Source organism: Pseudomonas sp. GV071, from assembly GCF_003050835.1.
In the GTDB taxonomy this organism is placed as follows: domain Bacteria; phylum Pseudomonadota; class Gammaproteobacteria; order Pseudomonadales; family Pseudomonadaceae; genus Aquipseudomonas.
Map to the genome: position 1 here is coordinate 111,445 of NZ_QAOJ01000013.1, position 57,671 is coordinate 169,115.

48 protein-coding genes, 1 other RNA gene and 1 pseudogene (2 of these 50 only partly in view) are annotated in these 57,671 nt (G+C 61.9%); 39 read left to right on the plus strand and 11 right to left on the minus strand.

What is annotated here, in order from left to right:
* Positions 1–199, minus strand: the 5' portion of a protein-coding gene (locus tag C8K61_RS22315) for a YraN family protein (RefSeq protein ID WP_108098504.1). The gene continues 173 nt to the left of window position 1, outside the view; only the first 199 of its 372 coding nucleotides appear in the window; its start codon is at positions 197–199; the stop codon falls past the left edge of the window.
* Positions 200–2,011 carry a penicillin-binding protein activator gene (locus C8K61_RS22320; RefSeq protein ID WP_108098552.1) on the minus strand — a complete coding sequence of 604 codons (1,812 nt, stop codon included), beginning with the start codon at positions 2,009–2,011 and terminating at the stop codon, positions 200–202.
* 152 nt (positions 2,012–2,163) lie between these two features.
* Here C8K61_RS22320 and rsmI point away from each other — a divergent pair, with 152 nt between their 5' ends.
* The 18 genes from rsmI to lpxC all read left to right on the plus strand — a co-directional run bounded on the left by rsmI (position 2,164) and on the right by lpxC (position 21,545).
* Positions 2,164–3,009, plus strand: a complete 846-nt coding sequence (gene rsmI, locus C8K61_RS22325; RefSeq protein ID WP_178086495.1) for a 16S rRNA (cytidine(1402)-2'-O)-methyltransferase — start codon at positions 2,164–2,166, stop codon at positions 3,007–3,009.
* A 49-nt stretch (positions 3,010–3,058) separates the two neighbouring features.
* Positions 3,059–3,415: RNase P RNA component class A (rnpB, locus tag C8K61_RS22330), an RNA gene on the plus strand.
* 312 nt (positions 3,416–3,727) lie between these two features.
* Entirely contained in the window at positions 3,728–4,183 is a 456-nt protein-coding gene (gene mraZ / locus C8K61_RS22335; protein WP_108098505.1) for a division/cell wall cluster transcriptional repressor MraZ, read from the plus strand.
* On the plus strand, positions 4,180–5,133 hold the full coding sequence (gene rsmH, locus C8K61_RS22340) for a 16S rRNA (cytosine(1402)-N(4))-methyltransferase RsmH (RefSeq protein WP_108098506.1): 954 nt from the start codon (positions 4,180–4,182) through the stop codon (positions 5,131–5,133). Before mraZ ends, rsmH begins: the two co-directional genes overlap by 4 nt.
* A complete protein-coding gene (gene ftsL / locus C8K61_RS22345) occupies positions 5,130–5,423 on the plus strand; it encodes a cell division protein FtsL (RefSeq protein ID WP_108098507.1) in 294 nt (97 codons plus the stop codon). The genes rsmH and ftsL overlap by 4 nt, the downstream gene beginning before the upstream one ends.
* Positions 5,420–7,156: a peptidoglycan D,D-transpeptidase FtsI family protein gene (locus C8K61_RS22350; protein ID WP_371920018.1), complete on the plus strand. Its 1,737-nt coding sequence runs from the start codon at positions 5,420–5,422 to the stop codon at positions 7,154–7,156. The genes ftsL and C8K61_RS22350 overlap by 4 nt, the downstream gene beginning before the upstream one ends.
* Complete coding sequence (locus C8K61_RS22355) at positions 7,156–8,619, plus strand: UDP-N-acetylmuramoyl-L-alanyl-D-glutamate--2,6-diaminopimelate ligase (RefSeq protein ID WP_108098509.1); 1,464 nt, start codon at positions 7,156–7,158, stop codon at positions 8,617–8,619. Before C8K61_RS22350 ends, C8K61_RS22355 begins: the two co-directional genes overlap by 1 nt.
* Positions 8,612–9,979 carry a UDP-N-acetylmuramoyl-tripeptide--D-alanyl-D-alanine ligase gene (gene murF / locus C8K61_RS22360; RefSeq protein WP_108098510.1) on the plus strand — a complete coding sequence of 456 codons (1,368 nt, stop codon included), beginning with the start codon at positions 8,612–8,614 and terminating at the stop codon, positions 9,977–9,979. The genes C8K61_RS22355 and murF overlap by 8 nt, the downstream gene beginning before the upstream one ends.
* Positions 9,980–11,062 (plus strand): phospho-N-acetylmuramoyl-pentapeptide-transferase, encoded by a 1,083-nt coding sequence (gene mraY / locus C8K61_RS22365; RefSeq protein ID WP_108098511.1) that lies wholly within the window; start codon positions 9,980–9,982, stop codon positions 11,060–11,062.
* A 15-nt stretch (positions 11,063–11,077) separates the two neighbouring features.
* On the plus strand, positions 11,078–12,427 hold the full coding sequence (murD, locus tag C8K61_RS22370) for a UDP-N-acetylmuramoyl-L-alanine--D-glutamate ligase (RefSeq protein WP_108098512.1): 1,350 nt from the start codon (positions 11,078–11,080) through the stop codon (positions 12,425–12,427).
* 11 nt (positions 12,428–12,438) lie between these two features.
* Positions 12,439–13,677 (plus strand): putative lipid II flippase FtsW, encoded by a 1,239-nt coding sequence (gene ftsW / locus C8K61_RS22375; protein ID WP_178086496.1) that lies wholly within the window; start codon positions 12,439–12,441, stop codon positions 13,675–13,677.
* On the plus strand, positions 13,667–14,737 hold the full coding sequence (gene murG / locus C8K61_RS22380; RefSeq protein WP_108098514.1) for an undecaprenyldiphospho-muramoylpentapeptide beta-N-acetylglucosaminyltransferase: 1,071 nt from the start codon (positions 13,667–13,669) through the stop codon (positions 14,735–14,737). The genes ftsW and murG overlap by 11 nt, the downstream gene beginning before the upstream one ends.
* A gap of 28 nt (positions 14,738–14,765) precedes the next feature.
* Complete coding sequence (gene murC, locus C8K61_RS22385) at positions 14,766–16,184, plus strand: UDP-N-acetylmuramate--L-alanine ligase (RefSeq protein WP_178086492.1); 1,419 nt, start codon at positions 14,766–14,768, stop codon at positions 16,182–16,184.
* Positions 16,181–17,128 (plus strand): D-alanine--D-alanine ligase, encoded by a 948-nt coding sequence (locus tag C8K61_RS22390; protein ID WP_108098516.1) that lies wholly within the window; start codon positions 16,181–16,183, stop codon positions 17,126–17,128. The genes murC and C8K61_RS22390 overlap by 4 nt, the downstream gene beginning before the upstream one ends.
* 4 nt (positions 17,129–17,132) lie before the next feature.
* Complete coding sequence (locus tag C8K61_RS22395) at positions 17,133–18,011, plus strand: cell division protein FtsQ/DivIB (protein ID WP_108098517.1); 879 nt, start codon at positions 17,133–17,135, stop codon at positions 18,009–18,011.
* A gap of 19 nt (positions 18,012–18,030) precedes the next feature.
* Positions 18,031–19,281 carry a cell division protein FtsA gene (ftsA, locus tag C8K61_RS22400; RefSeq protein WP_108098518.1) on the plus strand — a complete coding sequence of 417 codons (1,251 nt, stop codon included), beginning with the start codon at positions 18,031–18,033 and terminating at the stop codon, positions 19,279–19,281.
* Positions 19,282–19,337: 56 nt separating this feature from the next.
* The gene (gene ftsZ / locus C8K61_RS22405) at positions 19,338–20,522 is read left to right on the plus strand and encodes a cell division protein FtsZ (protein ID WP_108098519.1); all 1,185 of its coding nucleotides are present in this window, start codon (positions 19,338–19,340) and stop codon (positions 20,520–20,522) included.
* A 111-nt stretch (positions 20,523–20,633) separates the two neighbouring features.
* A complete protein-coding gene (gene lpxC, locus C8K61_RS22410; protein WP_108098520.1) occupies positions 20,634–21,545 on the plus strand; it encodes a UDP-3-O-acyl-N-acetylglucosamine deacetylase in 912 nt (303 codons plus the stop codon).
* A gap of 229 nt (positions 21,546–21,774) precedes the next feature.
* Here the strand turns inward: lpxC and C8K61_RS22415 are convergent, their stop codons facing one another.
* Positions 21,775–22,224 (minus strand): DUF721 domain-containing protein, encoded by a 450-nt coding sequence (locus tag C8K61_RS22415; protein WP_108098521.1) that lies wholly within the window; start codon positions 22,222–22,224, stop codon positions 21,775–21,777.
* Positions 22,225–22,586: 362 nt separating this feature from the next.
* Here C8K61_RS22415 and secA point away from each other — a divergent pair, with 362 nt between their 5' ends.
* From secA to C8K61_RS22435, 4 genes are all read left to right on the plus strand, one after another.
* The gene (gene secA / locus C8K61_RS22420; protein WP_108098522.1) at positions 22,587–25,322 is read left to right on the plus strand and encodes a preprotein translocase subunit SecA; all 2,736 of its coding nucleotides are present in this window, start codon (positions 22,587–22,589) and stop codon (positions 25,320–25,322) included.
* A 128-nt stretch (positions 25,323–25,450) separates the two neighbouring features.
* Positions 25,451–26,668: a bifunctional glutamate N-acetyltransferase/amino-acid acetyltransferase ArgJ gene (argJ, locus tag C8K61_RS22425; protein WP_108098523.1), complete on the plus strand. Its 1,218-nt coding sequence runs from the start codon at positions 25,451–25,453 to the stop codon at positions 26,666–26,668.
* Between the two features lie 146 nt (positions 26,669–26,814).
* Entirely contained in the window at positions 26,815–27,447 is a 633-nt protein-coding gene (locus C8K61_RS22430) for a glutathione S-transferase (RefSeq protein WP_108098524.1), read from the plus strand.
* Complete coding sequence (locus tag C8K61_RS22435; protein ID WP_108098525.1) at positions 27,444–28,388, plus strand: Nudix family hydrolase; 945 nt, start codon at positions 27,444–27,446, stop codon at positions 28,386–28,388. The genes C8K61_RS22430 and C8K61_RS22435 overlap by 4 nt, the downstream gene beginning before the upstream one ends.
* 117 nt (positions 28,389–28,505) lie before the next feature.
* Here the strand turns inward: C8K61_RS22435 and C8K61_RS22440 are convergent, their stop codons facing one another.
* The 4 genes and pseudogenes from C8K61_RS22440 to C8K61_RS22455 all read right to left on the minus strand — a co-directional run.
* Positions 28,506–29,084, minus strand: coding sequence for a cob(I)yrinic acid a,c-diamide adenosyltransferase (locus C8K61_RS22440; protein WP_108098526.1), 579 nt, complete (start codon positions 29,082–29,084; stop codon positions 28,506–28,508).
* 2 nt (positions 29,085–29,086) lie between these two features.
* A complete protein-coding gene (locus tag C8K61_RS22445; protein ID WP_108098527.1) occupies positions 29,087–31,120 on the minus strand; it encodes a HAMP domain-containing sensor histidine kinase in 2,034 nt (677 codons plus the stop codon).
* Positions 31,121–31,282: 162 nt separating this feature from the next.
* Positions 31,283–32,194 carry a putative 2-dehydropantoate 2-reductase gene (locus C8K61_RS22450; RefSeq protein WP_108098528.1) on the minus strand — a complete coding sequence of 304 codons (912 nt, stop codon included), beginning with the start codon at positions 32,192–32,194 and terminating at the stop codon, positions 31,283–31,285.
* Positions 32,195–33,202: pseudogene (locus C8K61_RS22455) on the minus strand (response regulator); the annotation flags it as partial.
* A gap of 106 nt (positions 33,203–33,308) precedes the next feature.
* On the opposite strand from C8K61_RS22455, the gene C8K61_RS22460 reads away from it, so the two are divergent.
* Positions 33,309–33,788 (plus strand): YajQ family cyclic di-GMP-binding protein, encoded by a 480-nt coding sequence (locus tag C8K61_RS22460; RefSeq protein ID WP_108098530.1) that lies wholly within the window; start codon positions 33,309–33,311, stop codon positions 33,786–33,788.
* Positions 33,789–34,034: 246 nt separating this feature from the next.
* The gene (locus C8K61_RS22465; protein WP_108098531.1) at positions 34,035–34,871 is read left to right on the plus strand and encodes a mechanosensitive ion channel family protein; all 837 of its coding nucleotides are present in this window, start codon (positions 34,035–34,037) and stop codon (positions 34,869–34,871) included.
* Positions 34,872–34,944: 73 nt separating this feature from the next.
* On the opposite strand, the gene C8K61_RS22470 is transcribed toward C8K61_RS22465, so the two are convergent.
* Together C8K61_RS22470 and C8K61_RS22475 are read right to left on the minus strand one after the other, a co-directional pair.
* Complete coding sequence (locus C8K61_RS22470) at positions 34,945–36,684, minus strand: AmpG family muropeptide MFS transporter (protein ID WP_108098532.1); 1,740 nt, start codon at positions 36,682–36,684, stop codon at positions 34,945–34,947.
* 83 nt (positions 36,685–36,767) lie between these two features.
* Entirely contained in the window at positions 36,768–37,142 is a 375-nt protein-coding gene (locus C8K61_RS22475; protein ID WP_108098533.1) for an MGMT family protein, read from the minus strand.
* 270 nt (positions 37,143–37,412) lie between these two features.
* Between C8K61_RS22475 and C8K61_RS22480 the strand changes: the two genes are divergently transcribed.
* Positions 37,413–38,435 (plus strand): DUF481 domain-containing protein, encoded by a 1,023-nt coding sequence (locus C8K61_RS22480; protein WP_108098534.1) that lies wholly within the window; start codon positions 37,413–37,415, stop codon positions 38,433–38,435.
* Positions 38,436–38,639: 204 nt separating this feature from the next.
* Here the strand turns inward: C8K61_RS22480 and C8K61_RS22485 are convergent, their stop codons facing one another.
* On the minus strand, positions 38,640–39,398 hold the full coding sequence (locus tag C8K61_RS22485) for an SDR family oxidoreductase (RefSeq protein WP_108098535.1): 759 nt from the start codon (positions 39,396–39,398) through the stop codon (positions 38,640–38,642).
* A 151-nt stretch (positions 39,399–39,549) separates the two neighbouring features.
* On the opposite strand from C8K61_RS22485, the gene C8K61_RS22490 reads away from it, so the two are divergent.
* From C8K61_RS22490 to groL, 4 genes are all read left to right on the plus strand, one after another.
* A complete protein-coding gene (locus tag C8K61_RS22490; protein ID WP_256589520.1) occupies positions 39,550–40,281 on the plus strand; it encodes a HugZ family protein in 732 nt (243 codons plus the stop codon).
* Between the two features lie 66 nt (positions 40,282–40,347).
* Positions 40,348–40,803: an FxsA family protein gene (locus C8K61_RS22495; RefSeq protein WP_108098536.1), complete on the plus strand. Its 456-nt coding sequence runs from the start codon at positions 40,348–40,350 to the stop codon at positions 40,801–40,803.
* Positions 40,804–41,058: 255 nt separating this feature from the next.
* Positions 41,059–41,352 (plus strand): co-chaperone GroES, encoded by a 294-nt coding sequence (locus tag C8K61_RS22500; RefSeq protein ID WP_108098537.1) that lies wholly within the window; start codon positions 41,059–41,061, stop codon positions 41,350–41,352.
* Between the two features lie 52 nt (positions 41,353–41,404).
* Entirely contained in the window at positions 41,405–43,048 is a 1,644-nt protein-coding gene (gene groL, locus C8K61_RS22505) for a chaperonin GroEL (RefSeq protein WP_108098538.1), read from the plus strand.
* A gap of 253 nt (positions 43,049–43,301) precedes the next feature.
* Here the strand turns inward: groL and C8K61_RS22510 are convergent, their stop codons facing one another.
* A complete protein-coding gene (locus C8K61_RS22510; RefSeq protein WP_108098539.1) occupies positions 43,302–44,033 on the minus strand; it encodes a phosphatase PAP2 family protein in 732 nt (243 codons plus the stop codon).
* Positions 44,034–44,207: 174 nt separating this feature from the next.
* Between C8K61_RS22510 and C8K61_RS22515 the strand changes: the two genes are divergently transcribed.
* The 10 genes from C8K61_RS22515 to C8K61_RS22560 all read left to right on the plus strand — a co-directional run.
* Positions 44,208–44,891: a response regulator transcription factor gene (locus C8K61_RS22515; protein ID WP_108098540.1), complete on the plus strand. Its 684-nt coding sequence runs from the start codon at positions 44,208–44,210 to the stop codon at positions 44,889–44,891.
* Positions 44,881–46,161 (plus strand): HAMP domain-containing sensor histidine kinase, encoded by a 1,281-nt coding sequence (locus C8K61_RS22520; protein WP_108098541.1) that lies wholly within the window; start codon positions 44,881–44,883, stop codon positions 46,159–46,161. The genes C8K61_RS22515 and C8K61_RS22520 overlap by 11 nt, the downstream gene beginning before the upstream one ends.
* 215 nt (positions 46,162–46,376) lie before the next feature.
* A complete protein-coding gene (locus C8K61_RS22525) occupies positions 46,377–47,078 on the plus strand; it encodes a lipopolysaccharide kinase InaA family protein (RefSeq protein WP_108098542.1) in 702 nt (233 codons plus the stop codon).
* A 1-nt stretch (position 47,079) separates the two neighbouring features.
* Positions 47,080–47,301 carry a hypothetical protein gene (locus tag C8K61_RS22530; protein WP_108098543.1) on the plus strand — a complete coding sequence of 74 codons (222 nt, stop codon included), beginning with the start codon at positions 47,080–47,082 and terminating at the stop codon, positions 47,299–47,301.
* Between the two features lie 134 nt (positions 47,302–47,435).
* On the plus strand, positions 47,436–48,377 hold the full coding sequence (locus tag C8K61_RS22535; RefSeq protein ID WP_108098544.1) for an AEC family transporter: 942 nt from the start codon (positions 47,436–47,438) through the stop codon (positions 48,375–48,377).
* 120 nt (positions 48,378–48,497) lie between these two features.
* On the plus strand, positions 48,498–49,286 hold the full coding sequence (locus tag C8K61_RS22540; protein ID WP_108098545.1) for a YfaP family protein: 789 nt from the start codon (positions 48,498–48,500) through the stop codon (positions 49,284–49,286).
* Between the two features lie 53 nt (positions 49,287–49,339).
* Complete coding sequence (locus C8K61_RS22545) at positions 49,340–51,061, plus strand: DUF2138 domain-containing protein (RefSeq protein WP_108098546.1); 1,722 nt, start codon at positions 49,340–49,342, stop codon at positions 51,059–51,061.
* Positions 51,031–51,708, plus strand: coding sequence for a DUF1175 domain-containing protein (locus tag C8K61_RS22550; protein WP_108098547.1), 678 nt, complete (start codon positions 51,031–51,033; stop codon positions 51,706–51,708). Before C8K61_RS22545 ends, C8K61_RS22550 begins: the two co-directional genes overlap by 31 nt.
* A complete protein-coding gene (locus tag C8K61_RS22555) occupies positions 51,705–56,405 on the plus strand; it encodes an alpha-2-macroglobulin (protein WP_256589521.1) in 4,701 nt (1,566 codons plus the stop codon). The genes C8K61_RS22550 and C8K61_RS22555 overlap by 4 nt, the downstream gene beginning before the upstream one ends.
* A gap of 24 nt (positions 56,406–56,429) precedes the next feature.
* Positions 56,430–57,671, plus strand: the 5' portion of a protein-coding gene (locus C8K61_RS22560) for a DUF2300 domain-containing protein (RefSeq protein WP_108098555.1). It continues 372 nt past the right edge of the window; only the first 1,242 of its 1,614 coding nucleotides appear in the window; its start codon is at positions 56,430–56,432; the stop codon falls past the right edge of the window.

Sequence of the window (57,671 nt, forward strand, 5' to 3'; positions counted from 1 at the left end):
CGGCGCCGCCCCAGGCAGAATGCCGGCGGGCGCGAACTTCGACGAATACTACTGTATCGCCGTCCAGCATGACCAGATCGAGCTCGCCGCGCTTGCAGCTCCAGTTCTTCGTAATCAGCTTCAGACCATGGCGGCGCAGGTGCTCGAAGGCCTCTGCTTCACCGTCATGGCCGAGGTGTTGGGTGCTGGCGGCGGTCAATCAGTGGCTGCTGTCGGGCAGGCGCTGCACGGCGCCGTCGCGGAACTCGGCCCATGGCAGCTGGCGCTCGACGCGCTGGCTGGCGGTCAGGCTGAGGCTGCCGGACAGGCCGTCGACGCGGCTTTCTGGCAGGGCTTTGAGTTCGGTCAGACGCGGCGCCAGGCGGTAGGCATCCACACCCATCGCATACAGGCGGCCGAGACTGCCAGCGGCTTGCGGCCACTGGCCGGCAACTTGCTGGCGAAGCGGGTCGTTGGCATCCAGCAGCCATGGCGTTTCGCAGAAGCGAATGCCATCCAGGTCCTGGTATTGAGCTGGATTGCTGCCGCCGGTGAACAGGTGCGAGGTGGCATACACCGGCACGTCGCCGGCGTACTGGAAGGCCAGGGTCGGTTTGATCTGTTGCGCTTGTTGGGGGGTGGCTGCGAGGAAGATGAAGTCGATGTCCTGACGGCGCGCTGGTTGTGCGGCGAGCTGAGTGCCGAGCACGCTTTGCAGGCGTTTGGCACGGGCTTCGCTCTGGCGCAGTTGGAACAGGTCGGCAATTTGCTGAGCCAGCTCTACCGGCTGATCAACATGCTCGGCGGCGATCAGGCTGCCGCCTTTGGCTTGCCAGCTTTGGCGGAAGGCGTCCAGCACGCGGTCGCCCCATTCGCCGCGCGGTACCAGTGCCACGGCGCGGCGCATGCCGTCATCCCAGGCGCGGCGCGACACTTCGCGGGCTTCGTCCTCAGCGGCCAGGCCGAATTGAAACAGTTGGGGTGGGCCTTCGCGGCCGGCGTCGCTGTAGTTCAGGGCCAGGGTGGTGATCGGCAGTTGCTCACGATCACTCAGCTGTTTGACCAGGTTTTTTTCCAGCGGACCGACCACCAGTTGAATACCAGCGGCCTGGGCCTGGCGGTAGAAGTCATCCATCGAGGCCAGGCGCGAGCTGTCGAACACTTCGATGCTCGGCGGGTTCTGTCCTGCCTGCTGCGCCTGGAAGTGCGCAGCCATAAAGCCGTCACGCAGGGCGCGAGCGACGGAAGCCAGTTGGCCGTCCTGTGGCAGCAGCAGTGCGATTTTAGTCAGTGGTTGGCTGGCCAGTTCTTTGAGTTTGGTCAGTGGCGCCGGCAGTTGTTCGGCGGCTGGGTGCTGCGGGTTCTGTTGGCGCCAGGCGTCGATGGCGGCTTGCTGCTGTTGCAGGGTGCCGGCGCTCTTCACCGCGCTGGCCAGTTGCAGCCAGCCGGCCAGGTCAGCGTCACCGCCACCTTGCAGTTGCTCTGCCGGCAGCGACGAGACCAGGGCCCAGATGCTTTCGTGGTTGCTGGCGGCGGCTTCGCCACTCAGCAGCGGCGCGATAAACACGCGCTCACGTGCGGCAGCGAGGGTCTGCCCGTCGGCTTCCAGCGCTTGGGCGCGTACCAGTTGGGTGCGCACTTGCTGATCGACTGGCAGCTCGGCCAGGCGCTGCATGCCTGGTTGGTCGAGGGCCTGCAGGGCGCTTTTCGGTTTGTTGCGGGCCAGGGCCAGTTCGGCGCTCAGGGTACCGGCGAAGACTTGTTGGGCTGGCTTGAGAGTGGCGACAGGCACCTGCTCAAGAATTTGCGCGGCGCGCCCCAGGTCCTTCTGTTGATACGCCTGATCGGCTGCCGCCAGACGCAGCGAGGCGGCTTGTTCCGGCTTAGCCTCGGCGGCTTGTTGCAGCAACTGTTCGATGCTGGCTTGTGGGGTGCGTGGCAATTCGCCAAGGGTGGAGGACGGCGAGCTTGAGCAAGCGGCCAAGAGAGCGGCGAGGCTGATAGCGAGGAGCGGGCGCAGGCCGGCGGTCAGGCGGATGATCATGTAGACGTTCCTGGTACTTGATCGAAGAGGGCGGATTGTACCCAAGGGGCAGCGCAGGCGCGATGTTGATGGCGTGAATCGGGCTACAATGCGCGCTTTCTGTGATTCATGAGGTGTGCGTTGTGACCACTCAGGGTGTTTTGAATTCCGCCGCCGGTACCCTTTATGTGGTGGCCACACCCATTGGTAATCTCGACGATATCAGCGCCCGTGCCCTCAAGGTGCTGCGCGATGTAGCGCTGATTGCTGCCGAAGATACCCGCCACTCCATGCGTCTGATGCAGCACTTCGGCATTCCCACGCCGCTGGCAGCCTGTCACGAACACAACGAGCGTGACGAAGGCAGCCGCTTTCTCTCGCGCTTGCAGGCTGGGGATGACGTGGCGCTGATTTCTGACGCGGGTACGCCGCTGATTTCCGATCCGGGCTACCACCTGGTGCGCCAGGTCCGAGCTGCCGGTATCAAGGTGGTCCCAGTGCCGGGCCCTTGTGCCTTGATAGCGGCGTTGTCGGCGGCCGGGTTGCCCTCGGACCGGTTTATCTTCGAAGGGTTTTTGCCGGCCAAGGCCGTAGGGCGTCGCGCACGGCTGGAAGCCGTAAAAGAGGAGCCGCGCACCCTGATCTTCTATGAGGCACCACACCGCATTCTCGAATGCCTGGAAGACATGGAACTGGTGTTCGGTGGCGAGCGCGTGGCGTTGCTGGCCCGTGAGTTGACCAAAACCTTCGAGACCCTCAACGGCCTGCCGTTATCCGAACTGCGTGCCTGGGTGGCCAGCGACAGCAATCAGCAGCGCGGCGAATGCGTGGTGTTGGTCGCCGGTTGGCAGGCGCCGGAAGGTGACGAAGCGGTGAGCGCCGAAACCCTGCGCGTGCTCGACCTGCTATTAAAGGAAATGCCGCTCAAACGTGCGGCGGCTGTGGCAGCGGAGATCACTGGGGTACGCAAGAATCTGCTCTATCAGGTGGCCCTGGAGCGGCAATGAAGGATTTTGGCTTGTTCTATGGGGAGGCTGCCGCTACCCTAGGCGGCGGAGAGTCGATTGGACAGTCGCTGCCTCATTTTGTTCGCAAGATGGGGGGGAGGAAAGTCCGGGCTCCATAGGGCGGAGTGCCAGGTAACGCCTGGGAGGCGCGAGCCTACGGAAAGTGCCACAGAAAATAACCGCCTAAGCGCTTCGGCGCCGGTAAGGGTGAAAAGGTGCGGTAAGAGCGCACCGCACGTCTGGTAACAGTTCGTGGCTAGGCAAACCCCACTCGGAGCAAGACCAAATAGGGTTCCATGGCGTGGCCCGCGTCGGAACCGGGTAGGTTGCTAAAGGTGTCCAGTGATGGCCATCGTAGAGGAATGACTGTCCTCGACAGAACCCGGCTTACAGATCGACTCTCCACCTCCTTCCCGCTGTTCGAGTTACCTCCTGTCGCTGCATTTCTAAGACCGAAAAAATCTTACTCTTAAGACTTTACTTTAAGTTCGTGGCGCAGCCCCTTGAACTCGCTTGGCTGCATCCGTCAAAACCTCGCTAAAACCCCCTGCCTGACCTGCAAAAGCTGCGCTAAATCACCGTCATATAAGGAATTTTCCCTATGAGCGCGCCTTGACGGTGGGGTGGCTGCGTTCCTATAGTGTGCCGGAGTGGTACAAAGTGGTACGAAGTGGGTTTTTTAGGCATGGATAGCTAGAAAAAAAGGGGAAGCGCAGTCGTGTTTCGTGGAGCTAACGCAATCAGTCTCGACGCCAAAGGGCGCCTCGCGATGCCAAGTCGGTATCGGGACGAGATCGTGTCGCGTTCGGCTGGCCAACTTATCGTCACGATTGATGCCATTGACCCCTGCCTCTGTGTCTACCCGCTGCCTGAGTGGGAAATCATTGAAAGCAAGCTCCGCGAGCTGCCGTCCCTGCGTGAGGAAACCCGTCGCCTGCAGCGTTTGCTGATCGGTAACGCGGTGGATATCGAGCTGGATAGCGCAGGTCGCTTCCTGGTGCCGCCGCGCTTGCGCGAGTACGCCAAGCTCGACAAGCACGCGATGCTGGTCGGGCAACTGAACAAATTTCAACTGTGGGACGAAAACGCTTGGAACGCGCTTGCTGATGCGGACCTTGCAGCCATTAAACAGCCGGGCGGTCTGCCGGACGAACTGCGTGATCTGATCCTGTGACAACTACCAATAGCAGTGGCTTTCGCCATATCACCGTATTGCTCGACGAAGCCGTAGAGGCTCTCGCCGTGCGTCCGGATGGCTGCTATCTGGATGGCACGTTCGGCCGTGGCGGGCATAGCCGGCTGATTCTTCAACAGTTGGGCCCAGACGGGCGGCTCCTCGGTTTCGACAAAGACCCTCTGGCGATTGCGACCGGAGAAGCGCTGGCGGCCGAAGACGGCCGCTTTGTCGTTGTGCAGCGCAGTTTTGCCGAGCTCGGCGAAGCGGTGGCCGAGCGCGGCGACAGCGGGAAGGTGTCCGGCATTCTGCTGGACCTCGGCGTTTCGTCGCCGCAGCTGGACGACGCCGCACGCGGCTTTAGCTTTATGAATGACGGCCCGCTGGATATGCGCATGGACCCAAGCCGTGGCGTCAGCGCCGCGCAGTTCATCGCCACCGCGCCAGAAGAAGAGATTGCCCGCGTCTTTAAAGAATACGGCGAAGAGCGTTTCGCCAAGCGTATGGCCCGTGCCGTCGTACAGCGCCGCGAAATCACTCCGTTCGAACGCACCGCCGACCTGGCTGAAGTATTAAAAGTCGCCAACCCTGCCTGGGAAAAGGGCAAGAACCCGGCTACTCGCGCGTTTCAGGGTTTGCGCATTCACGTGAACAACGAGCTGGCCGACCTCGAGCGTGGCCTGCAAGCCGCCATGGACGCTCTCGAAATCGGTGGCCGCCTGGTGGTGATCAGCTTCCATTCCCTGGAAGACCGCATCGTCAAACTGTTTATGCGTCGCCTGGAAAAGGGCGAGGCGGACAAACTGCCGCGCAACCTGCCCGTGCGGGTCGAGCGCTTTGAACCGCTGATCAAGACCATCGGCAAGGCGCAGTTTCCCTCAGATGCTGAGCAATCGGCCAACCCGCGCTCGCGCAGTGCTGTTATGCGTGTGGCGGAGAAATTGCGTTGAGCCGGGCATTCGCCAAGCCGTTGCCGGCCGGCAGCACCTTGCTGCTGATTCTGTTCGTCGCCGTTTTAGTCTCAGCCATTGCCGTGTCCTACAGCGCGCACTGGAACCGTCAGTTGCTCAATGCCCTCTACGGCGAACTCAGCGTGCGCGACAAAGCGCAGGCCGAGTGGGGCCGCCTGATTCTTGAGCAAAGCACCTGGACTGCCCACAGCCGCATCGAAACCCTAGCCAGCGAACAGCTGAAAATGCGCATCCCCGAACCTGCCGAAGTGCGGATGGTGGCGCCATGATGAAGCTCGAAGGCGCACTCTATCCATGGCGCTTCCGCGTGGTGCTCGGTCTGCTCGGCGTGATGGTCGCGGCGATCTGCTGGCGCATCATCGACTTGCAAGTGCTCGACCACGCCTTCCTGCAAGGCCAGGGCGATGCCCGCAGTGTGCGCCATGTGCCGATCCCCGCGCACCGTGGCCTGATCACCGACCGTAATGGCGAGCCACTGGCCGTCAGTACTCCGGTCACTACCTTGTGGGCCAACGGTAAAGAGCTGCAAGCCGGCAAAGATCGCTGGCCGGCGCTGGCCGCTGCGCTCGGGCAGGAACCCAAGGCTTTCGCCGCCAGGTTGGAGGAGAATGCCGGGCGCGAATTTATGTACCTGGTGCGGGGGCTGACCCCGGAACAGGGCCAATCAGTGCTCGACCTCAAAGTGCCAGGCGTCTACTCCATCGAGGAGTTTCGTCGTTTCTACCCGGCCGGCGAAGTGACCGCGCATGTGGTCGGCTTCACCGATATCGATGACCACGGCCGTGAGGGCGTGGAATTGGCGTTTGACCAGTGGCTGTCCGGTGTTCCGGGCAAGCGCGAAGTGTTGAAAGACCGCCGCGGCCGTCTGATCAAAGACGTGCAAGTGACCCGCAACGCCAAGGCCGGCAAAGCTTTGGCGCTGTCCATCGACCTGCGTCTGCAATACCTGGCGCACCGCGAACTGCGCAACGTGGTTACCGAGTTCGGCGCCAAGGGAGCCAGCCTGGTGATGCTCGATGTGAAGACCGGCGAAGTGCTGGCGATGGTCAACCAGCCCACTTACAACCCCAACAATCGTCGCAACCTGCAACCGGCGATGATGCGCAACCGCGCCATGATCGACGTGTTTGAACCAGGCTCCACGGTGAAACCGTTCTCCATGAGTGCCGCGCTGGAAAGCGGGCGCTGGAAACCGACCGACACCGTCGACGTGTACCCCGGCACCCTGCAGATCGGCAAATACACCATCCGCGACGTTTCCAAGAATGAAGGCGTGCTGGACCTGACCGGCATCCTGATCAAGTCGAGTAACGTCGGTATCAGCAAGATCGCTTTCGATATCGGCGCCGAGCCGATTTACAACGTCATGCAGCAGGTCGGTCTGGGTCAGGACACTGGCTTGGGTTTCCCCGGCGAGCGCGTCGGCAACCTGCCGAACCACCGTATCTGGCCGAAAGCCGAGACCGCGACCCTGGCCTACGGCTACGGCTTGTCGGTGACCGCTATTCAGTTGGCCCACGCCTATGCCGTGCTGGCCAACAACGGCCGCAGCATTCCGATGACCATGACCCGCGCCGATGGCCGCACCCAGGATGGCGTGCAGGTGATTCCGGAAGCCACCGCGAAAACCATCCAAGGCATGTTGCAGCAAGTCGTTGAAGCGCCTACCGGAGTATTCCGCGCCAAGGTGCCGGCGTACCACGTGGGTGGCAAATCGGGTACTGCCCGTAAAGCCACCGTGGGCACCAAGGGCTACACCGCCAATGCCTACCGCTCGCTGTTCGCCGGTTTCGCGCCGATCAGCAACCCGCGTATCGCCATGGTCGTGGTCGTAGACGAGCCAAGCACCGGCGCCTACTTCGGCGGCCTGATTTCGGCACCGGTATTCGGCAAAGTCATGGCCGGCGCCTTGCGCCTGATGAACATTGCCCCCGACAACCTGACCCCGGCTGACGTTGCGCCTGCCGTGGCGCTCTCTATTCCACGGGAGTTAGCGCGCTAATGCCAATGCCACTGAACCAACTGCTGCCACAAGCCGAAAGCTCGGTACTGATCCGTGAGCTGACCCTGGACAGCCGTAAAGTGCGTCCGGGCGACCTGTTCCTCGCCGTGCCTGGCGGTCAGCAGGACGGCCGTGTGCACATTGCCGATGCGATTGCCCGTGGGGCTGCCGCTGTCGCTTACGAAGCCGAAGGCGCGCAGAACATCGACGCGCAAGGCGCTGAGCTGGTGCCGCTGAAAAACCTGGCGGGCCAACTGTCGGCGATTGCCGGCCGCTTCTATGGAGAGCCGAGCCGTGGCCTGCATCTGGTCGGCGTTACCGGCACCAATGGCAAAACCAGCATCAGCCAGTTGATCGCTCAGGCCCTCGACCATTTTGGCGAGCGCTGCGGCATCGTCGGCACCCTTGGCACCGGTTTCCACAATGAGCTGGAACAGGGCCGCCATACCACGCCTGACCCGATCGGCGTGCAAGCAGTGTTGGCCAATCTCAAACAAGCCGGCGCTCGCGCGGTGGCCATGGAAGTGTCTTCCCACGGTCTGGACCAAGGCCGCGTTGCTGCTCTGGCCTTCGATGTGGCGGTTTTCACCAACCTGTCGCGCGATCACCTCGACTACCACGGCTCCATGCAGGCCTACGGCGAAGCCAAGGCCAAGCTGTTCCGCTGGCCGAGTCTGCGTTGCCGGGTGCTGAATCTGGACGATGAGTTCGGCCGCCAGCTGGCCGCCGAACACCATGAGTCGCGCCTGATCACTTACAGCCTCGAAGACCGCAACGCCTACCTGTATTGCAGCGAAGCGGTGTTCGACGACCATGGCGTGCGCGCCAAGCTGGTCACCCCGAAAGGCGAGGGTAGCCTGCGCAGCTCGTTGCTCGGCCGCTTCAACCTGAGCAACCTGCTCGGCGTGGTCGGTGCCTTGCTCGGCCTCGACTACCCGCTGGACGAAATTCTCAAAGTGCTGCCGCAGCTGGAAGGCCCGGCTGGCCGTATGCAACGTCTGGGTGGCGGTGCCAAACCGCTGGTGGTGGTCGACTACGCCCACACCCCGGATGCACTGGAAAAAGTTCTTACTGCCTTGCGCCCACATGCCACCGGCAAACTGCTGTGCCTGTTCGGCTGTGGCGGTGACCGTGATCGTGGTAAGCGTCCGCTGATGGCCGAGGTGGTTGAACGTCTGGCTGACGGCGTGATGGTCACCGACGACAACCCGCGTACTGAATCGCCGGAGCAGATCTTTGCCGATATCCGTGTTGGCCTGAAGGCGCCGGAAAAAGCGCAGTTCGTGTTTGGTCGCGGTCAAGCTATCGCGCAATTGATCGCCTCTGCCAATGCGGCGGACGTCATCGTGCTGGCCGGCAAAGGCCATGAGGACTACCAGGAAATCAATGGCGAACGTCAACCGTTCTCCGACCTGCACCAAGCCACCAACGCCCTGAACGCGTGGGAGGCGTCCCATGTTTAAAGCCTTGCGCCTGAGCGAAGTGGTCAACGCCCTCAACGGCTGCCTGGTCGGTGCCGATGCCACCTTCAGCGCCGTGAGCACTGACAGCCGCGCGATCCAGCCCGGTCAACTGTTCATCGCACTGACCGGTCCACGCTTCGACGGCCACAGCTACCTGCAGGAAGTCACGCAGAAAGGCGCGGTTGCCGCCTTGGTTGAGCGTGAAACCGTGGGTGTGAGTATTCCGCAGCTGGTGGTGGCCGATACTCGCCAAGCGCTCGGCCAACTGGCGGCGCTGAATCGTCGGGCCTACACCGGCCCGCTGGCCGCCATTACCGGCTCCAGCGGCAAGACCACGGTCAAGGAAATGCTCGCCAGCATCCTGCGTGCCGCCAGCACCGGTCCGGTACTGGCCACCCGTGGCAACCTGAACAATGACCTTGGTGTGCCGCTGACTCTGCTTGAGTTGGGCGCGGACCACCAAGGCGCCGTGATCGAGCTGGGCGCCAACCGCGTTGGCGAGATCGCCTACACCGTCAGCCTGGCCAAACCCCAGGTGGCGATACTGAACAATGCCGGCACCGCCCATATTGGCGAGTTCGGCGGCGCGGACAAAATCGTCGAGGCCAAAGGCGAAATTATCGACGGTCTGAGTGCCAACGGCACCGCCGTACTCAACCTGGATGACAAGGCCTTTGGCATCTGGAAGACCCGCGCTGGCAATCGCAAGGTGCTGAACTTTGCCCTGAGCAACAGCGACGCCGATTTCTATGCCACCGACCTCGGCCGCGATGCCCGTGGCTGCCCATCGTTCACCCTGAATAGCGAGCAGGGGTCGGCCCGTGTGCAACTGAACCTGCTGGGTAATCACAACGTCGCCAATGCTTTGGCGTCAGCGGCGGCGGCCTCGGCCCTGGGTGTGCCGTTGGTCAGTATCAAAGCCGGCCTGGAAAACGTACAACCGGTCAAAGGCCGCGCCGTAGCGCAGTTGGCGACCAATGGCGCGCGGGTCATCGACGATACCTACAACGCCAACCCGACTTCGATGTGCGCCGCCATTGATATACTCGCCGCCTTCGAAGGCCGGACCGTTCTGGTCCTCGGTGACATAGGCGAGCTGGGCGAGTGGGCCGAACAAGGCCACCGCGATGTCGGCGCCTACGCCGCCGGAAAAGTCGATGCTCTTTACGCCGTCGGCCCGAACATGGCACACGCAGTCGCCGCGTTCGGCGCCCAGGGCCAGCACTTTGCCGATCAGGCCAGCCTGATCGCGGCCGTCAGTGCCGAGCCCGGCACCACCACCATTCTAATTAAAGGCTCGCGCAGCGCGGCGATGGAAAACGTCGTCGCGGCTTTGTGCGGCACCCAGGGGAGTCATTAAATGCTGCTGCTGTTGGCCGAGTATCTGCAACAGTTCTACAAGGGCTTCGCGGTCTTTCAATACCTGACCCTGCGTGGGATTCTCGGTGTGTTGACCGCCTTGTCGCTGTCGCTGTGGCTGGGCCCCTGGATGATTCGTACCCTGCAGATCCGCCAGATCGGCCAGTCCGTGCGCAACGATGGTCCGCAATCGCACCTGAGCAAATCCGGCACGCCGACCATGGGTGGCGCGCTGATTCTGTCCGCCATCGCCATCAGCACCTTGCTCTGGGCCGATCTCGCCAACCGCTACGTGTGGGTGGTGTTGCTGGTCACCCTGCTGTTTGGCGGCATCGGCTGGGTCGATGACTACCGCAAGGTGATCGAAAAGAATTCGAAAGGCTTGCCGAGCCGCTGGAAGTATTTCTGGCAGTCGGTGTTTGGTCTGGGCGCTGCCGTCTTCCTGTTCGTGACGGCGCCAAGCGCGGTTGAAACCACCCTGATCATCCCCGTGTTTAAAGACGCCAGCATCGCCCTGGGCGTCGGCTTCGTGGTGCTGACCTACTTCGTCATCGTCGGCTCGAGCAACGCGGTGAACCTGACTGACGGCCTCGACGGCCTGGCGATCATGCCGACGGTGATGGTCGGCGGCGCGCTGGGCATCTTTTGCTACCTGTCGGGCAACATCAAATTCGCTGACTACCTGTTGATTCCCTACGTGCCAGGCGCCGGTGAGCTGATCGTGTTCTGTTCGGCGCTGGTCGGCGCGGGCCTGGGGTTCCTCTGGTTTAACACCTACCCGGCACAAGTATTCATGGGTGACGTCGGCGCGCTGGCGCTGGGCGCTGCACTGGGCACCATCGCGGTGATCGTCCGCCAGGAAATCGTGCTGTTCATCATGGGCGGTGTGTTCGTGATGGAAACCCTGTCCGTGGTGATCCAGGTAGCTTCGTTCAAGCTCACTGGCAAGCGCGTGTTCCGCATGGCGCCGATCCATCACCACTTTGAACTGAAAGGCTGGCCCGAGCCGCGCGTGATCGTGCGCTTCTGGATCATCACCGTGATTCTGGTGTTGATCGGCCTCGCCACTCTGAAACTGCGTTAAGGACCAAGGAACCCAATGAGCCTGATCGCTTCTGACCACTTCCGCATCGTTGTCGGCCTCGGCAAGAGCGGCATGTCCCTGGTGCGCTTCCTCGCGCGCCAGGGCATCCGTTTTGCTGTGGCCGACACGCGCGAGAACCCGCCGGAGCTGGCCGCCATTCGCGCCCAGTACCCGCAGGTGGAAGTGCGTTGTGGCGAACTGGACGTGGAGTTCCTCTGCCGCGCCGACGAGCTCTACGTGAGTCCTGGCCTGGCCCTGGCCACTCCCGCGCTGCAGGCCGCTGCCGCGCGTGGGGTGAAGCTGCTCGGCGACATCGAATTGTTTGCCCGCCACGCCAAGGCGCCGATCGTGGCCATCACCGGTTCCAACGCGAAAAGCACCGTCACCACCCTGGTGGGCGAGATGGCGGAGGCGGCCGGCAAACGTGTGGCCGTTGGCGGCAATCTCGGTACCCCGGCGCTGGATCTGCTCAACGACGACGTTGAGCTGTACGTGATCGAACTGTCGAGTTTCCAACTGGAAACCACCGACCAGTTGAACGCCGAAGTGGCTACCGTGCTGAACATCAGCGAAGACCACATGGACCGCTACAGCGGCCTGCCGGCGTATCACCTGGCCAAGCACCGGGTCTTCCGTGGCGCGCGGCAGGTGGTGGTGAATCGTCAGGACGGCCTGTCGCGTCCGCTGATTGGCGACAGCACGCCGTGCTGGACCTTCGGCCTGAACAAGCCCGACTTCAAAGGCTTCGGCCTGCTGGAAGAGCAGGGCGAAAAATACCTGGCCTTCCAGTTCGACACGCTGATGCCGGCCCGTGAACTGAAAGTGCGCGGCGCCCATAACCAGGCCAATGCCCTGGCTGCCTTGGCCCTCGGCCATGCGGTGGGCCTGCCGTTTGAACCGATGCTGCAAGCGCTGCGCAACTTCACCGGCCTGGCGCACCGTTGCCAGTGGCTGCGTGAGCGTAACGGCGTGAGCTATTACGACGACTCCAAAGCCACCAACGTCGGCGCTGCTCTGGCCGCCATCGAAGGCCTGGGTGCGGATATCGAAGGCAAGCTGCTGCTGGTGGCGGGCGGCGACGGCAAGGGAGCCGACTTCTCGGCCCTGCGCGCGCCGGTTGCCGCTCACTGCCGCGCGGTGATTCTGCTCGGCCGCGATGCGCCGCTGCTGGCCGAGGTATTGGCCGACACCGGCGTGCCGCTGATTCGCGTGCAGACGTTGGACGAGTCGGTGATCAAGGCCGCCGAACTGGCACAAAGCGGCGATGCCGTGTTGCTGTCGCCGGCCTGCGCCAGCCTGGACATGTTCAAGAATTTCGAAGAGCGCGGGCGTCTGTTCGCCCACGCGGTAGGGGGGCTGAACTGATGCTCGCCCGTCTGCTCAGCGTTCTGCGCCCGTACCCGTCGCCCCTGTTCAGTCGGCGTGGCATCGACCTCGACTTCCCGATGCTGGCGGGGTGCCTGGCGCTGCTCGGCCTGGGCCTGGTGATGATCACCTCGGCGTCCTCGGAAGTGGCCGCGGTGCAGACCGGCAACCCGTTCTACCACATGATCCGCCACCTTATTTATATGGCCATCGGCCTGTGCGCCACCGGCCTGATGCTGGTGATTCCACTGTCCACCTGGCAGCGCATGGGCGGCACCTTGCTGGTGGCGGCCTTCGGTTTGCTGGTGCTGGTATTGGTGCCGGGCATTGGCCGCGAAGTGAACGGTTCGATGCGCTGGATCGGCTTCGGCGCCTTCAACGTACAGCCTTCGGAAATCGCCAAGGTGTTCGCCGTGATTTACCTGGCCGGCTACCTGGTACGCCGTCAGGAAGAAGTGCGCGAAAGCTGGATGGGCTTTTTCAAACCCTTCATCGTCCTGCTGCCCATGGCCGGTCTGCTGCTGATGGAGCCGGACTTCGGTGCCACCGTGGTGCTGATGGGCGCCGCCGCCGCCATGCTGTTCCTCGGTGGCGTGGGCCTGTTCCGCTTCTCGCTGATGGTCGCCCTGGCGGTTGCTGCGGTGTTCGTGCTGGTGCAAGCGCAGCCCTACCGGATGGCGCGTCTGGTGACCTTCACTGACCCGTGGGCCGACCAGTTCGGTTCCGGCTACCAGCTCACTCAGGCATTGATCGCTTTCGGTCGCGGGCAGTGGTTGGGCGTGGGCCTGGGCAACAGCATCCAGAAGCAGTTCTACCTGCCGGAAGCGCACACCGACTTCGTTTACTCGGTATTGGCCGAAGAGTTGGGCTTGTTCGGTTCGCTGGCCACCGTGGCGCTGTTCGTGTTCGTCAGCGTGCGCGCGCTGTACATCGGCCTGTGGGCCGAGAAAGCCAAGCAATTCTTTGCCGCCTATGTCGCCTATGGCCTGGCGTTCCTGTGGATTGGTCAATTCCTGATCAATATCGGCGTGAACGTCGGCCTGCTGCCGACCAAAGGGCTGACCTTGCCGTTCCTCAGTTACGGCGGCAGCTCGCTGGTGATCTGCTGCGCCTGCCTGGGCTTGCTCCTGCGTATCGAGTGGGAGCGCCGCACGATCCTGGGCAGCGAGGATGTCGATTTCGTCGAAAGCGATTTCGCCGAAGACCTGCCAAGCAGCAAAGCGTCCAAGGAGGTGGTCCATGGCCGCTAATGTTCTGATCATGGCCGGCGGTACCGGCGGCCACGTATTCCCGGCCCTGGCCTGCGCCCGTGAATTCCAGGCACGCGGTTACACCGTGCACTGGCTCGGCACGCCGCGCGGCATCGAAAACCAGTTGGTACCGGAAGCCGGTCTCGAACTGCACCTGATCAACGTCGCCGGCCTGCGTGGCAAAGGTTTCGTCAATCTGTTGAAGGCGCCGTTCAGTCTGCTGCGTTCGCTGTTCCAGGCGCGTCGTATCGTGCGCCAACTCAAGCCGGTGTGCGTGCTCGGCATGGGTGGTTATGTCACCGGCCCGGGTGGCCTGGCGGCGAAGATGGCAGGCGTCCCGTTGATCATTCACGAACAGAACGCTGTGGCCGGCACCGCCAACCGCAGCCTGGTGCGTTTCGCTACCCGGGTGTGCGAAGCCTTCCCGAATACCTTCAAGGCCTCGGCCAAGCGCCGCACCACCGGCAACCCGGTGCGCGAAGAGCTGTTCCTGGAAACTCCGCGGGACACCCTCAAGGGCCGTCGTCCGCGTTTGCTGATTCTCGGTGGCAGCCTGGGGGCTGAACCGTTGAACAAGTTGCTGCCTGAAGCGCTGCGTGAAGTGGCGGCGGAAATCCGTCCGGAAGTGGTGCACCAATCGGGCAAGAATCACGATGAAATCACCACGGACCGTTATCAGGCCGCTGGTGTCCAAGCGCACGTTGCGCCTTTTATCAAAGACATGGCCGGCGCGTATGCCTGGGCCGACCTGGTGGTGTGCCGCGCAGGCGCGCTGACCATCAGTGAACTGGCTGCTGCCGGTCTGCCGTCGATGCTGGTGCCGTTGCCGCACGCCATCGACGATCACCAGACCCGCAATGCCGATTATCTGGCTCGTGAAGGCGCTGCCTTCCTGCTGCCACAAGCGACTACTGGCGCCGCCGAACTGGCCGAGCGCCTGACCGAGGTTCTGATGCATCCCGAACGTTTGATTTACATGGCCAGCACCGCTCGCCGCCTGTCCAAGCCCGACGCGACGCGCACCGTAGTCGACATCTGCCTGGAGGTGGCCCGTGGTTGAGAGCCAGAAAGCGTTTCCGCAGCCTGAAATGCGCCGCATCCGTCGCATCCACTTTGTGGGTATTGGCGGTGCCGGTATGTGCGGCATCGCCGAGGTGTTGTTGAACCTTGGTTATGACGTCTCCGGTTCCGACATCAAGGGTTCGGCCGTCACCGAGCGCCTGCAGAATTTCGGCGCGCAAATTTTCATCGGTCACCGCGCCGAGAACGCCCAACACGCTGACGTGCTGGTGGTGTCCAGTGCCATCAACACCGCTAACCCGGAAGTGGCCAATGCCGTTGAACGGCGCATTCCGATCGTGCCGCGCGCCGAGATGTTGGCTGAGCTGATGCGCTATCGCCACGGCATCGCTGTTGCCGGTACCCATGGCAAAACCACCACTACGAGTTTGATTGCTTCGGTGTTTGCTGCCGCTGGCCTGGACCCGACCTTTGTCATCGGTGGCCGGCTGAACGCTGCCGGCACCAACGCCCAGCTCGGCACCAGCCGCTATCTGGTGGCCGAGGCGGACGAAAGCGACGCCAGCTTCCTGCACCTGCAGCCGATGGTGGCCGTGGTCACCAACATCGACATGGACCACATGAGCACCTACGAAGGTGACTTCAACAAGTTGAAGAAAACCTTCGTCGAGTTCCTCCACAACCTGCCGTTCTACGGCCTGGCCGTGGTGTGCATCGATGACCCGGTGGTGCGCGAAATTCTGCCCCAGGTGAAACGCCCAAGCATGACCTACGGCCTGAGCGAAGACGCTGACGTGCGCGCCATCAACCTGCGCCAGAACGGCATGCAAACCTACTTCACCGTGCTGCGCGCTGGCCGCGAGCCGTTGGATGTGTCGGTGAACATGCCGGGTAACCACAACGTGCTGAACGCCTTGGCGACCATTGCCATTGCCACCGACGAGGGCCTGAGTGACGAAGCCATCGTTCAGGGCCTGTCGTGCTTCCAGGGCGTCGGTCGACGCTTCCAGGTGTACGGCGAGCTGCCGGTTGAGGGCGGCCACGTGATGCTGGTGGACGACTACGGTCACCACCCGCGCGAAGTGGCAGCGGTGATCAAGGCCGTCCGTGGTGGCTGGCCGGAGCGTCGCCTGGTGATGGTTTACCAGCCGCACCGCTACAGCCGTACCCGCGATCTGTACGACGACTTCGTGCAGGTATTGGCCGACGCCAATGTGCTGCTGCTGATGGAAGTGTACCCAGCCGGCGAGGAGCCGATTCCGGGCGCCGACAGCCGCCAGTTGTGCCACAGCATCCGTCAGCGCGGCCAGCTGGACCCTATCTATATCGAGCGCGGCACTGAGCTGGCGCCGATCGTCAAACCGTTGCTGCGCGCCGGCGACATCCTCCTGTGCCAAGGCGCCGGGGATATCGGTGGCCTGGCGCCGCAGTTGTTGCAGAGTCCGTTGTTTGCCGGCGCGGTTGTCGCCGGTGGGAGTAAGAAATGAGTGGCTTGTTGAACGCCAATCTGGCCCCTGAAGCCTTTGGTCGTGTTGCCGTGTTGTTCGGCGGCAAGAGCGCCGAGCGTCCTGTGTCGCTGAAGTCCGGCGCTGCCGTACTGGAAGCGCTGCAAGCGGCTGGCGTGGATGCATTCGGCATCGATGTCGGCGATGACTTCTTGCAGCGTCTGGTCAGCGAGAAGATCGACCGCGCCTTTATCGTCCTCCACGGTCGTGGCGGCGAAGACGGCAGCATGCAAGGCCTGCTGGAGTGCGTGGGCATTCCGTACACCGGCAGCCGCGTGCTGGCCTCGGCCCTGGCGATGGACAAGCTGCGCACCAAACAAGTTTGGCAGAGCCTGGGCCTGTCCACCCCGCGGCACGCGGTGTTGGCTAGCGTCGAAGACTGCCGGTCGGCCGCCACGGAACTGGGTTTCCCGCTGATCGTCAAACCGGCCCATGAAGGTTCCAGTATCGGCATGGCCAAAGTGAACAGCGTCGACGAACTGATCAGCGCCTGGCGTGACGCCAGCGGCTACGACTCGCAGGTATTGGTCGAACAATGGATTTCCGGTCCCGAGTTCACCGTCGCCGTATTGCGTGGCGAAGTGCTGCCGCCGATTGGCCTGGGTACCCCGCACACCTTCTACGATTACGACGCCAAGTACCTGGCCAATGACACCCAGTACCGCATCCCCTGCGGCCTGGATGCGGCCAAGGAACAAGAGCTCAAAGACCTCACCGCACGTGCCTGTGAAGCTGTGGGTATCCAGGGCTGGGCGCGTGCCGACGTGATGCAGGACAAAGACGGCAAGTTCTGGTTGCTGGAGGTCAATACCGTTCCCGGCATGACCGATCATAGTCTGGTGCCAATGGCCGCTCGCGCAGCAGGGCTGGATTTCCAGCAGCTGGTCGTGGCGATTCTTTCCGACAGCGTTGAGGCCCGAGGTTAAGACCATGCACGGCGCAACCCTCCGTCATCAGCAACCCGTTCCCGGCCGTGGCCCTTTGCCACGCAAGCCGGCGCAGCGGGGTGCCAGTCGGATGGTGGCGAAAGAACCGTTGTCAGTGCGCGTGCCCAAGCCGAGTTTCTCGGCGATCAAGCGCGTGCTCTGGCCGGTGCTGTTGCTGGCGCTCGGTTTCGGCACCTATGAGGCCGCGCAACGTTTGCTGCCCTATGCAGACCGGCCGATTGCCAAGATCAGTGTGCAGGGCGAGCTCAGCTACATCAGCCAGCAAGCGGTGCAGCAGCGGATCTCGCCTTACGTGGCGGCGAGCTTCTTCACCGTCGACCTGGCCGGCATGCGCGCCGAGCTGGAAAAAATGCCGTGGATTGCTCACGCCGAAGTGCGCCGCGTATGGCCGGATACGGTGAGCATTTCGCTGGAAGAACAACTGCCGGTGGCCCGTTGGGGCGACGAGGCACTGCTTAACAACCAGGGCGAGGCCTTCACCCCGCGTGAACTGGCCAACTACGAAAACCTGCCGCAGCTGGTCGGTCCGCAGCGTGCCCAGGAAGACGTGATGCAGCGCTACCAGATGCTCAGCCAGATGCTGCGGCCGCTGGGTTTTTCGGTGGCGCGCCTGGAGCTGCGTGAGCGTGGCAGCTGGTTCCTCACCACCGGGGTGAACAACACCGGACAAAGTATTGAGTTGTTGCTGGGTCGCGACCATCTGGTCGAAAAAATGCGCCGTTTCGTGACCATCTACGACAAGAGTTTGAAAGACCAGATCACCAATATTTCGCGCATTGACCTGCGCTACTCCAACGGCCTGGCCGTGGCGTGGCGTGAACCGATTGCGCCAGCGACGGACAAAACCGTCGCACAGAAGTGAATTAGGAGAAGGCAGCAACATGGCAAACGTGCAGAGCGGCAAGATGATCGTCGGCCTCGATATCGGCACCTCCAAAGTGGTGGCGCTGGTGGGCGAGGTGACGGCTGACGGCCAGCTGGAAATCGTTGGGATCGGTACCCACCCCTCGCGCGGCCTGAAGAAGGGCGTGGTGGTGAATATCGAGTCCACCGTTCAGTCGATTCAGCGCGCCATCGAGGAAGCGCAGATGATGGCTGGCTGCCGTATTCACTCGGCCTTTGTCGGTGTCGCGGGCAACCATATCCGCAGCCTCAACTCCCACGGCATCGTCGCCATCCGCGACCGTGAAGTCAGCCAGGCCGACCTCGAGCGTGTACTCGATGCCGCTCAGGCCGTGGCCATTCCGGCGGACCAGCGTGTACTGCACACCCTGCCGCAGGACTACGTGATCGATAACCAGGAAGGCGTGCGCGAGCCTCTGGGCATGTCCGGTGTCCGGCTGGAAGCAAAGGTGCACGTGGTGACCTGCGCGGTGAACGCGGCTCAGAACATCGAAAAATGCGTGCGCCGCTGCGGCCTGGAAGTGGACGACATCATTCTCGAGCAACTGGCCTCGGCCTATGCCGTGCTGACCGACGACGAGAAAGAGTTGGGCGTGTGCTTGGTGGACATCGGCGGTGGCACTACTGACATCGCAATCTTCACCGAAGGCGCGATCCGCCACACCGCGGTGATTCCGATTGCTGGCGACCAGGTTACCAACGACATCGCCATGGCGCTGCGTACCCCGACCCAGTACGCCGAAGAAATCAAGATCCGTTATGCCTGCGCCCTGGCCAAGCTGGCTGGCGCCGGTGAAACCATCAAGGTGCCGAGCGTCGGTGATCGTCCGCCGCGCGACCTGTCGCGCCAGTCCCTGGCCGAAGTGGTGGAGCCGCGTTACGACGAACTGTTCACCCTGGTCCAGGCTGAGCTGCGTCGCAGCGGCTACGAAGACCTGATTCCGGCCGGCATCGTCCTCACCGGCGGTACTTCCAAGATGGAAGGCGCGGTGGAACTGGCTGAAGAGATTTTCCACATGCCTGTGCGCCTGGGTATGCCGCAAGGCATCAAGGGCTTGGCGGACGTGGTGCACAACCCGATTTATTCGACCGGCGTGGGCTTGCTCATGTACGGGCTGCAAAAACAGAACGACGGCATCTCGCTGTCGGGTGGAAGCAGCAGCTACAACGACGAACCAAAGACACCTGTACTGGAGCGGCTGAAACGCTGGGTCCAGGGCAATTTTTGATGTTAAACCGCGTGTGCTGTAGGCGTTACAACTAGAAAAGCAAAGGAGAGGGGACCATGTTCGAGCTCGTAGACAATATCCCGCAAAGTGCAGTTATCAAGGTCATCGGTGTGGGTGGCGGCGGCGGTAACGCTGTTAACCATATGGCCAAAAACAACATTGAAGGCGTTGAGTTCATCTGCGCCAACACGGACGCACAGGCATTGAAAAATGTCGGCGCGCGCACCGTGCTGCAACTCGGTACTGGCGTGACCAAGGGCCTTGGCGCTGGCGCCAACCCGGAAGTCGGCCGTCAGGCTGCCATGGAAGACCGCGAGCGTATCGCCGAAGTGCTGCAAGGCACCGACATGGTCTTCATTACCACTGGCATGGGTGGCGGTACCGGTACCGGTGCGGCACCGATCATTGCTGAAGTGGCCAAGGAAATGGGCATCCTCACCGTTGCGGTGGTGACCCGTCCGTTCCCGTTCGAAGGCCGCAAGCGCATGCTGATCGCCGAAGAAGGCATCCGCGCGCTGTCGATGAGCGTTGACTCGCTGATCACCATTCCTAACGAAAAACTGCTGACCATCCTCGGCAAAGACGCAAGCCTGCTGTCGGCTTTCGCCAAGGCTGACGATGTACTGGCCGGTGCCGTGCGCGGTATCTCCGACATCATCAAGCGTCCGGGCATGATCAACGTCGACTTCGCTGACGTGAAAACCGTGATGAGCGAAATGGGCATGGCGATGATGGGCACTGGTTGCGCCAGTGGTCCGAACCGTGCACGTGAAGCAACCGAAGCAGCTATCCGCAACCCGCTGCTGGAAGACGTCAACCTGCAAGGCGCACGCGGCATTCTGGTGAACATCACCGCCGGTCCTGACCTGTCCCTGGGTGAGTACTCCGACGTGGGTAACATCATCGAGCAGTTCGCCTCCGAGCAAGCTACCGTCAAGGTCGGCACCGTAATCGACCCGGACATGCGCGACGAACTGCACGTCACCGTTGTGGCCACTGGCCTGGGCGCGAAAATCGAGAAGCCGGTCAAGGTTATCGACAATACCGTGCAAGCTGCTGCCATGCCGTCCGCCGCTGCACCACGTAACGAACAGCCTGCGGTGAACTACCGTGATCTGGATCGCCCGACCGTAATGCGCAATCAGGCTCACGCTGGCGCTGCTGCTGCAGCCAAGCTGAACGCGCAGGACGATCTGGATTATCTGGATATCCCGGCGTTCCTGCGTCGCCAGGCTGATTAATGAAATGTATCAGGAGTATTGGGGTGATTGGTGTTCAGCACAGGCCGGGTCTGGTATTATCCCCGGCCATTGTTGAAAACAATTCGCAACTAGTGTTATAGCGGCCAATCCATGATCAAACAACGCACACTGAAGAACATCATCCGCGCCACCGGCGTCGGCCTGCATTCTGGGGAGAAGGTTTACCTGACCCTCAAGCCGGCACCGGTCGATACCGGTATCGTGTTTCGTCGTACCGACTTGGACCCCGTCGTGGAAATTCGCGCGCGTGCCGAGAATGTCGGTGAAACCACCATGTCGACCACACTGGTCAATGGTGATGTGAAAGTGGACACCGTGGAGCACCTGCTTTCGGCCATGGCTGGCCTGGGCATCGATAACGCCTACGTCGAGCTCTCCGCGTCCGAAGTGCCGATCATGGACGGTAGCGCTGGCCCCTTCGTATTCCTGATTCAATCCGCTGGTCTGCAGGAGCAGGAAGCGGCGAAGAAATTCATCCGCATCACCCGCGAAGTGACGGTAGTAGAGGGCGACAAGCGCGCCACCTTCGTTCCTTTCGATGGTTTCAAGGTGAGTTTCGAGATCGATTTCGATCACCCGGTTTTCCGCAATCGCACCCAAAGCGCGAGCGTGGACTTCTCCAGCACCTCCTTCGTTAAAGAAGTGAGCCGTGCGCGGACTTTCGGTTTCATGAGTGACATCGAGTTCCTGCGTTCGCAGAACCTGGCACTTGGCGGCAGCGTAGAAAACGCCATCGTCGTGGATGAATTCCGTGTACTGAACGAAGACGGCCTGCGGTACGAGGACGAGTTCGTCAAACACAAGATTCTCGACGCTATCGGTGACCTCTACCTGCTGGGTAACAGCCTGATTGGCGAGTTCCGCGGCTTCAAGTCGGGGCATGCGCTGAACAACCGTCTGTTGCGCACTTTGATTGAGCAACGTGACGCTTGGGAAGTGGTGACATTCGACGACGTGAAGAGCGCGCCGATTTCGTACATGCGACCAGTTGCGGCTGGTTGAGCAATACCCTCCTTAGCTGTTTCTTAAAGCCACCCTCGGGTGGCTTTTTTTATGGATGTAAATAACCGATCGGCTGCGCGTCGGCCGGGCTGCGTTAAAAATCGTTTTTGAATGCTCATTGGCTACAGCCAACTGCGCTTCAAAAGCGATTTTTGCCTTGAGCGACTCTAGCTCGCTCGATCTCGATTGTGGGAGGTGTAGATCTGAATATCAAAAGCGCCAGGATGGATCAGCCTTTTCCGTGCCGCGCTAACCGCTCGAGCGCTGCGCGTAATCCCGGATCGCTAATCCCTTCCGCCACTTCCTGAATCCCGTCAGCTGTTTCGCTGGAGAGCTGCATCGAGTGCCCACGCATTTTGGCGACGCCGACACGTGGCTGCACTTTGAACAGAATGCGGTTGAGGTTGCGGAACGGTTCCAGCATTTGCAGCTGGCGCTCCAGACGCCGCTGTTGATAGCGCAGGCGGGTGGCCCAGTGGCCGTCCGTGACAATCAGTAGCAGGCAGCCCTCGCGCCAGGAGGCGACGTGACAATGCTCGCGGGCTGCTGGCTGCAGTTGGCTTTCCACCAGACGCTGCAAATGGTCCAGGCGGTGAGCCTGATTGATCAGCGCTTGCAAGGGTTTGGCATCGCGCAACAGCGCGGTGTGGCCTTTGGCAGGAAGGGGGCGAAAAGCCATGGTGAATGGTCTTCAGTAGGTGGGCGGTCATGGTAGCAGAAGCACACAGGCACCGGCTTCGAAGGCTGTCGGCGTGGGGGGGTTGATTGAGAAAAAACTGCCCCCATATAGAAGTCTTGGAAATGTTTGCCAGTTGTAACAGCCCAGGTTTTACGTCGACAACAAGCAGACTGTGTAGTCAGTTTTGTGGTCCGTAACTGAACCACAGCGGGTGAAGTGATCTGCTGCTGGCACAGTGCAACAACGCTACTTTCCTCGATAACGATTCCGGGTAGAATGCCCGCTTCGCAAGCAGCCATGAAGGCTGCGCGGGCGACTCACGGGGCCGCCCTCCATCCATATGTGTGGAAGATCCTGCCGATATGTTTGCGCCTTTGTTAAAGAAACTCTTTGGAAGTAAGAACGAGCGCGAAGTGAAGCGCATGCAGAAGGTGGTGCAAGCCGCCAATTCGTTCGAAGAGCAGATGCTGGCTCTGTCCGACGAGCAGCTGCGCGCCAAGACCGAAGAGTTCAAGGCCCGTCTGGCCAAAGGCGAAACCCTCGACCAACTGTTGCCCGAAGCCTTCGCGGTCGCCCGTGAAGCGGGTAAGCGCGTCATGGGCATGCGTCACTTCGACGTCCAGCTGATCGGTGGCGCCACCTTGCACGAAGGCAAGATTGCCGAGATGCGTACCGGTGAAGGTAAGACCCTGGTGGGTACCCTGGCCGTGTACCTCAACGCGCTGTCCGGCAAAGGCGTGCACGTGGTAACCGTGAACGACTACCTGGCTCGCCGTGACGCCAACTGGATGCGTCCGCTGTATGAATTCCTCGGCCTGTCCGTGGGCATCGTCAGCCCGTTCCAGCCCCCGGAAGAAAAGCGCGCGGCCTATGCCAGCGACATCACCTACGGCACCAACAACGAATTCGGCTTCGACTACCTGCGCGACAACATGGCATTCAGCGTCGAAGAGAAGTTCCAGCGCGAGCTGAACTTCGCCGTGATCGACGAAGTCGACTCGATCCTCATCGACGAAGCCCGTACCCCGCTGATCATCTCCGGCCAGGCCGAAGACAGCTCCAAGCTGTACATGCAGATCAACCTGCTGATTCCGCGCCTCAAGCAACACATTGAGGAAGTGGAAGGCGTGGTTACCCAGGAGGGCCACTTCACCGTTGACGAGAAGACCCGTCAGGTCGAGCTCAACGAAGCCGGTCACCAGTTCATCGAAGACATGCTCACCCACGCCGGCCTGCTGGCCGAAGGCGAAAGCCTGTACTCGGCGCATAACCTGGGCCTGCTGACCCACGTGTATGCCGGCCTGCGCGCCCACAAGCTGTTCCACCGCAACGTCGAATACATCGTGCAGAACGATCAGGTGTTGCTGGTCGACGAACACACCGGCCGAACCATGCCGGGTCGTCGTCTGTCCGAAGGCCTGCACCAGGCCATCGAAGCGAAGGAAGGTCTGAACATCCAGGCCGAGAGCCAGACCCTGGCTTCCACCACCTTCCAGAACTACTTCCGCCTGTACAACAAGCTGTCCGGCATGACCGGTACTGCAGACACCGAAGCGTTCGAATTCCACCAGATCTACAACCTGCCGGTTGTAGTGATTCCGCCGAACAAGCCGCTGGCGCGTAAAGACTTCAACGACCTGGTGTATCTGACCCAGGAAGAGAAATATGCCGCCATCGTTGCCGACATCAAGGAAAGCCAGGCCGTTGGCCGGCCGATCCTGGTGGGTACCGCCTCGATCGACAGCTCGGAGTACGTCTCCAAGCTGCTCGAGCAGGAAGGCATCGAGCACAAAGTCCTCAACGCCAAGTTCCACGAAAAAGAAGCCGAAATCATTGCCCAGGCTGGTCGCCCGGGTGCGCTGACCATTGCCACCAACATGGCCGGTCGCGGTACCGACATCCTTCTGGGCGGTAACTGGGAAGTCGAAGTGGCGGCCCTGGAAAACCCCAGCGAAGAGCAGATCGCGCAAATCAAGGCCGACTGGCACAAGCGTCACCAACTGGTGATCGAGTCCGGTGGTCTGCATGTGATCGCCTCCGAGCGTCACGAATCTCGCCGTATCGACAACCAGCTGCGTGGCCGTTCCGGCCGTCAGGGTGACCCGGGTTCCAGCCGTTTCTACCTGTCGCTGGAAGACAACCTGATGCGCATCTTCGCCTCCGACCGGGTGAAGAATTTCATGAAGGCCCTGGGCATGCAGGCCGGCGAAGCCATCGAACACCGCATGGTCAGCAACGCCATCGAAAAGGCCCAGCGCAAAGTGGAAGGCCGCAACTTCGACATGCGTAAGCAACTGCTGGAGTTCGACGACGTCGCCAACGAGCAGCGCAAAGTGATCTACCACATGCGCAACAGTCTGCTGGCCTCCAGTGAAGTGGGCGAAACCATCGCCGAGTTCCGTCAGGAAGTACTGGATAGCACCATCAACCAGCACATTGCCCCGCAATCGCTGCCCGAGCAGTGGGATATCGCCGGTCTGGAAACTGCGCTGTTCAACGACTTCAGCATCAAGTTGCCGATCCAGCAATGGCTCGACGACGACGCCCAGCTGTACGAAGAGCCGCTGCGTGCGCGCATCCTCGAAGAGCTGTTGAAGGCCTACAACGAAAAAGAAGATGCGGCCAGTGCCGAAGCCCTGCGCACCTTCGAGAAGCAGATTCTGTTGCGGGTGCTGGACGACTTGTGGAAAGACCACCTGTCGACCATGGACCACCTGCGCCACGGTATTCACCTGCGTGGTTACGCGCAGAAGAATCCGAAACAGGAGTACAAGCGCGAGTCCTTCACCCTGTTCCAGGAACTGCTGGATTCGATCAAACGCGACACCATTCGCGTTCTGTCCCACGTCCAAGTGCGTCGCGAAGACCCGGTCGAAGAAGAGGCGCGTCTGCGCCAGGAAGCCGAAGCCCTGGCCTCGCGCATGCAGTTCCAGCACGCTGAAGCCTCGGCCCTGGACGAGCCTGAGTTGGAGCCGGAAGGTGAAGTGGCAGTAGCCACTTATGCCCCAGTGCGTAACGACCAGAAGATCGGCCGTAACGAGCTGTGCTACTGCGGCAGTGGCAAGAAATACAAACATTGCCACGGTCAGATTTCGTAAACCGGGCTCTGTAACAGCTGTGTGATAAAACGCCGTGACCGGTTTGCCGTTCGCGGCGTTTTTGCTTGAATTCATGCTGCGCCGAAGGGGCGCAGTTTTTACTCGGTTTCTGCCAAGGAGCTCACCCCATGCCTGTTGGTCTCGGTCCTCTGCCTACGCTGCATCCTGTCGCTGGTTTTGAACTCGGTATTTCCTCTGCCGGCATCAAGCGCGAAGGGCGCAAAGACGTGGTGGTGATGCGCTGTGCCGAAGGCGCAAGCGTGGCCGGGGTGTTCACCTTGAACGCGTTCTGCGCCGCGCCGGTGATTCTGGCGAAGAAAAACGTGGTCAACCCGGTGCGCTACCTGCTGACCAACACTGGCAATGCCAACGCCGGCACCGGCGAGCCGGGCCTGCAGGCTGCCGCGCGTACTTGCGCCAAGCTGGCTGAGCTGACCGGCGTGCCAGAGACCTCCGTACTGCCGTTCTCCACGGGCGTAATCGGTGAGCCGCTGCCGGTTGAGAAAATCGAAGGTGCCCTGGCCGCTGCGTTGGCCGATCTGTCTGTGGACAACTGGGCGGCTGCCGCTGCCGGCATCATGACCACCGACACCCAGCCCAAAGGCGCCAGCCGCCAGTTCGTCCACGACGGTGTCACCGTCACCGTCACCGGCATCAGCAAGGGCGCCGGCATGATCAAGCCGAACATGGCGACCATGCTCGGTTACATCGCCACCGACGCCAAGGTTGCTCAGGGTCTGCTGCAGGACCTGCTGCGCGACGCGGCGAACAAGTCGTTCAACCGCATCACCATCGACGGCGACACCTCGACCAACGACTGCTGCATCCTGGTCGCTACCGGCCAGGCCGAGCTGCCTGAAGTCACCCAGGCCAGCGGCGCGTTGTTCGCCGAGCTGAAGCAGGCGGTGCTGGATGTGTCCATGGAGCTGGCGCAGGCCATCGTCCGTGACGGCGAAGGCGCGACCAAATTCGTCACCGTGCAAGCCAATGGCGGCGCCACCCATCAAGAGTGCCTGGACGTGGCGTACGCCGTGGCCCACTCGCCGCTGATCAAGACCGCCTTGTTTGCCTCCGACCCGAACTGGGGTCGCATTCTGGCGGCTGTCGGCCGTGCCGGCGTGGCGCAGTTGGACGTGAGCAAGATCGACGTGTTCCTCGGCGACGTGTGCATCGCCAGCCGTGGCTGCCGTGCGACCACCTACACCGAAGAGCAGGGCGCAGCGGTAATGGCCAAGGAAGAGATCGGCATCCGTATCGAGCTGGGCCGTGGCACGTGCAGCGAGACCATCTGGACCACCGACCTGTCCCACGAGTACGTGCGCATCAACGCTGAATACCGCTCTTAAGTTGTAACCGCCGCCGCGTTCTGCGGCGGCTTTTCCCCCGGCCATTCCCCCGCCTTATGGGGGCATGAGCAATCGGAATTTGCCCTGCGCCCGCGTGCTGCCTATTGTCGCAGTTCGTTAATTGGGCTCAACAAAGGACGGCGCACATGGCTCTCTCTCTGGTAATCGGCGACAAGACTTACTCCTCCTGGTCTCTGCGCGCGGCGCTGGCCTTGGAGCTGGCAGGGGTTGTTTATGAGGAGCAACTGATCCGCCTGAACCAGGCCGACACTCGCCAGCGCATCCTCGAGCACTCGCCCACCGGCAAAGTGCCGCTGCTGAAAACTGCCGAGGGTTCGATCTGGGATTCGCTGGCCATCAGCGAATACCTCGCCGAAACCTTCCCCGAAGCGCACCTGTGGCCGCGCGGCGCTTATGCCCGCGCCATCGCCCGCAGCGTGTGTGCCGAGATGCACAGCGGCTTTGTGCCGCTGCGCACGGCAATGCCGATGGACCTGTCGCGCGACGAGGCGTTGCCGCACGTGCCGGCCGAAGTACTGGCCGATATCGAACGCATCAGCGCCATCTGGGCACGTTGCCGCAGCGAGTTCGGCCAGGACGGGCCGTATCTGTTTGGCCATGTCAGCCTGGCTGACGCCTTTTTCGCCCCGGTTGCCGTGCGCTTTCGCGGCTACCGGGCGCAGCTGTCGGCCGAGGCCGCAGCCTATGTGGAAACCATCTACCAGTGGCCAGCGTTTCAGCGCTGGCAACAGGCCGCACGTGAGGAACAAACGGCGTGAAACGAGTGCATGTAGCGGCAGCGGTTATCCGCGGTATGGACGGGCGAATTCTGCTCGCCCGGCGTCCCGACGATAAACACCAGGGTGGCCTGTGGGAGTTCCCCGGCGGCAAGGTCGAGGAGGGCGAGTCGGTACGCGCCGCCCTGGGCCGTGAGCTGGCCGAGGAGTTAGGCATTCAGGTGAGCGCTGCGCGGCCGCTGATTCAAGTGCGTCATGACTACCCGGACAAACACGTGCTGCTGGATGTCTGGGAAGTCAGCGCCTTTACCGGTGAGCCCCATGGCGCCGAAGGCCAGCCGCTAGCCTGGGTGACCAGCCGCGAGCTCAGCGACTACGAGTTCCCAGCGGCCAACCGGCCGATCGTGGCGGCCGCCCGGCTGCCCGAGCACTACCTGATTACCCCGGACAACCTTGAGCCCAAGGAACTGCTTCTAGGCCTCAAGGCCGCGCTGGAAAGCGGCATTCGTCTGGTGCAACTGCGGGCGCCGAACATGTACGACCCGCAATACCGCGACCTCGCCGTGGACGCCGTCGGCCTGTGCGCCGGCCGTGCACAGCTGATGCTCAAGGGCCCGCTGGAATGGCTAGGGGATTTCCCGGCGGCTGGCTGGCACCTGACGTCCACCCAACTGCGCAAGCTGGTCAGTGGTGGCCGGCCGTTCCCTGCCCATCGCTGGTTGGCGGCGTCCTGCCATAACGCTGAAGAGTTGGCGTTGGCGGCGCAAATGGGCGTGGACTTCGTCACCCTGTCGCCCGTGCAAGCCACGCAGACTCACCCTGAGGCGCAGCCGTTGGGCTGGGAGGCGGCGCAGGAAATGCTCGCGGGGTTTAATCAGCCGGTGTTTCTGCTGGGTGGGGTTGGGGCAGGGGATACGGAAAAGGCCTGGGAGATTGGGGCTCAGGGTGTGGCGGGGATTCGGGCGTTCTGGCCGACCCTCTGACCCTCTCCCCAACCCTCTCGCCTGCCCGGCCGGCCTAGCGGGAGAGGGGGCTGGAATGCGTTCGGCTTGTCTCCCCTCGCCCGCTCGCGGGAGAGGGGCCGGGGGAGAGGGTTCGCCTCACTCCGGCTTCGGCGCCGCCTGCCACAACACCTCATTGATCTGCATCCGCCGGCCAATCAAGCGGGCCGCGCCAAACAGCAGATCCGACAAGCGATTCACATACGCCAAGCCCACCCCGGCCAACGGCTCGATGGCATTCAATTGCTGACAGCGCCGTTCGGCACTGCGCGCCTGTGCCCGGCATACATGGGCCTGGGCCACCAGCAGCGAGCCGCCGGGCAAAATGAAGTTCTCCAGTGGCCCCAGTTCTTCGTTCCACAGGTCGATGGCCGCCTCCAGGCGCTCCACTTCAGCCTGGTTCAACGCCTGATACTGCGGCATAGCCAGCTCGCCGCCGAGGTCGAATAAGCGGTGCTGGCAGGGGCTCAACACGTCGATCACCTCGCTCAGCCCTGGCCACATCACTTCGTGTTCGGCCAGCCCCGCCAGCAACAGGCCAAGCTGGCTGTTGAGGCTGTCGAGCTCGCCCATGGCTTCCACACGCGGGTGGTCTTTGGGCACGCGGCGGCCGTCGGCCAGGCCAGTTTCGCCGGCATCGCCGGTGCGGGTGTAAATCTTCGACAGGCGAAAACCCATGTTCAACTCTCTGCGAAATTATCGGGAGGCGTTGCCAGCGGCAAACGCAGGGTGAAGCAGGTGCCTTGGCCCAGGGTGGACTGCACCTCCATCTGCCCTTTGTGGTTGTTGGTGATGATGAAGTAAGAAACCGACAGGCCCAGGCCCGTGCCCTGGCCGACTTCCTTGGTGGTGAAGAACGGTTCGAAGATGCGCTTGCGCACCAGCTCCGGCATGCCGATGCCGTTGTCTTCCACCTGAATTTCGGCCCAGGGCTCGGCCAATCGCGTGCGCAGTACGATACGCCCTGGCTCCAGCAGCGAGCCCGATTTGGCCTCGCGTTGGTGAATGGCCTGGGCGGCGTTTTTCAGCAGGTTGAGCAGCACCTGCTCCAGCTCGTTGGCGATACCCGGCACCAGGCCCACCTGCGGGTCGAACTCGCGCTCGATGTTGAGACCCTTGAAGTCGAAACCTTCAGTAAGGTCGAAGTCGTTGCCGGCGATTTCCACCGCCTGGTCGAGCAAGGCGGGCAGTTGGCAGGGCGCCAGTTGGCGGTTGCTCATGCGACTGAAACTGAGCATATGGGTGACGATCTTCGCTGCCCGTGAGCCTGCCTGGGCAATGCCGTCGAGCAATTGAGGCACCTCACGGCCCTGCAGGTACTGGTTGACGGTTGTCAGCGACACGCCGACAGCGTCAGCGACTTCCTGGTTGCGCGGCAGCTCGGTGGACAGACGCCGGCGAATGTTCTGCACGTTATGCAGAATCGCCCCCAACGGGTTGTTGATTTCGTGGGCCATGCCGGCGGCCAGGCCACCCACCGAAAGCATTTTTTCCGACTGCACCATCATTTCTTCCAGGGCCAGACGCTGGGTGATGTCGTCGATACGAATCACCACCCCGCGGCCAGCGCCGCCCATGAGCGGGTAGAACGTCAGGGCGTAATGGAATTTGGTGTCACCACGGGTCCAGGTCACCCGCTCGATCTTTTCCACCGTATGGCGTTCAGCGGTGCGTTTGAGCTGGGGCAGGTAGGGTTTGAGCGGTGGAAAGGCAAGGAATACCGGTTGGTTCAACGCCTCGTCCAGACGGGTGCCGGAGAGTGCGCTGGCTTCCTGGTTCCACTGGCTGACGTACAACTGCTCATCGAGGGCGATCAGGGCCGAGGGCATCGAGTCGATGATGCTGTTGAGGTAGTTCTGAAAGCCGGTGAGCTTTTTCTCGATCTTGCTGCGCACCTGCACTTCCAACTCGAGCTTGCGGTTGGAGTGGCGGGTTTCCTCGGCCAGATGCTGGGCTTGGTCAAACGACATTTGCGCGTCATCGCGTGCGCGCTTGAGCTGCTGCTCACGGGCTTCGATACGCGACAGCATGGTATTCACCGCTTCGGCCAGGCTACCGATTTCGTCCTGATTGCCGCGTTCGGCGCGCAGGGCGTAGTTCTCTTCGCGAGTGACCTGGCGCGACAGCTCTTCCAGACGGCGAATGGGGCGGGTGACCAGGCGACGAATCTGCCGCGCCACCAGCGACCAGAGCAGCACGCTGCAGGCCAGAATCACCAGGCTGGCGGTCAGGGTGCCGGTGTAGAAGGCCCCGGGCAGTTCACTGGAGGCCACCAGCAACAGGTGGCCAGGCGGCTTGCCTTCTTGTGGCAGTTCGAACAATTGGTTGGTGCGAAATTCGCCATAACGCCAGGTGGAGAGCTGCTCGATACGTCGCGGCAAATGCAATCTGTCGCCATGCTCGAGCTGCGCCAGACGTCGGCCATCGCTGCCATACAGTGCGGCGGCGCGCAGCGGGCTGTAGCTGTCCAGGCGTTGCAACAGGGCTTCGGCGGTGGCACGCGAACTCAACGCCTCGTTGCTCAAGGCCGGGGTCGACAGCAGGCGGCCCACTGTCTGCAGGGCCTGCGGCGCCATGTTTTCCTGGGAGATCCAGTACGCGGCGCTGATAAACGCCAGGTTAGCCACCAGCAGCACGGTGGTCAGCAAGGCCAACAGCGCCGCCAATAGCTTGCGGCCGACCGAGAGGTTTTCCAGGCGCTTGCGCAGGGACATAAGCGAGGCATGACCTTTTCTAGAGAGGTTGGCAGGGTAACGCCTGGTCAGGGGCAGCTCAACGACTTCAAGCCTGCAGCATTCTGTAGGAGCGGCTTCAGCCGCGATGCGGGTGATCTTCTATGCGATCCAATCGCGGCTGAAACCGCTCCTACGAGAGGATCAGTCGCCTGGTAGATGGCGCTCCTGCAGGTGTTTTTGCAGGCGCTGCAGCAGCATTTGCAAATGCGGTACGGCGCAGTTATGCCGCTGCGCTACCGCCCAGGCATGGCCAATCAAGTAGCTGATCTCAGTACGCTGCTGCCTGGCGACGTCCTGATGCATGGACGAGTAGTTGGCGGCGGTCGCTTTGATCACCCTCTGCACTTCCTCCGCCAGGTTTTCCGCTGCGGCCGGTTGCCCGCAAACGCTCAGCAGCTCGCTCAATTCCGTGCACAGGGTGGCCACTTCTGCCGGGTGCTGCTGCAGGTCGCCATTACGGCAATCGTGGAGCACGGTCAGCGGGTTGATCGCGCAGTTCAGCGCCAGCTTGCGCCACAGGCGGCTGAGGATGTCGGGCGTCCATTCGTGGGAAATGCCGGCGTTGGCTAAATCTTCGAGCCAGGCAACCGGTGAGGGCTGTTGCGGGTCGCCAAGCCAGGTGTGGCCGTGGCCGGCAAACACCACACGAAAATCGCCGTCGCGAAAGGCGCCTTCGGTACTTGAGGCGAGAATGCAGCGCGCCCGTGGCAGGCGTGCAGCCACCGCGTCCTGACTGCCCATGCCGTTCTGCAGCAGCACCACGTGCGCGTCGGCGCTTAGCCGATGGGCCACGCTGGCGCCGGCCGCTTCGGCGTCGTAGGCCTTGCAGGCGAGCAGCAATAAGCGGATCGGGCTTTGCTCATCGACGCTCTGCGCCGGCACCGGGTACAGGCTGGCCTCGCCTTGCTCCACCAACGTCAGGCCGCCACCCTGGCGGTAGCTGGCCAGGCGCTGGCGATTACGCAGGAGCAGGGTAACCGGCACATTGGCGCGGGCCAGGCGGGCTGCCCAGAGGGTGCCCAAACTGCCCGCGCCAAGAACGTGCCAGTGCATTTACTTGTACAGCGGCAGACGCACCGCAGCGACGCGCCCACTGCCGTAGGCTTCCGGGAGCAGGGTGGTGGCCTGGTCGATCAGCTCCTGGGGCTCGATCGGCAGCGCCTTGGCGTCCATACCCACCAGGCTGATGCCGGCCTTGAGGGTGATAAACCCTTCGCTGGTCTTGAAGGCCTTGAGGTTGAGCCCCTCGTGCAGGCGCTTGAAGCTGCTCGGCGAGCACTCCTGCAGGTCTTCCAGCAGGGTCAGCAGGCCGAAGTGGTGGTCGTCCAGGCGCACCAGTACGTCCAGCGGCCGCACCAGCTGTTGCAGGCGCCGCGCGACGCCGTGCAGCAGCTCGTTGTAGAAGGTTTCGCCGTACTGCTGACGCAGGTTCGGAGCGTCCTGCAGGCCGATCAGCAGGTAGCACACGGCGCCGCCACGTGATTCCACCTGGCGGATGCTGTCGATCATCATCTGGTGCAGGTAGCGCGGGTTGCCGAGGCCGGTCAGCGGGTCGACCAGGTTGCGCTGTTCGAGGCTGGAGATGTTCTGCGTGAGCATGCGGTTTTCCTGCAGCAGGCGCTGCAGGGTGTTGCACAGACGGTCGGCAGCGTACACGCGCGGCACCAGTTGCTCGCTCATGGCCGACTTGCTGACGAAGTCATCGACGCCACGGTCGAAGGCTTCACTCAATACGTTTTCGCCTTCCTTGCCGGTGAGCAGCATGACGTAGGTGTAGTGGTCGGCCATTTCGTCCAGCTGGCGGACTCGGCCGGTGAGTTCCAGGCCGTCGATTTCCGGCATCAACCAGTCGGCGAGCAGCACGCTGGCAGGGCGTTGTTCCAACAGCGTCAAGGCCTCCAGCGCGCTGCTGGCAAAGCGCACGTCGAGGTAACCGGCTTGGCTCAGGGCACGGCCGATCATGGCGCTGGAGAACTTGGCGTCGTCCACCACCAGGATGCTGAGATGGGGGTTGGGCATTGGCAGACTCGAGAGAAATAATGAAGGTGCCGGCGGTTGGCCGGGCGGTGTTTGTATCGGCAGATATATAATGATCCGGCATTTTAACCGTCAAGCTTGGCGTGCACTGTCTGTAAGACTTATCGCGCCGTCTATCTGGAGAATTCCCATGCCCTCGTTCGACGTGGTGTCCGAACTGGACAAACACGAAGTGACCAATGCTGTCGACAACGCCGTTAAAGAGCTGGAACGTCGCTATGACCTGCGTGGCAAAGGCACTTTCGAATTCAAGGAACTGACCATCAACATCACCGCTGACGCCGAGTTCCAGCTTGAGCAGATGGTGGAGATTCTCAGACTCAGCCTAGTCAAGCGCAAGATCGATGTGCAGTGTCTTGAGCTGAAAGATGCCTTTCCATCGGGCAAGAGTGTGAAGCAGGAAGCAGTTCTGCGCGAAGGTATTGATAAGGACCTGGCGAAGAAGATCGTGGCGCACATCAAGGACGCCAAACTCAAAGTCCAGGCCGCCATCCAGGGCGAGCAGGTACGCGTTACTGGCAAGAAGCGTGATGACCTGCAAGAGGCCATCGCCGCGCTGCGTGCAAAGGACTTCGGGATGCCGCTCCAATTCAACAACTTCCGCGATTAAAACTACTGCGCTCGGCCATGCGGCGTTGGAAACAGGTTAAAAAATGCTCATTGGCTATAGCCAACTCCGCTTTTTTCACCTGTTTCCGCCTTGCCTGGCCTTCGCTCGCTAGGTTTTAAAAAACCGTGTTTACACGGGCGCAGGCGGGTAACTCATGGGAACCATCCCACCCACCAGACGTCGCAACCTACATCAGCTGTTTTTCATGACCGGCGTACGGGCGGTCAGGCAGCGGGGGAGTGGGTTATGGATTTCGACGCGCAAATAGATCACTTGGTCGATGCTTCTCAGGCCTGGTTACCGGTCATTCTGGCGTACAGCGGCCGTGTGCTGCTGGCCTTGGTGGTGTTGGCGATCGGCTGGTGGCTGATCAATCGGCTGACCCACAACCTCAGCGCGCTGATTGGCAAACGCCTCGGCGACCCGGCCTTGCAGAGCTTTATCGGCACCCTGGCCAATATCATTCTGAAGGTGCTGCTGGTGATCAGCGCCGCCTCGATGATTGGCGTCGAAACCACCTCCTTTATCGCTGCCATCGGTGCGGCCGGGCTGGCCATTGGCTTGGCGCTCCAAGGCAGTCTGGCCAACTTTGCCGGTGGTGTGCTGATTCTGCTGTTCCGCCCGTTCCGCATTGGCGATGTGATCGAAGCGCAGGGCGTGACCGGCACGGTGGATAACATTCAGATTTTCCACACGGTGCTGCGCACCGGCGACAACAAGACGGTGATCATGCCCAACGGCAGCCTGTCCAACGGCATCATCACCAACTACAACCGCCAGGCCACGCGCCAAGTGGTGTTCGATATCGGCATCAACTATGACGCCGACCTGCAAGCCGCCAAGCAGGTGCTGATGGATATGGCCGAAGACGAGCGTGTGCTGAAAGACCCGGCGCCAGCCGTGGTGGTGGCGTCGTTGGGTGATAGCTCGATCAAGATGTCGTTGCGGGTATGGGTGAAGACCGCCGACTACTGGAGCCTGACCTTCAAGTTCAACGAAGAGATTCGCGACCGCTTGCAGGACGCCGGGATTGCCATTCCGTTTCCGCAGCGGGTTATTCGGATGGTCCAAGAGCCGGCGTAAGTACCTCGTCTTGTAGGAGCGGCTTCAGCCGCGATGCTCTTGGCGATCAAAAACATCGCGGCTGAAGCCGCTCCTACATAGCCTTTTCCTCGGCCGCTATGGGCGGTTGCTCTTCAGCCGGCGGTACCGCTGGTTGGCTCGCCATCCGTTGCCATTGCCAGCAAATCAGAATCAGCGTCGGAATGCCCAGCAGCGCGGTGATCAGGAAAAATTTGTGGTAGCCGACGTTCTCCACCATCACCCCCGAATAACCGCCAATCAGGCGCGGTAGCAGCAGCATGATCGAGCTGAGCAGGGCGTATTGGGTGGCGGAGAATTTCAGGTTGGTCAGGCTCGACAGGTAGGCGACGAAGGCCGATGTGGCCAGGCCGGCGCTGAAGTTGTCGGCGGAGATGGTCAGGATCAGCATGTCCAGGTTGGCGCCCATGTCGCTCAGGAGCATGAACAGCAGGTTGGTGGCTGCTGACAGCGCGCCGCCAATCAGCAGGATCGGCATGATGCCGAAGCGCACGATCAGCAAGCCCCCGGCCCCCGCTCCGAGCAAGGTCATCACCAGGCCAAATAGCTTGCTGACGCTGGCGATCTGCTCCTTGGAAAAACCCTGGTCGATGTAGAACACGTTGGCCATCACGCCCATCACCGTGTCCGACATCCGATAGGTAGCAATCAGCCCCAACAGCAGCAAAGCTTGCCAGCGGTAGCGCTGGACGAACTCGCTGATCGGCGTGACCACTGGTGCCATCAGCAAGCGCCCGGGCGCTGACAGGCAGGCCAGGGCGATCAGCACGTACATGGTGCCGCGCGGCCAGGCGCCGCTGGAGAAGGCTTTGGCAGCCGCGGCAGCCGTGACCAGGATGATGATCAGCACGATCATCGACACGGCCTGGTGGACGAAGTCGAAGTTGGGGATCACTTTGCCGCGCGCGGCGACGATCAGTTGTTTGCGTTGCTGGCTGAGCAGGTCGCGTACCGGCGCGATCAACCGGCGCCCCGCAGGCATCAGGCAGGCACCGAGGAAAATCGCGTAGAGCGCCGCCCGTGGCCAGGCGCGGTCAAGCAGGCCGGTGATCATTGCCGGCAGCGAGATCAGCATCACCAGAAGAATCAGTACCGAATACAGCTGGTCTTTGAGTTTGAACCGCGAGGTGGTGGTCTGCACCGGCATGTCGACATGGGGTTCGCGCATCCACAGCGTGGTGATCAGCCCCGGCAGCATCAGTACGGCGAACAACAGGTAAGTGCTGGCCCAGGCGCCAAACTCGTAGGCTGAGGTGGTGGAGCCAAACCATTCGGCGAAATACAGTGCACCGGCAGTGGCGAGCAGGGCGGCGACGCGGTAGCCGAGCATGTAGCTGGCGGCGAGGGCGGCCTGACGGGTGTCGTCGGCGATTTCCAGGCGGTAGGCGTCTACGGCTATGTCCTGGGTAGCGGAGGCAAAGGCCACCAGCACGGCGATGGCGACCAACCAGGTCAGGTGCGCGCGGGGGTCGCACAGCGCCATGCCGATCAGCCCGAGGGCGATGATGATTTGCGCCAGCACCAGCCAGGAGCGGCGCCGGCCGAGGCGGCCGAGTAAAGGCAGGCGCCATTGGTCGAGCAGGGGTGACCAGATCCATTTGAATGCGTAAGCCAGGCCGATCAGGCTGGCAAAACCGATGGTTTCACGCGACACGCCGGCCTCACGCAGCCACACCGACAACGTGGAGAACACCAGCATGTACGGCAGGCCAGCGGCGAAGCCAAGAAGCAGCAAGGCCAGACTGGCCGGCGAAGCATAGGCGGCGAGCGCGGCACGCCAGGTTTTACGGGCCATTGGGCGAAGATCTGCCTGGAGTTACAAAAACGTGAATTGCCCAGCCAAGGGTGCCAGCTGGATTGCCAAAAACAGGGCGCACTCTAACCGCTGTGCTCCATTGGGCGCCAGCCATGGCGCTTGATATCCACCCTTTGGTTGACCATGCGCACCCCTTCGGCGCGCAACCTCGCCCGTTGCTCTTCGCCAGACACGGTGCCGGCGGCCAGGCTCAGGCGGCCACCGGCTGCTACCACGCGGTGCCAGGGCAGGCTGCTGCCGTCTGGCAACTGGCTTAGGGTGCGGCCCACCCAGCGTGCGGCGCGGCCCAGGCCGGCCAATTCAGCCAGTTGGCCATAACTGACCACGCAACCGCTGGGCACCTGCGCCAGGGTCACGTACAGCGCGGTGCGCCGGGCGTCGGCGTCTGCACTGGGGATGCTGGCGGTTGTCTTTGCATTGACGTGTTTGGCTGGCATGGTTTTCCCGAGGCGGCCGGCTCTGGCGGTGAAGGGGCAGCTTAACCGAGCGGGCCAGGCGAACAAATATCGATCAACTGCCACTCGCCCGCAGCCCTCAGCTGCCGCCCGCTAAAGCGTAACGCCGAGCCCTGGCGCAAGCCTTGCTTGGCAATCGGGTTGAACTTGAACGGGATCCCTGGGTCACTCCTTGCAGTGTTTTTTGGCGCAGCGGGCTGCTTATCTCGGATAATCCCCGCCCTTCACTTATACGGAGCGGTACATCTCCCCATGCGGTTATCCAACAAGCTGTCCCACGCCCTTTCCTGCGCCGCGCTGACGCTGGCGGCAACCCCTGTTCTGGCCGACACCATCTGGTTGAAAAACGGCGACCGCCTGACCGGTACCATCAAGGTCTTCGACGGCGGCAAGCTGGTGGTCGAGACCAGCTACGGCGGCACCATTCCGGTGGACTGGAAACAGGTGAAAACCCTGGAAAGCGACCGCGAACTGTTGGTCAAACAGGATGAGTTCACCGGCGAGCGCGCCAAGTCGCTGCAAGCGGCCGAAGACGGCAAGGTCACCCTGATCAATGGCGAGGCGCCGAAAACCGTCGAGCTGGCCAGCATCGAGCAGATCATCAAGCCCAAACCTATCCTCGAAGACCTGGTGTGGAAGGGCAACGTCGATGTCGGCCTGGACTACAAGCGCGCCGAAACTGACACCGACGACTATGACGTCGACTTCAAGACCACCGCTCGCCATGGCGCCTGGCGGCACAATGCCGAAGGCGGCTACAACCGCGAGGCGCAGGACGACGTCACCACCACCAATAATTGGAACGCCGAATACGCCCTCGACCGTTTCCTTGACGAGCACTGGTTCTGGCAAGGCCGCTTGAGCTACAAGCGCGATCACATCGAAGACGTTTCCAGCCAGCGCACCATCGGTACCGGTCCTGGTTACCAGTTCTGGGATGACGAACTGGGTGCGTTCTCCCTGGCCACCCTGGTCAACCAGAACGACTACGAATACCGGGACGGTGGCAGCGACAACTTCTACTCCCTGGGTTTGAAGTGGGACTACAACCGCTACCTGGTGGGCAAGACCTTCGAGCTGTTCAGCAACGGCGAAGTCGGCAAGCCGCTGGGCGGCGACAGCGAGTACGAACTCGATGCCGAAGCGGGGCTGCGCTACAAGGTTACTGACTGGGCTTCGCTCAACGTGAAGGCCGAGAAAAACATCGTCAGCGGCGCCAAAGAAGGTGAAGTGGACGAAACCCGCTATAGCGTCGGCTTCGGTGTCGGCTGGTAAAAAAACCGCTCCGGGCCTGCTGCGCTTGTTCATGCGGCGTTGAGTTCAGGGTCGGGATGCTCATTGGCTACAGCCAACTCCGCTCCCTCGTCCTGAGCTCGCTTTGCCTGACCTGCGCTCGCACGGCGGGAGCCGGTTTTTGCGATCCTGAAAAAGAGCAAAAAAAGCCCCGCACTTGGCGGGGCTTTTTATTGAGCGGGGCCCTTACAGGCGCAGGCCGCCGTCGAGCTCCAGGATCCGACCGGTGTAGTAATCGTTTTCCAGGATGTACGCCACCGAGTGGGCGATCTCTTTCGGCTGGCCCAGGCGGCGCAGCGGAATGCCCGAGGTCATTTTTTCCAGGGCTTCGGGTTTCATGCTGGCGACCATTTCGGTCTCGATGAAGCCCGGTGCTACGCCAGCTACGCGGATGCCGTAGCGCGCCAGCTCTTTGGCCCAGACCACGGTGTCAGCTGCTACACCGGCCTTGGCGGCGGAGTAGTTGGCCTGGCCGATGTTGCCGGCGCGGGAGATGGAGGAGATGTTGATGATTGCGCCCTGGTTCTTCAGCTCGATCATTTTTGCTGCGACTTCACGGGTGCAGAGGAACACGCCGGTCAGGTTGACGTCGATCACCGACTGCCACTGCGCCAGGCTCATCTTCGACAGCTCGCCGTCCTTGACCTTGATGGTCAGGCCGTCACGCAGAATACCGGCGTTGTTGACCAAGCCGTTGATGGCGCCGAAGTCGTCGGCGATTTGCGCCACGGTGTGGGTAACCTGTTCTTCATTAGCTACGTTGCACAGGTAGGCACGGGCGTCGCCACCGGCGGCTTTGCAGGCGGCTACGGTTTCATCCAGGCGTTCCTGGTTGAGGTCGACCAGCGCCAGCTTGGCGCCACGGGCTGCCAGGTACTCGCCCATGGCACGGCCGAGGCCTTGGCCGCCGCCAGTGATAACGATGACTTTGTCTTTCAGTTCCATAACCACATCCCCAGAAAGGTTGGCGGGCAATGGCCCTGCGGTGCATGAGCGGATTGCCCCACCTGATACGTTGTTACCCCGCTGGCGCGCACAACCGTTAAGCTGGGCACCTGTCCGTCTTCGAGACGAATTCTCAACGAGGAGTCATAAGGTGAGCGTGAAAGTCGGCAAGCATGCCCGAGAATTGCTACTCAAGGAATACCGTGGGGCGCTCTCCACATTGTCCAAGTCGATGCCGGGCTACCCTTTCGGATCGGTGGTGCCGTACTGCCTGGATGCCGATGGTTACCCGTTGATTCTGATCAGCCGCATTGCCCAGCACACCCATAACCTGCAGGTGGAGCCCAAGTGCTCGCTGCTGGTGGGCGAGCGCGGTGCCGAAGATGTGCAAGCCGTTGGCCGCCTGACGGTGCTGGCGCAGGCGCGCAAGATCAGCGACGAAGCCGCCATCGCGGCGGCCGCTGAGCGTTACTACCGCTACTTCCCGGAGTCCGAGGGTTATCACCAGGCCCACGACTTCGATTTCTGGGTGCTGGAGCCAGTGCGCTCGCGGTACATCGGTGGTTTTGGCGCCATTCATTGGGTCGATCACGTCAGCCTGGCCAACCCGTTCTTCGGCGAGTCCGAGCGGAGCATGGTCGAGCACATGAACAGTGACCATGCCAACGCCATCGCCCATTACGTTGAAATGGCCGGTCTGCCGACCCACGCGCCAGCCGAACTGGCGGGTATCGACAGCGAGGGTTTTCACCTTCGCATCGGTGTGGGCCTGCATTGGCTAGCGTTTCCAACATCCTGTAACACTGCCCTGGAAGTGCGCCAGGCCTTGGTAGCCCTGGCTCGCGCTGAAACCTGGCCGGCCGCTGGCGAAGTTTCTGCTTGAATTCACGAAGTGCCAACGCCACCTAGAATTCAATGGACGTGCATTCCGCACTGAGGAAACCGATAGATGCGTGCTTTTCTGTTTTTGTTTCTGTTGTTCCCGATCATTGAACTGGCGGTGTTGATCAAAGTGGGCAGCGCCATCGGCGTGTTGCCAACCTTGCTGCTGGTTATCGGTAGCGCCGTGCTCGGCAGCGTGCTGCTGCGGGTGGCCGGTGTGGCTACCGCCTGGCGCGCCCGCGAGCGGCTGGCCCGTGGCGAATTGCCGGAACAGGAAATGCTCGAAGGGCTGCTGATTGCCGTGGGTGGCGGCCTGTTGCTGCTGCCCGGCTTTATCAGTGACATCTTCGGCCTGCTGTGCCTGCTGCCGTTCACTCGCCGGTTGATCGTTGGCAAGTTGCGCCAACGGGTCGCCGAACAGGCGCTGCGTCAGCGCGCCTTTGCCGATGACCTGGCCGCTCGCTCCGGGCAAACCCGCCCGAATGTGATTGAAGGCGAATTTGAGCACCGCGACCCGCAATAAATCCCCACAGGCCTGATGAGCGCTCTGCTCGAGCGTTTATCGGCGCCTTGGGTGGGGTAAAAATTTTTCACCCCCGCCCTTGTAATCCGATTACCCGCCCCTATGTAGTGGTCACCGCAAGGTCTCTGTCGGTTTACGACAGTCAGTCTTCCGCGTTGCCGCTCTGCGGCGCGCGACCGGCCACGCCGGATAGCAATCAACCAGCCGGTGAATAAACCGGCGGCTTTAAACCACCTTACTTGGGAGAGATCGACAATGAAGCTTCGTCCTCTGCATGACCGCGTCGTCATCCGTCGCAGTGAAGAAGAAACCAAAACCGCTGGTGGCATCGTTCTGCCTGGCTCGGCCGCTGAAAAGCCGAACCGTGGCGAAATCCTCGCTGTAGGTGCTGGCCGCGTGCTGGACAACGGCGAAGTGCGCCCACTGGCCGTTAAAGTCGGCGACAAAGTGGTGTTCGGCCCGTACTCGGGCAGCAACACCATCAAGGTTGATGGCGAAGACCTGCTGGTCATGAGCGAGAACGAAATCCTGGCCGTTGTTGAAGGCTGATTTCCGCTCTACGAATTCCGCGCTACCGAAACGAATTTGAGGAATAACGATCATGGCTGCAAAAGAAGTTAAATTCGGCGACTCCGCCCGTAAGAAAATGCTGGCTGGCGTAAACGTCCTGGCTGACGCAGTTAAAGCGACCCTCGGCCCGAAAGGCCGTAACGTGATCATCGAGAAGAGCTACGGCGCTCCGACCATCACCAAAGACGGCGTTTCCGTTGCCAAAGAAATCGAGCTGAAAGATCGCTTCGAAAACATGGGCGCGCAGCTGGTCAAAGACGTTGCCTCCCGTGCCAACGATGACGCTGGTGACGGTACTACCACCGCTACTGTTCTGGCTCAGTCGATCGTCAACGAAGGCCTGAAAGCCGTCGCTGCCGGCATGAACCCGATGGACCTGAAGCGCGGCATCGACAAGGCGACCATCGCCATCGTTGCTCAGCTCAAAGCCCAGTCCAAGCCATGCGCAGACACCAAAGCCATCGCCCAGGTTGGCACCATCTCCGCCAACTCCGATAGCTCCATCGGCGACATCATTGCCCAGGCAATGGAAAAAGTCGGCAAAGAAGGCGTGATCACCGTTGAAGAAGGCTCGGGCCTGGAAAACGAACTGTCGGTTGTAGAAGGCATGCAGTTCGACCGTGGCTACCTGTCCCCGTACTTCATCAACAAGCCGGACACCATGGTTGCCGAGCTGGACAGCCCGCTGATCCTGCTGGTCGACAAAAAGATCTCCAACATCCGCGAAATGCTGCCGGTGCTGGAAGCCGTTGCCAAAGCTGGCCGTCCGCTGCTGATCGTGGCTGAAGACGTTGAAGGCGAAGCCCTGGCTACCCTGGTTGTGAACAACATGCGCGGCATCGTTAAAGTCGCTGCGGTTAAAGCACCAGGCTTCGGCGACCGCCGCAAAGCCATGCTGCAAGACATCGCCGTTCTGACTGGCGGTACCGTGATTTCCGAAGAAATCGGTCTGAGCCTGGAAGGCGCCACCCTGGAACACCTGGGTAATGCCAAACGCGTCATCCTCAGCAAAGAAAACACCACCGTTATCGACGGTGCTGGCGTTCAGGCTGACATCGAAGGCCGCGTTGCTCAGATCCGTAAACAAGTTGAAGACACCTCGTCCGACTACGACCGTGAAAAACTGCAAGAGCGTCTGGCCAAACTGGCTGGCGGTGTTGCCGTGATCAAGGTTGGCGCCGGTTCCGAAGTGGAAATGAAAGAGAAGAAAGCCCGCGTTGAAGACGCCCTGCACGCTACCCGTGCAGCCGTTGAAGAAGGCGTGGTACCTGGCGGTGGCGTGGCTCTGGTTCGCGCTCTGCAAGCCATCTCCGAACTGAAAGGCGACAACGCCGATCAGAACGTTGGTATCGCCCTGCTGCGCCGTGCTGTTGAAGCACCGCTGCGTCAGATCGTTTCCAACTCCGGCGACGAGCCAAGCGTTGTAGTCGACAAGGTCAAGCAGGGTTCCGGTAACTTCGGTTACAACGCTGCCACCGGCGAATACGGCGACATGATCGAAATGGGTATCCTCGACCCGGCCAAAGTGACCCGTTCTGCTCTGCAGGCCGCGGCCTCTATCGCCAGCTTGATGATCACCACCGAAGCGATGATTGCTGAAATCGTTGAAGACAAGCCTGCAGCTGGCGGTATGCCGGATATGGGTGGTATGGGCGGCATGGGCGGCATGATGTAATTTGCTTTTGCCTTAAAAAACCCCGCCGAGTGCGGGGTTTTTTTATGGCTGAGCGATCGGCTGCGCGTCGGTATTGCTGCGTTGAAATGGCTTTTTGAATGCTCATTGGCTACAGCCAACTGCGCTTCAAAAAGCCATTTCGCCTTGCACTGCTCTAGCTGCTCGATCTCGATTTGCGGCGCGGCTGACATCGCAGACGCGGTTTGCTCTTGATCTCGTAGGGGGTGCTCCGCGCACCGAGCGGTCTGCGTCCCTATCGGGCGCTAACTGCCTCACGCTGTGCGACCGGCTCTGGCCGGTACAACACCGCCCAATACGATCCCAAACAAATCAACCAACAGAACACCGCCGTCCACAGGTTGTGGGAGAAGAAGTGCGCGCCTTGCAGCATGCGGCTGATGGAGAACACGCTGCCCAGGGTCAGGGCGAAGACGAAACCGGCACGGGCCCAGCGGGGTTTGCGGTCGCGAAATACAAAGAACAGGGCGAACAGGGTGAAGCCGGCTGCGGCATGGCCGCCCGGCCAGCAGCGGCCGGGTTTGTCGGTGGCGGGACGGTGGCTGAGCAAGGGGCTGTAGGTTTCGCTGCCACCAAACTGACTCAGGCTCCAGGGGCATTGCACGGCGGTCACCGCTTTCATCGGGGTGACGAAGCTGGTGGATAAACCCATGGCCAGCACCAGGTAGCCGAGCTGACGCTTCATCGGCTGGAGACGCTGGATAAAGAAGCTGCCAATAAAGCCGAGGATGGACAGTACGGCGAACACAATCACCGCCTGCTTGGCGCGGTCGTGCAGGATGTCTTCGAGAAAGGCGCTGTGTTTCCCCACAAAGCCAACACCCGGCGTGTACATCAGGTTGGCCAGGGCGAAGTCCAGGCGTGTGGGTTCGACTATTAATAGAAGAGCCATGATTGCCAACGGAATGCCCACGGCCAGACGCAGGTTGAGGGGCGCGGAGTGGGGGAAGAGTGGATTCGACGTCATGCTGAGTCCAGGCGCAGTAAATGTAGCGTGCATGCTCGGTAATCGGGCGTCGCGAATGCGTTAATCCAGTGTGAAAAAAACGTCAAAGCCGCTTCAAACGTGAAATGTTCGGGTAATGTCGCGCAGCAAGAGCACGGCCCCGGTAGCCGCAACACCTGCAACAAGGAACACCCCATGCGCATTCTGATCGTTGAAGATAACCGCGACATCCTCGCCAACCTTGCCGATTATCTGGGCATGAAGGGGTACACCGTGGACTGCGCCCAGGACGGTTTGTCCGGTTTGCACCTGGCCGCCACCGAGCATTACGACCTGATCGTGCTGGATATCATGATGCCGGGCATGGACGGTTACACCCTGTGCAAGCGCCTGCGTGAAGACGCCCGCCGCGACACCCCTGTGATCATGCTCACTGCGCGCGACCAACTCGACGACCGCCTGCAGGGTTTTCGCTCCGGTGCCGACGACTACCTGCTCAAACCTTTTGCCCTGTCAGAACTGGCCGCCCGCATCGAAGCGGTACTGCGCCGCAGCCAGGGCGGTGGACGGCGGATTTTGCAGGTGGCCGACCTCAGCTACGACCTCGACACCCTGCAGGTCAGTCGCGCCGGCAAACCACTGAAGCTCAACCCCATCGGCCTCAAGCTGCTCGCCACCCTGATGCAAAAAAGCCCCCATGTGCTGCGTCGTGAGGTCTTGGAAGAAGCGCTGTGGGGCGACGATTGCCCGGACAGCGACAGCCTGCGAAGCCACGTCCATCAATTGCGTCAGGTGATCGACAAACCGTTCGAACGGCACCTGCTGCAAACCGTGCACGGCGTCGGCTATCGCCTGGCGGAAGTAACCGATGGAGTTTAAGCAAAGCCTGTCACGGCGCATTGTCATCGCCTTTGTGGTGATGACCACCTTGGTCGCGGCGGCCTTTGCCACGGGGATCTACCTGGCCGTGCACATGCTTGAGGAAAAGCTGATTTCCGGCGTGCTCAGCGGCGACCTCGACCGCATGCTGCACATGGACAGCATGGACGAGTGGCGCTTTCATCCCGAGCCCGACCAGTTGTTCTACTTTTCTGGCGGCCATGGCGACTTTGAGCTGCCGGACTACCTGCAAGGCATGGAGCCTGGCTTCCATGAGATCTTCCGCGGCGACCTGTCGTACCACGCCTTCGTGCGGGTGGTGGCGGGGCAAGAGTATGTGCTGCTGCAAGACCAGAGCGAGTTTGAAGAGCGTGAGCGGGCGCTGTACACCACGGTGTGGATCGGCTTTGTGCTGTGCGTGGCGCTTGCGGTATTCCTCGGCCAGTTCCTCGCCCGCAAGGTGATCGAACCGGTGGTGCGGCTGTCGCGGCAGGTGCGCCACCGTGACCAGTTATTGGCCATGGCGCCGCCGCTGGCCCCCGATTATGCCGCCGACGAAGTCGGCCAACTGGCCGCTGCTTTCGATACCACGTTAGGGTTGCTGCGCCATGCCCTGACCCGCGAGCGTCTTTTCACCAGTGACGTCAGCCATGAACTGCGTACGCCCCTGATGGTGCTGGCCAGCTCCTGCGAGCTATTGCTGGAAAACCCCAATCTCGACGAGCGCGCGCGGTCCCAGGTGCAACGCATTTCGCGGGCTTGCGAAGACATGCGCGCGCTGGTGCAAACCTTCTTCCTCCTGGCGCGTGCGCAGAACACCGATGCCAGCCAGATTCCCACCATGACCCTGGACAGCGCCGCCTACGAATTGCTCGAGCAGTGGCGTGGGCCCATCGAGAGCAAAGGGCTGGAACTGCATTACCGGGTAGAGGAGGTGATGGCTGGTCACTTCAACGCCACTTTTCTGCGCACGGTGATGGGCAACCTGTTGCGTAACGCCCTGCACTACACCGACAGCGGCCATATCAGCCTGACCCTGGTGGCCGACGGCTTCATGGTGGAAGACACTGGCGTGGGCATTCCGGAAAACCAGCGCGAAGCGATGTTCCAGCCCTTTGTGCGTGGCGATAGCCAGCGCGGTGACGGTTTGGGGCTCGGCCTGTCGCTGGTGCAGCGTATTTGTGCGAGCCAGGGCTGGCAGGTCAACCTCAGTGCAGCCCAGCCCAGTGGTTGCCGGTTCAAAGTGGTGTTGGCCGGAGGCGCGAGCTGAATGGCGAGGCGAACGATGTCCGTGAATTGGCCGACGTTTGGTCGTAGTTTTCGGAACTTGGCCTCCATTGTGCAGACAAAGGCTGCTACATTCCGTGTCGATCGAGTTCTTACAAAAACTTCCTCGGTCGAGTCTGAGCCTTCCCGGGCCTTAAAGGGATATGGTCATCCGCCAGCGGGTGGCAGCTTTATATCTTCCGTATAGGACACTTACGCATGACTGCAGCGCTGCATATGCCGGCACCCGGCCTGTTTGAACAATGGTGGCAACAACAGGGTGAATGGGTAGAAGAACCCAACAGCAGACGCGGCGGTACCAGTGGTGTGCAACGTATTCGTGGCGAAGACGGTAGCCTGCTGTACGCCAAGCGCCAGGTCGGCCACATCTATCACAGCCTGCTCCACCCCTTCGGTCGCCCCACTGTGATGCGCGAACTGAAAGCGCTGCAGCGTTTGGCGGGGCTGGGCATCAATGTCCCGCGCGTGGTGTATTGCGGCGCCGAGCGCGATAGCGACAACAATTGGCGAGCGTTGCTGGTCACCGCCGACTTCGAAGGCTTTATCGAGATTGATCAATGGCACGCCGCCGGTGGCCGTGAGCGCCACGGCGAAGCGTTTCATCAGCAAGTCATGCAGGGCGTGGGCGCGATGATTGCGCGGATGAACAATGCCCGGTGGCAGCACAACTGCCTGTATTCCAAGCACGTGTTTATCCGCGTGCAAGGCGAGGGCAGCGAGGCGACTTTCGAGGTCGGGGTTCTGGATCTGGAGAAATCCCGCCAGCGCATCACCCGTCACCAAGCCGCTCGTCACGATCTTCTGCAGTTACGTCGCCATTCGTCGTGGAGCGCAGCAGATTGGCAACATCTTATCTATGGTCATTCCACAGCGTTTGGCAGCGCTATCAAAGGGTTGTGAAATGAAGCTAGATATTGCACGAGGTATATTCCTCATCGGCGCCCTGGGTGTGGCGTCACTGGCGGCAGCCGCCTGGCATGAGCCGGGCCCGACTGTGTTGCACTCGTTATCGGCCGGCAGCCAGTGTTCGATGCCTGCCAACGTCAAAGCCAAGATCGCTGTGCGTCCCGATCAGGACTTGTTGTTGCTGATGTTTGGTCTGGCGCAGGGCGGCACGCGCTAAGGCTGTCTACCGTTGTGGAATAGCCGCCTGCCCTGGCGGCTTTCGGCGGGACTCCGGCAAAACCCGGGTCGCGCTCGTTGCTTTCGTGGCTTATCATTAGCCCCCTAACGACACCCGCCTTGGTTCCGCTTCCCATGTTCGCGATTATCGCCGCCACGTTCGGCATCACCATGCCGGTGTTTGCCATGCTGTTTCTCGGCGTTTTCCTCAAGCGCCTGGCGTTGATCGACGGCAATTTCATCAATACCGCCTCGGGCCTGGTGTTCAACGTCAGCATGCCGGTCATGCTGTTTCTGGCGATTATTCACGCCGATCTGCGCACGGCCATGCAGCCGGCGGTGCTGGGTTATTTCGTGCTGGCGACCGTGGTCGGCTTTCTGCTGGCTTGGGGCTGGGCGATCTGGCGGGTGCCGGTGGCGGACCGAGGCGTCTACACCCAGGGCGCGTTTCGCGGTAACAACGGCATTATTGGTTTGGCCTTGGCCACCAGCTTGTACGGCGACTACGGCCTGTCACTGGGCGGCATTCTCGCCGGCGTAGTGATCCTCTCCTACAACAGCCTGTCGGCCATCGTCCTGGCGATCTACAGCCCCAGCGCCAAGTCGGATGTCTGGAGCATCAGCAAAAGCATCATCTGCAATCCGCTGATCATTGGCGTGCTGTCGGCCATTCCGTTTGCCTATTGGCAGATTGCGCTGCCCGCCTGGTTGACCACCTCGGGCGAATACCTGGCGCAGCTGACCATGCCGCTGGCACTGATCTGTATCGGCGGCACGTTGTCGCTGGCCTCATTGCGTAAAAGCGGGGCGATGGCGGTGAGCGCCAGTCTGATGAAGATGGTCTGGCTTCCGATTCTCTCTACGGCCGGTGCCTTTGTTTTTGGTTTCCGTGGCGCTGATCTCGGTGTGTTGTTTCTGTATTTTGCCAGCCCGACGGCGGCGGCCAGCTTCGTTATGGCTAAAGCCGCCAACGGTAACCATGAACTGGCAGCCGCCATTATCGTCATCACCACCCTGGTGGCGGCCATTACGACCAACATCGGTATCGTGTTTCTGCAATGGGGTGGTTGGATGTAAGCGTTGCGGCCGGGCGTTGTGAGCCATTCGGTAACTCTTACAAATTGTGTCCAGCGGTCATTGTCAGGCTTCTGAGGTAGGGATACCTTTGCCGGCTCTCGCGCGCCTAAAGGATTATGCATGCGCTCTGTGTTGTTGTTTTGCCTGGCCGCACTCGGTGCCAACGCCATGGCTGAACCTTCTGCCGATTTACAGGGACCGGTCGCCGGCTGGCGTTACTCCGGCCTGCTTGATCGCGCCGACGACGCCCGCGTCGCCTACCCGACTCCGCCCATCGACCGAGGCGCCCAACGCGGCCGCAGCCTGATCCAGGGCACTCTGAACAATCTGCAAGGCACCCGCCAACCGCACCGCCTGGTCGTCAACGGCAACCCGCTGCCGCTGTACACCGACGAGCAGGGCCGCTTTGTGCGCCCCTACAATTTTGGCGCCGGCTCCAACAGCGTCGAAGTGGTCAGCGGCGACGGCCAGTCGCTCAAGCGCGTGCAGTTCTATGAAGCCAATTTCAACAAGACTCCGGCGCGGGTGCGCATTGTCCTCGGTTGGGACGACCCCAAGGCCGAGCTCGACCTGCATGTGGTCACCCCCGACGGCCAGCACGCTTTCTGGGCCGATCCGGTGATGAGCAATGGCGGTGGCCTGGATGTCGACAGCGTCGATGGCCCCGGCCCTGAAATGTTCACCATGACTGCGCCGCTGCACGGCCGTTACCTGGTGTTCGTCAACTACTGGGGCAACCTCAATAGCCAGGGTTACAACTTCACCGAAGGCAGTAACCAGAACGAAGTGATCACCGCGCAGATCAGCCTGGTGTTCAACGAAAACACGCCGAACGAAAAACGCGAGACTTTTATCGTGCCCCTGCGCGGTATTGGCGATCTGCAACTGATCAAGTCATTCAATTATTAAGCTGCACCTACTGAATAAGCGCCGTAGCACGGACGAATTGGGGTTTGCATACAATGAGCGAGAACACCACCCAGAACGGGGCAGCCAGTCCCCAGGAAGGCAAAGCAGGCCGCAAGCGTCGCGTGTTGATCGCCGTGGCGATTGCCGTGCCGCTGTTTGCCGGTGCCGGCATTCTCGGCTGGTGGCAGCAGCACATGGCGCCGCCGCGCACCCTGGCCGAGAACAGCGAGTTGCAACTGGACCTGCAACACCCGCAGGTGCTGATCGAAAGCGAGTCCTTGAGCCGTCTGCCCAAAGACCTGCTGGCCGTACCGCTGCTGCGCGACACCCTGACCGAAGACCTGGTGTTCTACTACGAAGCCAACCCGGATCGCCTGGGTATCACCGGCAGCCTGCGGCGCATCATCTACGAGCATGACCTCGAGCTGCAGGACACCCTGCTCGAACAACTGCTCGACCAACCTGCGCAGGTTGCCCTGTGGCGCGGTGCCGACGGCAAGCTGAAGAACTTCATGGTGCTGATGGAGCGCGGCGGTCTGGCCCGTTTGCTCGAGCCGCTGGCCCACGTAGCCGCCGATGACACCCAGTTGCGCCAAGTCGCCGAGCTGCGCGTCGACGGCGACGCCGTGCCGCTTTATCGCCTGCGCTACAACGGCGAACGCGCGCTGCTGTTCGCCAGCTACGGCGACAAACTGGTGATGCTGTCCAACCCCGGCATGTTGCTGGAAAGCGACAGTGAAGGCGCGCAATTGGGCAAGGGGGCCACCGAAGCAGTGGAAGCCATGCTCAATGGCGAGGCCGCCTTCACCGAAGGTTTTGGCTTGAAAGAGCGCGGTGAACTCAAGCAACGCATCTCCCTGGGTAGCGACTACGTTGCCATGGGCTACCAGCGTTTTATCCCGAGCTTCGCCGGTCTGCGTTTTGAAATGGACGGCAGCGGCTGGCACAGCTACCTGGCCCTGAGCGACAGCAGCGAAACCACCACCCTCGACTTCAACCCGATCTGGCGCGCCATGCCGATGGGCGCCAGCGCCTGCGTAGCGCTGCCGGTGGCGCCAGCGGTGCACGAAAAGATGCTCGCCAAAGTCGGTGCCGAACCGGCGGTGGCCAAGCAGTTGAGCGAACACCTGACCGGCGCCGCCGGCCTCTGCTGGTACCCCAACTCGCGCCTGCACAGCCCGCTGCTGGTCGGCCAACTGGACGACAAAGCCGGCTCCAGCCTGGACGAAAACCTCGGCAAACTCTTCGGCTCGGTAATCGGTGCCTGGGAGTCCAACGTCGAAGGCGGCATCTTCCCGGTCAGCGATGAAGCGCGCGGCGACGGCCATAGCTGGCAGCGCGAAGTCAGCTCCAACTTCGGCCAATACCCCACCAGCGAGGCGCAGGTGCCGGACGCCATTGTCACCAACGGCTTCTTCCGCATCAGCTTGGTTCGCCACGGTTCGACCCTGCTGTTCTCCCTCGACGACACCCTGGTCAACAAAGGCCTGGATGCCCTCGACAAACGTTTCCCGCCATTGGCTGACGTGCTCCCTAAAGACGCGGTAGTGCCGGCTTATCTGGCGCCGAACACCCTGTCGACCCTGTTCGAGCAGGAAACCCTCGACGCCTTGCCGAGCGACATGGAGCCGGTGTTCCGCAACGCCGCGCAAACCCTGCTGCTGCCAAAACTCAAAGCCCTGGCCGGGCACAACAGCTACGCGCTGACCCTGCCAGCCGATGCCGCGCCAGACTCGAAATGGCAATGGTTGCCGCTGGAGTGGCGTTCGCTGTGAGATCGCGCGCCGCCATTACGCTGGTGCTGCTGGGTAGCCTGTTGCTGCCCACGCTCGCCTGCGCCACGGCATCCGCTATCACCCCGCTGGATGCCGAGCAGTCCCAGGTGTTCCGCGCCTGGTTCGTGCGCATCGCCCAGGAGCAATTGCGCCAGGGCCCGAGCCCACGCTGGCACCAACAAGACTGTGCGGGCCTGGTGCGTTTCGCCGCCAACGAGGCACTGAAAGTGCACGACGCCAAGTGGCTGCGCGCCAATGGCCTGTCCAATCGCTACCTGCCGCCGGAACTGCAACTGCAAGACACACAGCGCAGCCTGGCCCAGCAATGGCAACAGGGCGGCGGCAAAGTTGGCCCGTACGTCAACGCGATCAAACTGATTCAGTACAACAGCAATTTTCTCGGCCGCGACCTCAACCAGGCGCGCCCGGGTGATCTGATTTTTTTCGACCAGGGCGATGAGCAACATCTGATGATCTGGATGGGCCGCGAAATCGCTTACCACACAGGCACCACCACGCCGACCGATAACGGCATGCGTTCGGTCAGCGTGCAACAACTCATGACATGGAAGGACACCCGATGGATACCCGACGAATCCAATCCGAATTTTATCGGTATTTATCGTCTGCAGTTCCTAGCGCGATGAAGGCTCCTGCGCTGGGCTTGGCCCTAGTCGCCAGCCTGCTGCTGCCAGTGACCGCTCTGCACGCTGAAGACAGTGTCAACTCCAGCGGTTACACGCCCATGGCGGGCGAGTCGTTCTTCCTGCTGGCCGACTCAAGCTTTGCCACCGACGAAGTGGCCCAGGTGCGCCTCGAAGCGCCCGGCCGCGATTACCGTCGCTACACCATGGAACCCTATGGTGGCGTGGACATGCGCGTGTACCGCATCGACCAGCCGCTGGAGTTTCTGAAGCGCCAGAAGAACCTGCACCGGGTGGTTGCCGAAGGTGAATTCAAAGGTGAAGGCCTGGCCAACACCCTGTCGTACCTGTGGGACAACTGGTACCGCAAATCCCGTCGGGTGATGCAGCGTGCGTTCTCCTATGAATCGCGCAAGAACGTTACCGAAGAGGCGCCGGAACTGAAAATGGGCACGGCCATCGCCGAGCCGACCCAGTACGAAAACGCCCCGCAATTCGCACCGATGAAAGGCCTGCCGCTGGTGGCGCAATTCCGCTACCCGCTGTGGGACGCCAAAGCCATTCAACCGCCCAAGGGCGTGGAACTGGCTGGCTCGTCCAGCGACTTTGTCACCGTCAATCCGGGCAACGTGTATGTGCCCTTGGGCAAGCTGAAACCGGGGCTGTATCTGGTCGAAGCGCTGGTGGGTAAATACCGCGCCACCACCATGGTGTTCGTTTCCAACACCGTGGCCGTGAGCAAGATTGCCGGCGACGAGCTGCTGGTGTGGACCGCGCGCAAGCACGAAGGCAGCGTAGTACCCAAAGCCAAAGTGCTGTGGAGCGATGGCCTCGGCGTGATGAGCAGCGGCACGACCGATGACCAAGGTTTGTTGCGCCTGAAACACGCCAGCCCTGAGCGCTCTTATGTGTTGGGTGAAGACAGCGAAGGCGGCGTGTTCGTCTCCGAGAACTTCTATTACGACAGCGAAATCTACGACACCAAGCTGTATGCCTTCACCGACCGTCCGCTGTATCGCCCAGGCGATTGGGTGGAAGTGAAAATCCTCGGCCGCGAATTCAAAAACGCCCGCGATTCGGTGGCCCCCACCAGCGCCCCGGTGAAACTCACCGTGCTGGACGCCAACGGCACCGCCCTGCAAACCCTCGACCTCGCCATGGACAGCAAGGCCGGCAGCCAAGGCCGCTTCCAGTTGCCGAACAACGCCGTGGCCGGCGGTTACGAGCTGCGTTTCGGCTACCGCGACCAGCAATACAGCAGCGCCTTCCGCGTCGCCGACTACATCAAACCGCACTTTGAAATCGCCCTCGACCTGGCCAAGCCAGACTTCCGCACCGGCGAAGAAGTGAAGGGCAATCTGGTACTGGTCTACCCCGACGGCAAGCCAGTGCAGAACGCCAAGGTGCAACTGACCCTGCGCGCCCAGCAGCTGTCGATGATCGACAACGAACTGCAGTACCTCGGCCAATTCCCGGTCGAGCTGGCCACCACCGAAATCACCACCGACAGCCAGGGCCGTGCCGAGTTGAAACTGCCGGCCGCCGACAAACCGAGCCGCTACCTGCTGACCGTATTCGCCAGCGATGGAGCGGCCTACCGGGTGAAAACCAGCAAGGAAATCCTCATCGAGCGAGGCGCCGCCCGTTACCGCCTGAGCGCGCCGCAGCGCTTCAGCGCCGCCAACGAAAAGGTGCACTTCAGCTACCGCAGCGAAACCGCCCTGGGGCAGAAAAAGGACGCGCACAAACCGGCGCACTTCGAGTGGGTTCGTCTGGAAGACCAGAGCAAAGACGAAGGCAGCCTGGCTGCTGATGCCGATGGTTTCGACCTGAGCTTCGAACGGCCGGGCTCCTACAGCATCACCCTCAAGGACGACCACGGCCTGATCCTCGGCGCCACCGGCCACTCGGTGAGCGGCGAAGGTGTCAAAGCCGTCGCTGGCACTATCGAGATCGTGCTGGATAAACCGGAATACAAAGCCGGCGACGAAGCCCTGGCACTGATCACCTTCCCGGAACCGGTAGGCGATGCCCTGCTGACCCTGGAGCGTGATTCGGTAGAAGCTACCGCACTGTTGAGCAAAGGCGCCAACTGGCTGAAGCTGGAAAAACTCAGCGACACCCAATACCGCGCCCGCATTCCGGTTACCGAGCAGTTCTCGCCGAACCTGACCTTCTCCGCCCTGTACACCAAAGGCGGCGATTACAGCTTCCAGAACGCCGGCATCAAAGTCGCCGCGCCGCAGATCGACATCACCATCGCCGCTGACAAAGAGCAGTACCAGCCCGGCGACCTGGTGACCATCGACCTCACCACCCAGTTCGCCGGCAAGCCGGCAGCCACGCGCCTGACCGTCAGCGTGGTGGACGAAATGATCTACGCCCTGCAGCCGGAAATCGCGCCGAGCATCGACCAGTTCTTCTACCACCCGCGCCGCAATAACGTGCGCACCAGCGCCAGCCTGTCGTTCATCAGCTACGACGTGGCACTGCCAGGCTCGCCCACCGCACCGAGCAAAGCCAACCGCAGCGACCGCAGCGTGAAAGTGCTGGAGCGCCCGCGCCGCGAAGAAGTCGACACCGCTGCCTGGCAGCCTGACCTGGTCACCGACGCCGATGGCCACGTAAAACTGACCTTCCGCATGCCCGACTCCCTGACCCGCTGGCGCATCACCGCCCGCGCCGTGAGTGACGCCGGCACCGTGGGCCAGAAAAAGCAGTTCATCCGCTCGGAAAAACCGCTGTACCTGAAGTGGAGCGGCCCGACCCAGTTCCGCACCGACGACCAACCGGCCATGGGCGTGTTCGTGTTCAACCAGGGCGAGCAGGCGACCAAAGCCGAGCTGGTCAGCCACTTCAACGGCCAGGAAAAACGCACCGCCATCGACCTGGAAAAAGGCATCAACTACCTGCCGCTGCCGAAAGTGCCAATGGCCGCTGGCGAATGGAAAGCCGAGCTGTTGCTCGACGGCAAACCGGTAGACGCCCTCGGCGTCACCCTACGTACCGTCGGCAAAGGCTGGCAGGACCTGCAAACCCAGCGCCTGGCCGCCAACGCCGGAGCCAACGCTCTGCAACTGCCAAGCGATGCCCGCGACATCAGCCTGCGTCTGGACGACAGCGCCCAGGCGCTGTTCAACAGTAACCTCGATGACCTGCTCGAATACCCCTATGGCTGCGTCGAGCAGACCGCCAGCCGTTTGCTGCCGTTGAGCCTGGCCTATCCGTTGCTGAGCAAAGCCGAAGTCGGCAATGCCGAGGGTGGGCGCGTGGAGAAACGCGTCACCGACCGTCTGCGCCTGATCATGCAGAACAGCCGCCTGCGCCTGGTGCAGATGGCAGGTCCCGAAGCCTTGTTCACCTGGTGGGGCGAGGGCGCCGAGCCGGATGCCTTCCTGACCGCTTACGCCTACTACGCCGACTGGTACGCCAGCCAGGCCCTGGAACTGAGCCTGCCGGCCGATCACTGGCAGCGGGTGATGGACATCTACGCCAAACAGGCGGCGACCACGCCGCTGCTGCAACGGGCGTTGATTCTGGCGTTTGCCAAAGACATGAAGCTGCCGATCAACACCCTGGTCGAAGGCCTGATGACCGACCTGGCCAACCACGACGCACAGGCCAAGGCCGATGCCGAAGTGGCGGCCAAAGTTGAAGCAGCCACCGATGGCGAAGCCGCTGCCCAAGCGCCGCGTACCGACGTCGCCAGCGTGCAACCGGCTGGCGTTGACGAAACCCCGAGCGATGACGGCCTCACCAGCCTGATTCTTGCCGCGCCGAACTCCAAGCTCGGCCTGGCCCTGGCCCGGGTGCTGACAGCGGACCTGGCCAAGCAAAGCAAAGTGGCGTTACCGGTTGCGTTCAGCGAACAACTGGGCAGCGCTCAGGAGCTGGTCAACGCCAGCGAACATCCGTTCGTGGCCAGCCTCAAGGCCAAGTTGAACGGTGTTGATCAAGCGCAGGCCAAAGCCTTGCTGCAACGCCTGGCGCCGGAACAGTCGACCCTGGAACGCGCCCTGGCGCTGACCTGGCTGCAAGCCGCCAGCCAACAGAAAGCTGCGGTCAGCGAGCTGAAACCGGGTGAAGGCTGGCAAGCCCAGCAACGCCCGAGCGGAGAAACCCAATGGCGCTGGACCGGTAAAGGTGTGCCTAGCAACCTCGACCTGCCGGCCTCTGTTACGGCGCCCGTCAACGTCGCGCTTAGCTACCGCAGCGAACAAGGCAAGCCGGGCGTATTGCCGGTCAGCCTCAGCCGTCGTCTATTGCGTCTGGTGCCAGGTGATACCGCGTTCGAGTTCAGCGTGAAAGAAGTCGGCGAAGGCGAAGCCATCTCCGGCGACGACCTGTACCTGGACGAAGTGAGCCTGACCAGCGAAGACGCCCGCGCCCTGCGCTACGGCCTGCTGGAAGTGCCGCTGCCGCCAGGTGCCGACGTTGAGCGCACCACCTGGGGTATTCAGGTCAGCGGCCTGGATTCGGAAGAAGCCGCGCCACTGGAAAAAGCCCGCCACGAAGACGGCCAACTGCTCTACGCAGTCCCGGTGGACAGCCTGCAAGGCGGCCTGACCGTGCGCCATCTGGTGCGCTTCTCGCAGAAGGGCGAATTCTCCCTGCCGCCAGCGCGCTATGTACGCATGTACGCGCCGCAAGATCAGGCGCTGGAAGTTGAACCGAGCTACGGCAGCCTGAAGGTCGAATAAGCCGTGCGCCTGGGCTGGTTGTGCATGGCGTTGCTGCCCCTGCTCGCGCGAGCGGGGGAGGCCCCGTTGCAACTGGCCATTGGTGCGCCGCCGGCCACGCAACTGCTGCACCTCAACCATCAGCAGGTACTCAGCCGCGGGCCGTTGCCGGCCGAGCTGAGTGCGCCGCTGGGCAGCCTGTGGAAATTGTTCGTCTACGCCTACCTGGTCGACAGCGGTAAAACCGAGGTCGGCTACACCTGCAAAGGCCAGGACCGCGACGAGGTGTACTGCTGCAAAGCCGGCGAGCGCATCGAGCGCGACCAGGCGCTGACGCAGAGCTGCGGCCTGTACTTTTCCCCCGCCAATCTCAAACTCGATGCCGCCGCCTGGCGCGGTTACTGGCAGCAACGCCAGGCGCCACTGTGGCTCAGCGACATGGCCCAACTGCAACCGCAGCAACGGGTGCCGGTGGCGCAACTGCTGCAACAGCTCGCCAGCCTGCCGGCGCAGGAACAGGCCAGGCGGGTGCTGCTCGACGTGATGCTGCATGCGCCTGAAGGCATCACCCTCGGTGCGCTGGGCGGTCGGCTGCGGGTGAAAACCTGGAGCTGGCTGGCCGACCATGATGCACAGGCACGCCAGGGTGGTTTCGCCGGTTGGCTGGTAGACGGCACACCGGTGTGGGCCGGCGGTACGGGCACCAGCCAACGGATTCTCAAGGACTACGCCCAAGCCCTTGGCAGTGCTTTGCCGACGCCTGCGTCGGAAGCGCCTGGCCAGTGCGTGGAGGTGCAACTGTTCGCCCGTTATCCGGTGCGCCAGGTGCGCAGCAAAGCCAGTGGCCAACTGGTTGGCGCCGGCGCGTTGCGCGGCGACTACGAGGTGCAGTTCAGCAACGGCAATCGCCTGCCCATCAGCAGTGCGGGTGAATTGTTTGTCGGTGCCGATGGCCAGCTCACCGCGCGCTTGAACCGCGAAGATTACGTCGCCCGCGTGCTTGACCGCGAAGCCTCGGCGCAACCCGCCGAGGCCGCCAAAGCGCTGGCCGTGACCATCCGCACCTACCTGCTGCAAAGCGCCACCCGCAACGGTGAATGCCTGGTAATTGCTGACAGCAGCGCCAGCCAGCGCGTGGCGCCACGCCCGGCCAGCGATGGTGCGCAGCAGATCGCCGCCTGGACCAGCGACCTGGTACTGGCTGGCAGCCCGGTGAACTACCACAGCGACAAAACCGGCCCGGACCGCCTGGCCTGGCAAGCCGCCGTCGAACAAGCGGGGCAGGGC

Coding starts and splice junctions, on each gene's coding strand:
- murD (WP_108098512.1), top strand. CDS start 11,078: ATGAGCCTGATCGCTTCTGACCACTTCCGCATCGTTGTCGGCCTCGGC.
- murC (WP_178086492.1), top strand. CDS start 14,766: ATGCGCCGCATCCGTCGCATCCACTTTGTGGGTATTGGCGGTGCCGGT.
- C8K61_RS22535 (WP_108098544.1), top strand. CDS start 47,436: ATGTTCGCGATTATCGCCGCCACGTTCGGCATCACCATGCCGGTGTTT.
- C8K61_RS22525 (WP_108098542.1), top strand. CDS start 46,377: ATGACTGCAGCGCTGCATATGCCGGCACCCGGCCTGTTTGAACAATGG.
- C8K61_RS22460 (WP_108098530.1), top strand. CDS start 33,309: ATGCCCTCGTTCGACGTGGTGTCCGAACTGGACAAACACGAAGTGACC.
- C8K61_RS22495 (WP_108098536.1), top strand. CDS start 40,348: ATGCGTGCTTTTCTGTTTTTGTTTCTGTTGTTCCCGATCATTGAACTG.
- C8K61_RS22440 (WP_108098526.1), bottom strand. CDS start 29,084: ATGGGTTTTCGCCTGTCGAAGATTTACACCCGCACCGGCGATGCCGGC.
- C8K61_RS22450 (WP_108098528.1), bottom strand. CDS start 32,194: ATGCACTGGCACGTTCTTGGCGCGGGCAGTTTGGGCACCCTCTGGGCA.
- C8K61_RS22395 (WP_108098517.1), top strand. CDS start 17,133: ATGCACGGCGCAACCCTCCGTCATCAGCAACCCGTTCCCGGCCGTGGC.
- C8K61_RS22465 (WP_108098531.1), top strand. CDS start 34,035: ATGGATTTCGACGCGCAAATAGATCACTTGGTCGATGCTTCTCAGGCC.
- C8K61_RS22540 (WP_108098545.1), top strand. CDS start 48,498: ATGCGCTCTGTGTTGTTGTTTTGCCTGGCCGCACTCGGTGCCAACGCC.
- C8K61_RS22550 (WP_108098547.1), top strand. CDS start 51,031: ATGGTTGCCGCTGGAGTGGCGTTCGCTGTGAGATCGCGCGCCGCCATT.
- C8K61_RS22390 (WP_108098516.1), top strand. CDS start 16,181: ATGAGTGGCTTGTTGAACGCCAATCTGGCCCCTGAAGCCTTTGGTCGT.
- ftsA (WP_108098518.1), top strand. CDS start 18,031: ATGGCAAACGTGCAGAGCGGCAAGATGATCGTCGGCCTCGATATCGGC.
- C8K61_RS22485 (WP_108098535.1), bottom strand. CDS start 39,398: ATGGAACTGAAAGACAAAGTCATCGTTATCACTGGCGGCGGCCAAGGC.
- C8K61_RS22555 (WP_256589521.1), top strand. CDS start 51,705: ATGAAGGCTCCTGCGCTGGGCTTGGCCCTAGTCGCCAGCCTGCTGCTG.
- C8K61_RS22520 (WP_108098541.1), top strand. CDS start 44,881: ATGGAGTTTAAGCAAAGCCTGTCACGGCGCATTGTCATCGCCTTTGTG.
- C8K61_RS22510 (WP_108098539.1), bottom strand. CDS start 44,033: ATGACGTCGAATCCACTCTTCCCCCACTCCGCGCCCCTCAACCTGCGT.
- C8K61_RS22530 (WP_108098543.1), top strand. CDS start 47,080: ATGAAGCTAGATATTGCACGAGGTATATTCCTCATCGGCGCCCTGGGT.
- murF (WP_108098510.1), top strand. CDS start 8,612: ATGTTTAAAGCCTTGCGCCTGAGCGAAGTGGTCAACGCCCTCAACGGC.
- C8K61_RS22515 (WP_108098540.1), top strand. CDS start 44,208: ATGCGCATTCTGATCGTTGAAGATAACCGCGACATCCTCGCCAACCTT.
- lpxC (WP_108098520.1), top strand. CDS start 20,634: ATGATCAAACAACGCACACTGAAGAACATCATCCGCGCCACCGGCGTC.
- C8K61_RS22415 (WP_108098521.1), bottom strand. CDS start 22,224: ATGGCTTTTCGCCCCCTTCCTGCCAAAGGCCACACCGCGCTGTTGCGC.
- mraY (WP_108098511.1), top strand. CDS start 9,980: ATGCTGCTGCTGTTGGCCGAGTATCTGCAACAGTTCTACAAGGGCTTC.
- murG (WP_108098514.1), top strand. CDS start 13,667: ATGGCCGCTAATGTTCTGATCATGGCCGGCGGTACCGGCGGCCACGTA.
- C8K61_RS22500 (WP_108098537.1), top strand. CDS start 41,059: ATGAAGCTTCGTCCTCTGCATGACCGCGTCGTCATCCGTCGCAGTGAA.
- C8K61_RS22355 (WP_108098509.1), top strand. CDS start 7,156: ATGCCAATGCCACTGAACCAACTGCTGCCACAAGCCGAAAGCTCGGTA.
- argJ (WP_108098523.1), top strand. CDS start 25,451: ATGCCTGTTGGTCTCGGTCCTCTGCCTACGCTGCATCCTGTCGCTGGT.
- ftsZ (WP_108098519.1), top strand. CDS start 19,338: ATGTTCGAGCTCGTAGACAATATCCCGCAAAGTGCAGTTATCAAGGTC.
- C8K61_RS22430 (WP_108098524.1), top strand. CDS start 26,815: ATGGCTCTCTCTCTGGTAATCGGCGACAAGACTTACTCCTCCTGGTCT.
- C8K61_RS22545 (WP_108098546.1), top strand. CDS start 49,340: ATGAGCGAGAACACCACCCAGAACGGGGCAGCCAGTCCCCAGGAAGGC.
- C8K61_RS22350 (WP_371920018.1), top strand. CDS start 5,420: ATGATGAAGCTCGAAGGCGCACTCTATCCATGGCGCTTCCGCGTGGTG.
- secA (WP_108098522.1), top strand. CDS start 22,587: ATGTTTGCGCCTTTGTTAAAGAAACTCTTTGGAAGTAAGAACGAGCGC.
- C8K61_RS22470 (WP_108098532.1), bottom strand. CDS start 36,684: ATGGCCCGTAAAACCTGGCGTGCCGCGCTCGCCGCCTATGCTTCGCCG.
- C8K61_RS22480 (WP_108098534.1), top strand. CDS start 37,413: ATGCGGTTATCCAACAAGCTGTCCCACGCCCTTTCCTGCGCCGCGCTG.
- C8K61_RS22445 (WP_108098527.1), bottom strand. CDS start 31,120: ATGTCCCTGCGCAAGCGCCTGGAAAACCTCTCGGTCGGCCGCAAGCTA.
- C8K61_RS22475 (WP_108098533.1), bottom strand. CDS start 37,142: ATGCCAGCCAAACACGTCAATGCAAAGACAACCGCCAGCATCCCCAGT.
- groL (WP_108098538.1), top strand. CDS start 41,405: ATGGCTGCAAAAGAAGTTAAATTCGGCGACTCCGCCCGTAAGAAAATG.